Genomic DNA, 57671 nt, shown 5'->3' on the forward strand with positions numbered 1-57671 from the left:
GTTCCTTTGCGGTAGGTTCTGTTCCCGGTTCGCGTTCAATTGTTCCTGCCTGCGTAAGGGCAAATTCTTTTGTAAAATATGGGAACGCTTCGTGAAAAGTGATTATTTTTGTTCCGGCATATTTGTCCAGGGAAGCGTGCATTTTTTTTGAAAGATCTGTTATCTTCTGCACGTATTCCTGCGCGTTTTTAAGGTAAGAGTCTGCGTTTTTTTTGTCCAGTAAAGCAAGCTGCTGTGCAATTCTGCGTGTTTCGTATGCTGCACCGTCCGGAGAAACCCACACATGCGGATTGTCTTCTATTAATGTATAGCCTTCTGCAGCCTGAATGAGCTGTCCTTTTCTTGCTTCCATGGCTTTGTCAAGAAAGTCTTCCATTCCGGCTCCGTTGGCAACAAGAATATCACATTCTGCGATTGCTTTCATGTCTTTTGTCGTAAGCTGGTAATCGTGAAGGCAGCCTGTATTGGGCGGTGCAAGAAGTGAAACCTGTGTACCGGGAACACTGTCTGTTATGTTCAAAAGCATTATGTAAACCGGATAAAAAGTTGCGGTTATGCGTACATTTTCTGAGCCTTTAACTGACGGCGCGGGCAGTGCATTTTTTTTGCTGCATGAAAAAAACATAAGGCTAAAAACAGCCGCTATTATAGAAAAAATCTTTTTACACATGCTTCTAAATTACTTGAAAAACGCTAGTTTTTCAAGCAAGTTACCCTTACTTAAAAAACGCCGGTTCTTTTCGAAACAAAGATTCTGTTTCAACAGTTGGTTACAATTCGTGCTCACAAGCGTACCTGTTTGCAAAGTGGCTGGCCACCGTTGTTGAAATACCTTGACCGGCGATGTGTTTTGGGATAATAATATTTTCTGTTGCGGAATGCAGCAAATCTTTTGAAAACTTTTACGGGAGGTTTTTATGAAAAAAATTATGGCAGTGGTACTGGCTGCCGTTTTGGGAACAGCCGGAGCCTTCGCATTTGATCTTGGCGACATAAACGGAACCTGGCGTGATGCAAAATGGGATGCAGACTGGACATTCAGCGCAGACGGAAAAATTGTCCTTACAAAGGCATCTTCCGGCGAAAGCGTCTTTACATTTACAGATGCAAATGTTCAGAATTTCAAACTTAATGCCGGTGCTTCCGGTGTAAGTGTGTCTTTTGACTGCAGCGAAACAGAGCGCTCTTATAAGTTTACAAAACCTCTCACTCTCAATGCCGACCTTGACATGCACATTGACCCTGAATGGACTTCAGAAGACTACGATACTTCCATCAAGTTCCAGAAGAAATAATTCTGTTTAAGGCTTGATTATACAGGTCCCGGACGGCTTTTGCTTTCCGGGGCTTTTTTTTGTGCCCGTAAAATAAATGCCGGCCACGGAATAAAAGTGGAACTCCGTACAGAACACAACAAACACCGGGTCGTAATTGAATTTTTTACCCATAAATGGTATAATTTTACATCTCATTTTTGTCATAAAGATGATAGGCAGACTCAAATAATGCAGTTTTGGGCGAGCCGGTATTATCAAAATAGAGGAAAAATTATGCTTACATTAAAATTCGGTGGAACAAGCATGGGTTCCGCCCGCCGTATTCTTGACAGCGCGGATATTATGGCCGGACGTGCCGGACTTGACCGTATCAGTGTCGTTGTGAGCGCTGTAGCAGGTGTTTCAAATAAGCTTCAGGCTGGAATTGACGGGTGCATTTCAGGTGCAGTTGCCGCTCCTTATGTAAGCGAACTACGCTCAATACATTCAGATATCTGTGCAGAACTCAAATCTGCGCTTCCAAAGTTCAATGCAGAAGCCGTCATGGCAAAAATAAACGTATGCCTGGACGAACTCGAACGCCTTCTTTCGGGACTTGCCACTTTTGGTGAGTGTCCTACCAGTGTCCACTGCCGCATAATGGGAATGGGCGAACTTATGTGCGCTCCAATCGTTGAGTCTGTACTTCTTGCAAAGGACCAGAGCGTTCTTCTGCTTGACTCCCGCAAATTCATTTATACTACAGGCGACCAGAAAGAAGGAGACCCCGACTATGCAAGATGTTCAGAAGCCCTTGCAGGTTACAGGGACGGCTCTTCGGCTCTGGCACAGATTCTTTTGTTCCCAGGCTTTATATGCTCGTGGATAGGCGGAACAGGTGCTGCTCCCGTTATGGGACTTTTGGGACGCAATGGAAGTGACTTCAGTGCAGCCATAATCGGTGCAGGACTGGGTGCTTCACGCGTAGAATTCTGGACAGACGTAGACGGCATTTACACGGCCGACCCGCGCGTTGTAAAAGACGCAATCCTTGTAAAAGACATGAGTTATGAAGAAGCTATGGAACTTTCATTCTTCGGAAGCAAGGTTCTTCACCCCAAAACCCTTGCACCTCTTGCCGCAAAGGGAATAGAAGCATGGAGCCTTAACTCGCACAATCCGTCTGCACGCGGAACAAGAATAGGAAAAGGCCCCTTCGAAAGTGAAAAAGATGCAGGACCCGTACGCGGAATAAGCTGTCTTAAGGACTGCGCAATGATTTCTGTAAGCGGTTCCGGAATGAAAGGCCGAAAGGGAATGGCAGCACGCATATTCTCTGCCGTAAGCAATGCAGGAATTTCAATTCTTCTTATAACACAGTCATCTTCTGAATATACAATTTCATTCTGCGTAAGAAAGGCATATGCAAATTCTGTACAGGATCTTCTCAAGGCTGAATTCGCACTTGAAATTTCCACAAAGATAATCAACCCCATATACGTTCACGAAAACTGCGCCATTGTTTCAATTATAGGTGATGCAATGAAGCAGAAGAGGGGTGTTGCAGGAACATTCTTTGACGCACTTGCCAGCCGCGATGTAAATATTCTTGCCATTGCACAGGGGTCCAGCGAGCGCTCTATTTCTACAGTAATCAATTCTGACGACGGTGACACTGCAGTACGCGTAGCACACCAGTTTTTCTTCAATACGGTTCAGTCTATTCAGGTTTTTGCCTTTGGAGCCGGAACAATCGGCGGAACAATGCTTGACCAGATCCGCGAGCAGCAGAAGGCCCTTCTTGACCAGGGAATTGACATTCGCGTAATGGCCGTAGCAAACCTTGACGGAATGCTTTTTGATGCCGAAGGAATAGACCTCGAAAACTGGCGGGACAAGGTAAAGGCCTGCGGAAGGCGCACAAATCTTGACGAAATCCTTGACTTTGTAAAGGAAACAAAGCCACTCAACCCCATTTTTGTAGACTGCACGGCATCCTATGATCTTCCTGAGCGATACATAGATATTTTCAAAGCCGGAATGAGCATTGCCACACCGAACAAGCGTGCAAATTCCATGAGCATGGACTTTTACAGAAAACTGCGCGAAACTGCAAACAACATGCACGTACGTTTCCTTTACGAAACAAACGTTGGTGCGGGACTTCCTATAATTGATACCCTGCAGAATCTGTTTAAGTCGGGCGACAAACTTACTGGCTTTAACGGAATTATGTCTGGAAGCCTCAGTTATATTTTTGGCCAGCTTGATGACGGAGCAAAATTCAGCGAGGCAGTCCTTGAAGCAAAGGCAAAGCGCTACACTGAACCCGACCCGCGCGACGACCTTAAGGGAACAGACGTTGCAAGAAAGGCACTTATCATTGCACGTGAAGCCGGAATGAGTATTGAACTTGAAGACATAGAAATGATTTCAATATTCCCTGAAGGTTTCTCACTTGAAGGAACTACAGAAGAATTTCTTGCAAGACTTCCTGAACTTGACTCATATTTTGCAAAGAAAATGGAAGAACTCAAAAAGCATAACAAAGTACTGCGCATGGGTGCCAGCATAAAAGACGGAAAAGTAAGTGTAGGTATGCTTGAAGTAGGACCCGAAGATCCTCTCTACGCGGTAAAGGGCGGTGAAAATGCCTTTGTATTCCACACTGCACGCTATACACCCATTCCTCTTACTGTACGCGGTTACGGTGCCGGAGCCGGTGTTACTGCGGCGGGTGTTTTCGGAGACATTCTGCGAACAGTCAGCTGGAACGTGTCAAGTTTCTGATAAGACGAAGTAATTATGGTAATTGTACTTAAAAAAGATATTTCTGACGGACAGAAAAAAGACATACGCTCTTTTCTCAAAAAGCATGATTTCAAACTTAACGAAATTGTAGGTGAAGAAGATACTGTCATTGCTGCCGTAGGAAAAGTTGGGATTGATATAAGGGATGTAGAAATTCTTCCCGGGGTAAGCGGTGTTATTCCAATCAGCAAGCCGTACAAACTTGCAAGCCGTGAATTCAAGCGTGATGATACCATAATCGAAGTTCCCAACGGAAGAGGCCAGAAAATAAGAATCGGCGGTCACCATGTTGTTTCGATAGCAGGTCCGTGTGCCGTAGAAAGCCGTGAACAGATTATGGAAATTGCGGCCTCGGTTGCAGCCAGCGGTGCAGTTATGCTCAGAGGCGGTGCATATAAACCGCGTTCGTCTCCGTACAGTTTTCAGGGACTTGGTGAAGAAGGCCTTGTGTACCTTAAGGAAGCCGGCGAAAAATACGGACTCCCTGTAGTTACAGAAATTGTTTCCGAAACACTTATTCCCGTTATGCGCGATTATGTAGATGTATACCAGATTGGTGCGCGCAATATGCAGAATTTTGATCTTCTCAAAAAAGTGGGTGCGCTGGGAAAACCGGTAATTCTCAAGAGAAGCTATACTGCAACACTGGAAGAACTTCTTATGTCTGCAGAATATCTTCTTTCAAGCGGAACAGACAGCGTAATTCTCTGCGAACGCGGAATACGTACATTTGAGCATGCAACAAGAAATACTCTTGACCTGTCGGCTGTTCCCGTTCTGCGTTCACTGACGCATCTTCCCATTATTGTAGACCCCAGCCATGCAGTCGGTATAAGAGACAAAGTCGCCGCAATGGGACTGGCTTCTGTTGCAGCAGGCGCGGACGGCATAATAGTAGAAGTGCACAATCATCCCGAAAAGGCTCTGAGCGACGGTGCGCAGTCAATGCTTCCCGAACAGTTTGACAAGATGATGCACGATATAGAAGCACTTGCCCCCGTTATGGGAAAATCTGTTGCGCATATACGAGAAGCAAATTCTTCTGTCGTAAAGACTGCGCAGAATTCACTCAGTGGCAAAATTGTCTGTGCATACAGCGGTAAGCGCGGCGCCTATGCAGAACAGGCCATAACCCGTTATTTTGACGAGCAGGATGTTCTTTCAATGAGCGTGGACTCGTTTGACGAAATATTCCAGGCCGTAACTGACGGAAAAGCCGACTACGGAATGGTTCCCATAGAAAACAGTCTTGCAGGTTCCGTTTACCAGAATTATGACAACTTCTCACGGTTCGAAGATGTGAGCATTGCAGGTGCCGTAACTCTTAACATAAGGCATGCCCTTCTTGGAGTAAAGGGAGCATCTGTTTCTGACATAAAGAAAGTATTTTCCCATCCGCAGGGATTCGGCCAGTGCAAAAAATTTCTTGATGCCCACAAAGACTGGAGCCTTGTTGACGCGGTGTCTACTGCTTCTGCCGCACAAACTGTAAGCGAAAGCGGCCTTAAGGAAACTGCAGCCATTGCAAGTTCCGTTAACGCTTCAATTTACGGGCTTGAAGTACTTGCAGAAGACATAGAAAATGATCCGGGCAATTTTACAAGATTTGTTGTAATACAGGCAAACCATGTAGAAAAGGCTGCGGGCGCAAAAGAAAGCAATATTGCTCCAAACATGGCAAGCTTTATTGTCAAAACGCGCAACGAACCGGGTGCACTTTACAGCCTGCTTGGAGTCTTTAACGAAAGTTCGCTTAATCTTACAAGACTTGAGTCACGGCCAATCGCCGGACAGCCGTGGAGATACTGGTTCTATGTAGATGCAGAACTTTCCGGTATAAAGAAAGATGCAGCTGTTTATGTGGAAGAACTTATCAAAAAGCTCCGTTTACATGCAGAAGAGGTAAGGCTTCTTGGAATCTATGCCGAAGCAGGCCGAAGTTAATTTTATAAATACAGGTGAAAATTATGGAAAAAAAATATGTACTGTCTGTTCTTGTAGAAAACCATGCAGGTGTTTTGAGCCGTGTGTCAGGACTTTTCAGCCGCCGCGGATACAATATTGACTCGCTTACTGTATGTGAAACGTCAGATCCGAACAAGTCTCGCATGACAATTGTTGTAAGGGGTGACGAATACATTCTTGAGCAGATAGAAAAACAGCTTTCAAAACTGGTCGAAGTTATTTCTATTGAACACTGCCTTCCTTCAGAAACCTGCCAGCGCGAAATGGCACTTATAAAAGTTCTTGCAGGTGGAGCAAGCAGGGGCGTAATTATTGAAACATGCAATATTTTCAGGGCACACATTGTTGATGTTTCAGAAAACAGCCTTATAATTGAAGCGACAGGAAGTGAAGACAAAATAAGTTCTTTGATACGACTTCTTGAGCCTTACGGAATTCTTGAACTTCTTAAGTCTGGTCTTACTGCAATGGACCGCGGCGACAAGATAATGAAATAAGTTTTTTTATGAAAACGGGGCTGTCCAAAAGGGCAGCTTTTTTTTATCTGCGGAATTTATTCCACCTGTCATCGAAAACCGACCAGCAGTTGTTTTCAAAGGTAACGGCGGCTGTCCTTGCAGATTTTTCTTTGCGCGGGAACATGCATATTTGTTCCAGGTCGGAGATTAAAAAAGATTCCGGGGCGGTTTTTAAAGTGCAGATTTTTGCAAAGTCTATCCTGTAATTATGTATACTGTCTTTTTCACCGGCCTGTTCAATCTGTACGGGAAAGAAAAAGAAATTTCCGTCTGTTGCGGGAAAATTTATTGTCAGAGAAACAGGTGTCTTTACTTCTGCAAAAATCCACAGCGGTTTAAGCGGAATTATTACGGCATCGTTTTCTTTGAGAAGAATTTTTTTTATAAAAGCGGACTGAAACCTGCATAAGGCAAGGAGTGTATCCTTCTGCGGAATAATTGCGCGCATGTTTTGAGTATAGAGCAAACTGAAAAAAAAGTGTAGTATTGGTGTATGGAAAAAAAATCAGAAAAGACTGTACTTGCAGTTTGTGTTTTTATTCTGTCCGCGGCTGTTTGTGTTGCATATACTGTGCATAATTTTTCCAAATCAGTTGTCTATTCAGAACTGGGAATCAGCGGTGAAAACTTTATTGCCCTTAACCGCAATTCTGTTTTGTGCTCGTCTGAGTCTTTAGGAAAGAATTCTTTTGTTGCACTGGGCTTTACGCAGAATCAGATTGTGCACATCCAGAATATGATGCATGAAAGCGGTGCCGCAATAAGAATTACTGTAAAACCAAAAAAAGCCGTTTCTGATTTGAACAGTGATTTCGGGTACGGTTTTCTGACTGATGCAGATTTTACCGCAAGCAACCGTCTTAAACGCAAGGCCGCCCTGATTTCGCTTGTAAAAGGATCGTTCAAAACTTTTGCACAACAGCAACTTTCGCTTTCTGTCTGTCTGGACAAAAAATCAAAGATTCCTGCCGGAGTATTTTTTTATTCTTCTGTTCCGTACGAAGTTTTGTCCGTTAAGTTTACACAAAGTGTTGTAGGCTGGAGCCGCGAAGAAAATCTTCTGTTTGCTTTTTCTTCTGCCGGCGGAACTGTTGCAGATGATTTTTCTTCTGTAGATTTTACTGATGCCGCTTCTGTTTTTTCTGACAGTGATTATATTCTTCCTGCAATAAAACTTTCTCTTTCCAAAACAGATGACATCGGAACTTACCAAAAACAAACGTCTGTAAGATGTTCTTACGGGAATGAAAATCTTTTGATAAGACGCTCGCGCCGGCAGACTGCTGTTCTTTTGCAGACATCTGCATTCAGTGAACCGTTTGCAAAACTTTCACTTGGCGAAAACGCAGACATGGTGCGTTCTGTACTTCTTTACAGAAATGAAGTGTGCCCGCGTTCTGACGGATATGTTCTGGATCCGATTCCTACAGATCTTGGACTTATTGTAGAGTGGCCGCGCGAAAACTGGCGCACATCTTCGTATGAACTTTTTGAGTGGGAACAGTTCCCCGGAATTCTGTTTTTTGACTTTGCCGACTACAAAACGCAGAGCCGCTTCCTTACAAGACTTGCATATTTTGTAGAAAAGGCCGGCTATAAGGGAACACTTGTTGGTGACGACTTTGTAGAAAACCGCCACGGCTACAATGCGCATGACTACAAGAGCAGCGATCTGGCAGCATTTTTTTCAGAAGCGCGCAGAACAGATTTTACTCTGAACGAAAGCGAACTTCTGCTGAGGGATATTCTTCTGCACAACAAAATCATTGTAGAAGAAAAAGGAATGTACTCTGCGGGAAGCGGAGCCATCGTTTCTATTTCACGCGAGTCGCCGCTTTATTTAAGAAGAACTTTTGTTGCTCACGAGAGCTGGCACGGAATTTATTTTATTGACGAAAATTTCAGAAATGCAGTTTCTACCTGTTATTATATGTTTGATCCCAGGTCAATGGAATTTCTTCAGGTTTTCTGGGAAACACAGAACAGTCTTGGCTATGACAGAAGCGATGAATATCTTATGCAGAATGAATTTATGGCTTATATAATGCAGCAGGCTCCGTTTAACGTAAGGGCATATTTTCTTGGGCTTGCAAACCGTGGCTCTGTTAATGTAAACCAGCCCGAACTGGCAGCGTATGTGCGCGAAACCAATGCAGAACCTTTTGTTCAGGCTGCGGATTTTCTTAATTCCTACGCGTTTGACAACTGGGGTCTTGCCGCTGGAAGGGTGCACCTTATAAGCCGGCTGTAGAATATGTTCCGGGTCTGATATCCAGATTGAACTGCTTTTCTGCAGCAACAGTTGTCGGCGAGCCATGACCGGGCATTATTATCGTACCGTCGTTCTGGCTGAATATTTTTTCTTTTATTTTGCTGCAGAGAAGCCTTTTGGAATATTCGCTGCTGGTTTCGCCGATTATTCCAGAAGTAATGGTGTCGCCGGTAAAAAGAACATCGCCTATTTTGTAAACCATGCTGTCTGCCGAATGTCCCGGAACAGAAAAAAAGTCAATGTCCATTCCGGCAACTTTTATTTTACCGTCGCCTCTTATTACAAAAGATTTTGTTCCTTCAATTTCTGAATCTGCAGCGTAGACTGTAGGCGTGTAAATTTTATTCAGAACTCTCAGTCCCTGAACGTGATTGCTGTGATTGTGTGTAATCAGCACTCCGGTGAGCTTGTATTTTCCGCCTTCAATCTGATTTATAATTTCATTTGTTATTTTGCCCGGATCAATTATAAGTGCTTCCATCACCGCGGGATCATCGTTAATAACTACATAGCTGTTTGTAAATTCGTCTATGCAAAGATGAAAATAGATTTTCACAGATTGTCCCCCTGCTCATCTTCTTCTTCGAGTCTGGCGTTAAAGTCTCCCATAAGGCCGCCCTTGTTTCTGTCCACGAGTGCTTCCCTTGTATTTGACAGTTTGAATGAAACATTTTCTCTTGCCGACTCGTAGAAAGCTGTTTTTTTAAGATTGCAGTTTTTGAGCGAGGTGTTGATTAACAGTGCTTTTATAAAACGACTGTTGTAAAGGTCGCAGTCATCAAAACTGGACTGGTACGAAGTGATTCCATTAAAATTGTTGTGAATCAGATCGCTTCCGGTAAGAATCATGTGCACGAATTTTGAACCGCTGAATGACGAAAACTGAACATTGCTTTCTATATAATAGCAGTCGGTAAATGTAGAAAAATCAAACATACACATTCTGGCTCTGAATCCCTGTGCATGGATATTTGTAAAAGTGCAGTGCTGGAAGTTGCAGCCGTAAAATTTTTTTCCGTTCAGGTTAAGGTCTTCTACTACAAGACCGCACGCCGTCATTCCGACAATTTTGTCATGCGTATAAATGTATTCCTTGAGTGTGTTTATAGCCTGAATTTTGTCAGGGCAGTGGTCTATGCAGAATCCTTCCTGTCCGGTAAGTTTAACGTTGGAGTCTGAAACCGAAATTGCGCACTTGTCGCATCCCGGAAAGCGGCATTTGTTAAGGGTATACATACCAATACTTTACGCTATTGAAAACATTTAGTCAAATGGATAAAATAATTGCATGTGTTGGAAGTGTGGAACAAAATTAGCCCCTCATTCTCCTGTTTCCCGAAGCGAAGTTTGTCCTGTCTGCGGAAAAAGCGTCAGGTCGTGCAAAAACTGCAGGTTTTATTCAGAGTCAGCCCATTATGAATGTTCTGAAACTGTAGATGAATGTGTGACCGACAAGGAAGATGCAAATTTCTGCGGATATTTTGAATTGTCACAAAAAGAAAGTGCAGCTTCTTCTGACAAAGCTTCAGAAGCAAGAAAAAAATTTGATTCCCTTTTTTCAATTTGAATAATTTGTCTATGATAGATTTTGCTTTTCTTGACAGCGGAACCGGCGGGATTCCGTATATGCTTTCTCTTAAGAAAAAAAATCCTGATATGCGCTGCGTTTATCTTGGTGATACATTGCATTTTCCGTACGGTGAAAAGTCGCCTGCGCAAGTAACTGAATGTGCCGCTTCTGTAATAAAAAGAATTGTTGAAACTTGGAATCCGCGCGCGCTTGTTATTGCATGCAATACGATAAGTGTAACAGCCCTTGGTGAACTAAGAAAGCTTTTTCCAGAGTTGCCTGTTGTTGGTACTGTTCCTGCAATTAAACTTGCCGCTTCTGTTTCAAAAAAGCGCCGGATAGGCCTGCTTGCCACAAACGCTACTGTAAGGCATCCTTACTGCACAAAATTAATAGAAGAGTTTGCTTCTGACTGCAAAGTTTTCAGCCGCGGTGATCCTGATCTGATTGAATTTATTGAACACAGGCTTTTTACTTCTTCGGAGGAAGAAAGACGTGAAGCCATTTTGCCTGCGGTAAATTATTTTTTGTCATGTGACTGCGACTGCATTATTCTAGGCTGCACTCATTTTACACACATTGCAGAAGATGTACAAAAAGCTGCAGGTTCTTCTGTTGCTGTAGTAGACAGCCGCGACGGTGTTGCAAATCAGGCACTGCGCGTAATAAAAAAAAGGGCGGACTGCGTTTGTAAAGAAAATTGCGCAGTTCCACCCGATATGAGTTTTTTTGTAACTGAATGCAGAAGTCCCGAACTGGCCAAAGAATATGAATATCTTTGCAAAAACTTCAATATTCCGTGGGGCGGGGAATTCTGATTTGTCTGACTAAAGCCTTGAAGCTATTTCGTCAATGTATTCCCAGCTGTTGACGATTTTCTTTGCAGCAGGTGAAGCAAGTCTTGCAAGGTCTCCTGTCATGATTCCGTCTTCGATGGTTGCAAGTGTTGCCTTTTCGAGTTTTTCAGCAAACTGTGCAAGCTCTGGAGTTCCGTCGAGTTCTGCTCGTTTTGCGAGTGCTCCTGTCCAGGCAAATATTAAAGCCACGGGGTTTGTGCTTGTTTTTTCGCCCTTAAGGTAGCGGTAGTAATGTTTCTGAACGGTTCCGTGGCTGGCTTCGTATTCAAACTCGCCGTTGGGACTTACAAGAACAGATGTCATCATTGCAAGACTTCCGCATGCAGATGCAATCATGTCGCTCATAACGTCACCGTCGTAGTTTTTGCAGGCCCAGAGCATTCCGCCTTCGCACTTCATGATTCTTGCAACAGCGTCATCTATAAGTGTGTAGAAGTATTCGATTCCGGCTGCTTCGAATTTGTCTTTGAATTCTTCATCGTAAACTTTCTGGAAAATTTCCTTGAAGTCACCGTCGTAAATTTTGCTGATTGTATCTTTTGCACCGAACCAGACGTCGATTTTTTTGTCGAGTGCGTACATGAAGCAGCAGCGTGCAAAACTTTTTATTGACTCGTCGGTATTGTGGATTCCCTGAATGATTCCAGGTCCCTTCATTACTTTGATTGTTTTTCTGATTTCTTTTCCGTCTTCACCGGTAAATACAAGTTCTGCTGTTCCGGGTCCCGGTGTCTTTATTTCGCAGTTTTTGTAAACATCGCCGTAAGCGTGGCGTCCGAGGACAATCGGTTTTTTCCAACTTTCTACATTGCACTTGATGTTTTTTACAAAAATCGGTGCGCGGAATACAGTGCCGTCAAGTTCACCGCGAAGAATTCCGTTTGGACTTGGAGTAAGGTGGGTGAGATTGTATTCTTTTACACGTGCTGCGTTGCTGGTAATTGTTGCGCATTTTACTCCGACACCCAGTCTTTTTATTGCAGCTGCGGCTTCATAAGTAATTTTGTCATCTGTCTTGTCACGTTCTGTTATGGAAAGATCGTAGTATTCTGTCTTTAAATCTACGTAAGGAAGCAGAAGTTTGTCTTTGATTACCTTCCAGAGAACGCGTGTCATTTCGTCTCCGTCAAGTTCCGCTACCGCATTTTTCATTTGAATCTTGCTCATAATTTTTGGCTCCTGTATACGTGTTTTATTTGAAGAATGTTTTTTATCTGTAACTCAGACCTGGCAGGCGTTTCCGTTATAGTTCAGGTCGGTAAGAATTTCTGTGTGGTCAGGAAAAACCGCAACCGTATGCTCTTCATGGCAGCTCCATGATCTGTCTGCAGAAATTACAGTCCAGTCGCTTCCGTCTTCGAGGTCAACGTCGGCTGTTCCTTCGTTAATCATGGGCTCAATGGCAAGAACCATTCCGCTCTGGATGCGAGGGTTGGGGCCTCTGCTGGGACAGTTTGCAATTGACGGGTCTTCATGTACATCAAGCCCGACACCGTGTCCGCAGTATTCGTAAACGACACCGTAACCGTTCTGCTTGTATGCAATGTCATAAACTGCATTTGAAATATCGCTTATTCTGTTTCCTCTTACGCAGGCCTGGATTCCGGCTGCAAGACATTCCCTTGTAACACGTACAAGTTTCTGGTGTTCTTTTGCAACGTTTCCTACCATAACAGTGTGTGTGCTGTCGCTTATGTAACCGTTAAGATTTATTCCTATGTCTAGCGAAACAAGGTCGCCGTCTTCTACAAAAACTTTTTTTGATGGAACGCCGTGAATAACCTGTTCGTTAATGCTTATGCAGGCTGCTCCGGGAAAGCCTTCCGAGTGCCAGGCCGGTTTTCCGCCGTGCTTTCTGATGAAGTCGACGCACCAGTCGTCAATTTCTTTTGTGCTTACTCCGGGTTTTACACGGGGAATTATCTCGTTAAAGAGATCTGCCAGTTCATGGCAGCTTTTTCTGATTGCGGCGATTTGATCGTCATTCTTTAAGCGTATCATTGTTTTACCTCTGCAATTTTATGATGCAAGACGCATTGACTCTTCCCTGCAGACACGTGCCGTAGTGGAGTCTCCGATTCTTTCGTATGCATCAGCCATTTTCTGCAGGAAATACGCATCGTCTGTTTTTCCGAAATTCAGTTCCAGTGCGCGTTCCCAGGCATCTATGGCAAGTTCATCGTTTACGGCGTTTTCTATATTGTTTTTGAGAATATGCCGCGCCAGACTTTTTACTTCAGGAAAAAAAACCTTAAAGTAATTGAACGAATATTCCATCCGTATAATCTGATCCAGAAGAATTACGGCATCGTAGTATTCCTGTCTGAGCACAAGTTCTTCTGCAAGAATAAAACCGTAGTCCATAAAATCTTCTCTTGTAAACCAGCGCGACAGTCTGAACGCGGGGCGTGTCATGTTCATGCGCTTGAATTCTTTTACGGCGGCATCTTCGTTCATGTGTGTAAGATCAAAGAAAATAAGTTTTGCGCGGCTTTCGTCGTCTGTGCGTTCCAGAAGCCATTTTCTGTAGTCAAAGGATTCAACTACTGTTCCCGTTCTGTGTCCTCCCTGCCTGAAGCTGAACGACTCGTCAAAGAGCTGTCTTGCTTTGAGATCGGACAGTGTTTTGTAAGCAGAAACAAGTTCCTTGAACGCGTCAGCATCACTGTGCGTTATGTCGGGGTGAAGAAGTTTTGCCTTTGTTCTGTACGCACGCTTTATTTCGGCGGCGGTGGCGTTGTGTGAAACGCCCAGTATTTTGTAACAGTCGCGCATTTTATAAAAAAGATGCTTCCTTACATTCTGTCCAGGAACGGAACAAGTACGAGCGACATGGCATCTTTGAGTACCAGAAGCGTACATCGGCAAAGTTCAAGTCTTGCACGGGCAAGTGTTTTGTTCTGTTCGTCAAGAGAAAGAATAGGGCAGTCCCTGTAGAAGGCGCTGAAACTTTTGCACACGTCGTAAAGGTAAAGTGCAACCTGGCTTGGGTCAAGGTCATCTGCGGCTTTTGCAACTACAGACGGGAATTTGCCGAGTTCTTTTATAAGAGCCCATTCGCTTTCGTGTGTAAGCAGCGCCAGATCATTTTCATCAGAAGAAGGTTCAAGCCCTTTTTCAGAAGCCTTCCTTAAAATGGAAGAAATGCGTGCTCCCATATACTGAAGGTAAGGGCCTGTGTTTCCGTTGAAAGAAAGACTTTCTTCGGGATTGTAGAGCATATCCTTTACCGGTGTAATCTGCAGCAGATAGTAGTGAAGGGCTGCAAGTGCAACTTTTTCTGCAACATCGTCGGGGTTTCCTACAGCTTCGTCCCTTCCGCGTTCGTTAATTGCCTTGAGTGCCTGTGCATGAAGTGAATCTATGAGGTCATCTGCATCAACTACGGTTCCTTCACGGCTCTTCATTCTTCCGCTTGGGAGATTTACAAGACCGTAGCTTAAGTGGTAAAGTTTGTCTGCCCAGTCATAACCGAGTTTTTTAAGTATGTGGAACAGAATCTTGAAGTGGTAGCTCTGTTCGCTTGCAACAACATATACCATCTGGTTGAATGCCCAGTCATTGTGCCTGAAAATTGCAGTTCCGATATCCTGCGTGATATAAACAGAAGTTCCGTCTTTGCGCAAGAGAACTTTTGTGTGGTCTTCGCCGTCTTTTCCCTTTCCTACGACATCTGTTACGTCAATTCTTACTGAACCGTCCGGTGCCTTGAAGAAGATTCCCTTTTCGAGTCCCTTGAGAATTTCTTCCCTTCCTTTAAGGTATGTGTCGCTTTCAAAGTAAAGTTTTTCAAAACCAACGCCTGTTCTGTCATAGGTCTGCTTTATTCCGTCTATGGTCCAGCCGTTCATCATTTTCCAGAGCTTGTGCAGGTCATCGCCGTCGTTTCCTTTTTCCCATTCAACGAGCATTTCTTCTGCCTGTGTTACGGCTTCGGGGTGTTCTTTTGCATATTTGTCAAATTCAACATAGCACTGGCCTACAAAATGGTCGCCCTTGATTCCCAGTGACTGCGGGGTGTCGCCCTTTGCTTCGTGGAACAGCTTGTATGCGAGCATTGACTTGCAGATATGAACGCCACGGTTGTTGATGATGTTTACGCGGAATACTTCGGCCCCGGCTTTTTTGAGTATGCGGCTTACACTTTCACCGAGGGCATCGTTTCTCATGTGGCCAAGATGCAAAGGTTTATTTGTGTTGGGACTGGAATATTCTACCATAACACGGCGGCCTTCGAGGTACTTTTTGCCGTCTGTTCCGAAAGATCCGTATCCTTCGCCCTGTGCAGAAATCTGTTTGAGAATGTCTGCCGCTGCATTTGCCTTATTGAGCTTTACGTTTACATAGGGACCAACCGCGGCGAATTCACCGAGTGCTGCCGGGTTCTGGCCGCCGAGTTCCCTGTTTTCGCGTGCTGCGTCAATGATTATCTGTGCAGTTCCCTGAGCAATTGCCGGAGGTGCCATTCTGAAAGACTTTGCAAACATAAACATAGGTGCGCCAATGTCACCCATTTCGGGCTTGGGCGGGTTTTCTATTCTAAGGTCTGTTTCCTGAACGTCGGGAGCGTCAATGTTTCTGTCTGTTTTGAAAATGTTAAGTGCGGCAGTTACGATTGCCCTGCAGATTTCTTTCTGGTCAGCCATATTATTTCCTGAAAAAATGAATTTGGCGCATTCACTGTATTATGAAAAAGCGCAATAAGATTATATCAGATTGTGTTTTTCTGTTCAATTAAAGCGAGGTTTTTATATTCTGTATTATAAAAGCGGGGGTGTTCAGGAAGGTATTCAGGTCTTTCTGCTGCCTTTACTTATTGTCCCTGCATGTACTGTCAATAGCTTTTTAATTTTTCGCAAATTTTTAGTTAAATTATTAGTTTTTTTTTATTTTTTGAAAAATATATTCAATTTTCATAATTTTTTCAATAGATCTGGTAAAACATGTTGAAGATTCTAAGAGTTTTATACATGAGACTGGCTTTTTTCTAGTTCTTTAAAAACGGCTTTATAAGGCTTGAGATTTTTTTTAAGCCACATTTTGAGAAGAGTTTTTATTTAACGATACACTTCTTTTTAGGCAGTCTTTTTTCTCTGTATCTGTGATAAGACTACATCATCAATATCAATATAGACTTCACGGAATCTAGGTTTTGCATTTTTCAAAAACACTCGTTCTATCAGCAGTTTTGTTACTTCCGGCATTGGACCTGTAGTATCTGTTTCTATAAGCTGAGGAATATACCTTCTGTCATTATTTATTGATGTTACCCATAAACCTTCTTTTTCGTTGAGGTTTATGAGTATTTTCTGATTGACCAGTTCCGGCAAAAAGAACCTGTAACCTTTAAATGCAAACACTCCGCCTTTATCAACTTTTCCAGGAAAAGTAGCCTTTAAGATGCTGTTTACCTCCTTCAGATCTGCCTTTACAAAGCAGGTTTCTTTTGATTTCGGCTCGACCGGAAACCACCTTTTATAAATCTTAGGAAATTCATCTCTTAAAAACTCATTTGCCTGTTCAATAGTATTTATTCCTTTAAGAACAAACAAATTTGGAAGACGGTGCTGTATTGTGTTCCAAAATCGTTCAACTCTTCCTTTTGCCTGCGGGCTGTGAGCCGGAAACATATCTACACCCATGTTCTCCATCATTATGCCGAACTGAGTTAAATGCTTTTCGCCATCGTCCTTTTTCTTATTATTGACAAAAAAAACTCCTGCCTTGTCTGGATATAATGCAAGCGGAATGCCGTGGTCAGTTGCCATGTTCCTGAATGCTTCCGTATATCCCAGTGTACATTCATTTTTCGTCATGTATAAACCAGTCGGATAGCCTGTTGCATCATCGACAAATCCCTGAATGCAATTGTTATGTCCGTCTTTGAACCAGTCATAAGGAGTGCCGTCTGCCTGAACAAGTTCTCCCTCATGCTCTTTTCTATCTCTCATAAGATGGATTTCTTTTTTGTTCTTACAGTTATGCTTAATTGGACTTTTATATCCGCTTTTCTTCATCTTGGATTTTACCCAGGAAACTGATTTTTTAATTCCATATTCTTCCAAAAGTATTTCAGTAAAATACTGATAAGAAATATCTTCATAGGGATTTTTTCCTTTAATGCGAGTGTTATAAAATATGTCTAATATTATCTGTTCTAAAAGCTCGTTCGCCTCAGAGGTATGCTTTTTACCTGTATTACCGTGTATTAAAGACTCATCTCCCCTCTCTTTATAGCGGGCAATCATCTTCTGTACACATCTTATAGTGCGACCAAACTGGATTGCAGCTTCCCTGGTCGTCATTTTTTTATTAATGCAATTTCTTAGAATTTTCCGTTTTTCTTTTTGAGCATCGTTTAATTTCATCATAGTTCAGTTCTCCTTTGATGAGTTTTTCTTTAAATATACATAAAAATTATGAAGATATAAAGTTATAATTATTTCACCTAGGAAAGATTACGTTTTTACTGTCAGCGGCAATAAGTTTATCAAATTGAATTTCTGTAAAACTGAGCTTATTGCGGTCGGTAATTATGCAGAGAAAATTGCCCTTAAAAAGTTATCTGTATTTTTTAGTCACACCTATTTTTCAGACTGCTGAAGAACATCGAATGGAAATACTCTGTCAAAAATTGGAACTCCTCCGTACCGTCCGTCGAGGTAACGGGCTTCAATTTTTGCGTCAAAGCGTTCTTTGAATCTGTCAAAAGGAGAAACTATGCTTGCTCCATTTGTTTTTTTGTCGAACATGAAAATTTCATCCTGTCGTAGAATATCAAGATTCAAAAGGTGACTTTCGTGAGTTGAAATAAGCAGCTGAATGTTCTTGTTTTTTGCAATATCAAGGAAAACCTGTACGAATTTTACAGTAAGCTGAGGATGAAGACTTCTGTCTATTTCGTCAATAATAAAAACTGAATTCTCTCTTTGTGTGAGTAAAACAGATAATAAATTTAACAACCTTTGCGTTCCTTCGGATTCTTCACTTAAAGAAAATTCAACATTTTCATAGTTATTATGAATAAATGTTACTTCGGTGAATTTAGGTTCACGATTTTCAAATGTAACAAAAATGAGCCTTCCATTAATATTCATTTTGAAACCACAATTCTTACAACTATCGGGAGATCCATTACAGTCTGATTTACATGCTGTTTGCAGACGATTTTCTATGTGCTTTTTAAAATCAGAAGAAGTTTTTTCAAGTGCGGCTTCTTTTGTAATTTCATTTTTTCTGATTCCTGTAATATCAGTATTAAAATACTTAATAACCGAAAGAAGAGTTTTTAAATTAGAAACTGAAAAACAGTCATATCCTGTAATTGTTGTATTAGGATATGAAATATTTAATTCGAGAATCCAGTTGAATATTTTTTTAAGAATTTCGAGTTGAGGATTTTGCTTAAAAAGTTCTTCTTTATTGCTGATGATATATTCCAAAAATGACTTATTCTGAACTCTTAAAAAATCATCAACATATACTTTCATCCGTTCTTCATATTTTTCAGTGAGCATTGATTTATTAAAAGAAAGAGTTCCGGTTACCGTATTACGTGAAAATATATCTGTGTCATGAGTTTTACCAAGTTCAACAAGCCATTCTTCTGTAATCTGCTTTTTTGAAATAATTACTTCAAAGCCATAAGCATAAATTTTTTCATCAATACAAAGTTCAAATTCAAAATATGACGGCTGCTCTTTATTAAGAGGATTTAGTTTAAAATAAAGTTCGTCCTTTATGAACTCCGTTCCAAAAATGGTAACTCTCTGTGCAAAACTTATTGCCTTAATAAAGTTGGATTTGCCGGCTGCATTTGCTCCGAATATTGCACCGAATTTTAAAAGATTCATATCTTTTGTTTTAAAAAGACGTTCATTGTGTCTTGTGCCTGTATTTGCAATAAGTGAAAGTGTCTGGTTTTTATCAAAAGAGCGAAAATTACCAACTGTAAATCGGGTCAACATGGTATTGGCCTCCTGTTTGTTATAAATCTTTCAAATGTACTTAATTAGCGCCGAATTGCGCTAATTAAGCTTTGACCGAGTAATGTTATTTTTCTTTTGTATTCTAAGATTTGCTTTGATTTATCTTGGTATTTTTTATATCGAGTAACATCTTCTTTTTTAATTGCATTTTCAATATGCTCAATCGTGTAATTTTTGTAATCAATTTTATTTACACTCAAGCCTACAATATGCAGGTCATATATTTTGTTGATAAAATTAATTTCTGAAGGTTCTGCCATTTTACTCTCCAAACACAGTATCGTTACTGAATTTCTTTGTTGATAAAGTTTCTAATTAGCGTCTTCGGGCGCTAATTAAGGCCTCTGGATTTTTTCTTTTTTCTGTATCTGATGTATTCTCTGTCTTGAAACTTTGTATTTATCTGAAAGTTTTGACAGGGATAGATTTGTGTTTCTTAAATCTATAAGAAGCTGTTTATACATTTCTTCCGTAAGTACAGACATTTTGTTTATATAATGAGGAACGATACATACAAACCTGTTTTCCTTATAGACCTTTCGGATAAAGTTCTCTGAAAGCTTTAATTTTTGTGACATTACTTTTATGCTGCACGGTTCTTTTTTATATTCATTAATTATTTTATTTTTTCTGTGCAAGAATAATTTTTCCCTGAAATGAGGTTCCAGTTTGTTTTTCTTAACGAGAGCGTAAACACGTTCTTCAGAAAGATTCATTTTTTCAGCAACTTCATCTTTTGTATAATTTTCAGAACAGAGTTTAATCAGCAATGACAGGTTTCTTAAATCCCTCCTCTGTCTGAGCTGATTTTCCTTGATGAAATTATTCACAAGATTTACAGGAAGTTCCAGAAATTTAGAAATGTATGATGCTGTATAATTTTCCATAAATAAATTTGTAATGTTTTCTATGTCAAAATCAGTAAGTTCTTTCATTACAGCTTGCCTTCAAAAAATAAATCTTTGCTTTTTGGATAATCTAAGATAAAAAACTCATAAAGCTTTTCTCCGCTTATAAGCTTTATCTGAGGATTCTTTTTTAACAGTTCCTTAGTCTCTTCTCCGGTTTTACCTGTATGCACGAAATAGCCTGAAACCTTATAATACCTGCAGGTCTTAATGAATTCTTTCACATGAGCAATGTTTATATAGTCAGAATATCTTTTTGTCTGAATCAAATATTTCTTTCCGTTTTTTCTTACACGACCGTCAATTCCGCCATCATGTGTGTATTGTCTATTTCGTTTTATTCTGAATCCTTGTTTCTTAAAAGAAATTAAAACAAGCTCTTCAAAAACAAACGGGTCTACTTTCCGCAGATAACTGAACAGCCATCCTTTATTGTCATTTTTTATATTGTTAATATTTTTATAAACAATTTTCGCTTCCCTTATTTTTTTTATATGCCGGATCTTTATAAAGGTTGCTGCAGCATTTATTAAAAAACAAAGGATAATAAAAATAATCCAGAAGACTTTTGTTCCTGTAGTCATAATACTCCTCCAATTAGCGCCTTCGGGCGCTAATTTACATTTATTCCAGAACGTATAATTTTTGTTATGTTTTCTTGAAATGAAATGAATTTATTTTCAGAACAGTTTTGCAGCTCTGGAAACTTTCTAATCATTTCAGAAATAATCAAAGCAGTAAGATTTCCAGCATTATCTTTTTTCTCTGTATGACAAATTGGTCTGGTCTTTTCCAGATTATAAGAAGTCCAGTATTTTCTGGGTAATACTGAAACGTTTATTTCTTCCGTCACGTTTCCTCCTAATTAGCGCCTTCGGACGCTAATTACCTTTTGAATTTATTTACGAACACCTGTTCTATTTTCATTGTTTCTATATTGTATTTAAGCTTTGCCTGGTAAGTTTTTCCGGTTTTGCTCGTAAGACTTTTTGCTCCTGTAACTTTTCCTTCACACATAAGCTGTACATCTTTCTTTGAAATTAAAGTGCTGAATGAGTTTTTATAAATTATGAAACTGCACTTTGGTTCTTTAGTAAGTTTTTCACAGAAATATGATTTTTTGCCTTCAATTACTTTTGAACCACATAAAGGGCATTTTCCAATCCCTTCTTTTTCATAATTTTCAACTTCAGGATGAGTTTTTACACAGTCACAGATAAACTTTTCAATATATTCCTCGAATTCTTCTGGAGATGATTCAAGCTGTTTTTCCCACTGTGTTGTCTGAGAAATGCTTGCAATTTTTGCAGTCAGCGGATTTTTAAAAAGAAGTTTCAGGAGAAAAAAAGCCTTTTCTGTTGCATAATACTTTTTCTGATTTTTAACTACATAAGAATATTCTTCCAATTTTGAAAGTATATTTCCTCGTGTAGCAGGTGTTCCAAGCCCTACAAGTTTTTCATCTGTGTTTTCCATCGTAGGATTTTCCATAAATGCAAGTAATGAAGTTTCTGTAAACTCTTTTTTAGGAGTTGTCATTTTTTTTACAATTTCTGTATTTTTAAGATAACAGTGATTTTCATCAAAAAACTGTATTTTATCATCATCATCTTTATTAGTGCCTTCGCTCTCTAATTTGCTTTCTGCATTCTTCCATCCAGGTTCAACGATTGATTTAACAGTAGTCTTATAAGTGTATTCCCCATTTTTAATTAGCATAGTCTTTTCGTCAAAAATACACTTATCCATGCAGGACATGAAAAACCGTTGTATGACAAGACTATAAATATTTTTTTCTGCCTGTGTTGCATCCTCTGGAATAAAATCAAGCGGAATTAAAGCGTGATGTGAATCAAGTTTTTTTGAATTGAAAATATGCTTATTATCAACACTTATGAGTTCTACATTACAGTATTTTGAAATTTCATATTTACCTTTCAGAAGTTCATACTTTTCCTTAAATAACTCAACGTCATCATCACCTAATACAGAAGATGGTGTTCTAGGATAAGAAAGGCATTTGTGCTTTTCATAAAGAGACTGAGCAAGTTCAAGAGTTTTACTTGATGAATAATCGTACTGTTTTGCGGCCAGCTTTTGTAATTCAGTTAAACTTAATAACGTTGGCGGATTCAAACTTTTTCTTTTTACTTCAGTTTGAAAAGTAATTGTTTTATCTGTCTCGCTGTATGTATGAGCAGAGTTGATGTAATAGTTTAACTGTGGAAAGAAAAGTTTTTTATTTTCAGGATTTATCAGTAGTGCTTCAATTTTATTTCCCTGGCTGTCAGAGAGTTTTGCAACACACTGATAATAAGGCTCAGGCACAAAGTTTTTTACTTCATTGTTTCTCTGAGCAATGGCAGCAAGAATTGCTGTCTGAACTCTTCCTACAGGAAGTGTGATTTTATGCCCTGCGAGTAAAGTTTCATAAGGAGTAAGATTCATACCAACAAGCCAGTCTGCGTGCTGTCGTGCAAATCCTTTTTTAGCAAGTTCATTGTAATTGCTCCAGGGAGTTACAGTTTTCAACCCTTTATTTATTACTTCTGGAGTCAAGGCTTCTGATACCCAGAATCTGTAGCAATTAGAAATGTCCTTTAATCCTGCCTGCTGAAAAACAATTCTTGCAATTACTTCACCTTCTCGATCTGCATCGGTTGCGATGATGATTTTATCATTCTTATGCTTCTGTAAAAGTTTTGTAACTTTACTGATTTGTTTGATTGTATCTTCATTTTTTTTATAAAGATATTCTTCGGGTATTATTGGAAGTAATTCAAAAGCCCATGATTTATACTGCTCATCATATTCTTCAGGCTTTGCCAATTCATATAAATGACCAATACAGTTAGTAATCTCAATGTCATCTCCAGCATAATATCCTAGTGACTTATTATAGGGAATAGAAAGAGCTGCACCAAATGACTGTGCAACTGATGGTTTTTCTGTAAGAATAAGCAAGTGCTATCCTTTGTGTGGTAAGTGTAAAATAATCTATAAAGAGAAATTTGTCAAGAGGTCTTTATTTTAAATTGTTTTTTTTAATTAGCGTCTTCGGGCGCTAATTATTTTGACTGGCATCACATGAAAGCTATAGCCAGAGAATTTTATGACATTGCCTTTTTAATTTCTTCTGGCTGGCAGTTTGAAGAACCTTGGGATGAATTAAAAGAATATTCCAGTATGTTTATGACAGTGAGTTGTCTGATAAAATATCCGTCAGAAAAATTTACTTATTCAGATAAAGAAAGATGGCAACTGGCAGGTTTATACAAAAAAGAAATCGCTGTGCTGTTCTATCATCTGGCTGACCAGTTTAAAAAATGTTAGGGCCACTCCCGATCGGACTTCAGTATGATATTCGTGGATAAAATCTTCTTCTGCTGTTTTAAATTTTGTTAGCTTCTCTTTTCTTAATTAGCGCCTTCGGGCGCTAATTAGTTTTTAAAAAGTTAGTGTATCTTAAATATTCTATGGTGACATATGCTAAGCTACAAACTTGATTTCACTGTTTAGCATTTATAATTTTTTCTAATTAGCGGCTTTAAGAGCTAATTAGGTTTAGGTTAGTTACTCGTTTTAATTATCGCTCGCGATAATTGTTGAACGAACTATCTAATTAGCGCCTTCGGGCGCTAATTAAGAGTTATAATCAAAAGTTGTGGATTGCCTGAGAAGGCATAGAAAAAGAGGTCTGTCTAAGGTATAGTTTTCTTTGGAAAAAAAAATAAACACCGAAGGAGACCTCTTATGAAAAGAATACTGGAAATTGAAGAAAATTCCAATAGTCCAACGATTGATTTGCTTGAAAAAGCAATCCGCGCAAGAGCACGTGAAGTAATTGAAAGTCTTTACGAGGATGAAGTTCAGCGTTTTCTTAATAAAACTTCTTCTATCGTAGACAAAACCGGAAACAAACTTGTAGTAAGAAACGGCTTTCACAAAGAACGGACAATTCTTACTACAAACGGTTACGTTACAGTCAGGCTTCCCAGAGTTGATGACCGTGCACTTGAAGAAAAGGATCGCTTTGTAAGCAAAGTCCTTCCTCCGTTTGCAAGAAAAACTCCGACAGTAGAAGCAATACTTTCCGCTGCCTACCTTGCAGGAATTTCTTCAAACAAGTTTTCAGCCATGCTCCATGATGTTCTTGGTAAAGAAGCAAAGGGCCTGAGTCCGTCAGTCATAACAAAGCTTACTGTAAAATGGCAGGCTGAATATGACGAATGGCGCAAACGAGATCTTTCCGGAAAGGAATACGTTTATGTTTGGGCAGACGGAATTTACGTAAAGTCCCGGCTTGACGGTGAAAAGACCTGCCTTCTGGTAATAATTGGCGTAACTGTTGAAGGCAAAAAAGAACTTGTGGCTGTACAGGCCGGAATTCGCGAGTCAACGGAAAGTTGGCGTGGAGTTTTGCTTGATTTGAAATTCCGCGGACTGACAAAAGCACCAAAATTGGCAGTCTGCGACGGAGCGCTTGGGTTTCAAAATGCAGTTGATGAAATCTGGGGCCAGCTAAAAATTCAGAGATGCTGGTTCCACAAGTCCATGAACATTCTGGACAAATTGCCTGACTGTGTGCAGACTCAGGCCACAAAAATGATTCGGGATATGTGGCAGGCAGACAAACGTGCAAACGCCTTGAAAGCCTACGACTTATTTATAGAAACTTTCGGAAAAAAATATCCGAAGGCAACGGAATGTCTTGAAAAAGACAAGGAGGATTTGTTCCGCTTTTATGATTATCCGGCGGAACATTGGGCTCACATTAGAACGTCGAATCCGATTGAATCGACATTTGCAACAGTCAGGTTGCGCCACAAGTCAACAAAAGGAAACGGCTCTTCCGCTGCTTCTGTTGCAATGGCTTTCAAGCTTTGTCTTCAGGCAGAGAAAAACTGGCGACGGCTCAGGGGATTTAAACAACTTGAACTTGTCGCCAAAAATATAATTTTTGTGGACGGTGAACAAATGAAGGCTGCCTGATGAAAAGACACTTTTTTTCAATCCACAACAATTGACAATAACTCGCTAATTAAAGCATTTATTTATAAAAAACAGTATAAGAGTAAAAGTTATACTGTTTAACCGATAGGCAAGATAAAGAAAGGTTGGTACTTTTTTTTGTAAGTTGTTATATTATAACAACTTACGGGTTGGTATTGCTATTTTTACGTACCCACCTTTTACCAACCTGAGTCCAACCAGGTTGGTATAGTCCAATTAGCGCCTTCGGGCGCTAATTGGACATGGTTTTATTGACTAAACCATCTTGATTTTATTGTTTATACAGTGTAATATAATCTAAGAGTAGAAATTTTAATTAGCGTCTTTGGGCGCTAATTAAAAGGAGGCTGTTTATGTATGTCATTAAAGGCAAGGAAGAATTTTTAATGAATTACGGAATGAAGTCTTTTACAGAAAAACATAAAATAGCCGGAAAAAATAAAACTGTATAAATTAGACAGTTATTCCTGTTGCAGCTGGTCTGATTCTTTATCTGATGCTCTGTGATTCAAAACAAAGGAAGATGTGAAATCAATGATCAGACATATTCTTGAAACTAATCCAGATTATATTCTGGATGTTTGCAAGGTATAAGATTCTAATTAGCGCCTTCGGGCGCTAATTAGGAATAAGAGGTTTGTATGGCTGAGGTTAAAGAATTAAGAGAATATCAAAAAAATACTGTAGAAAAAGTAATAAGCAGTGATAAAGATTTAATTATCTGTTTACCTACGGGAGCTGGAAAAACTGTAATAGCATCTTCATTAATTGCTGAACTTAACAAGCTCGATAAAACTGTGATTTTTATAGTTCCTCGTCTTGAGTTAATAAAACAGGCTTCTAAAGAATTTGGAGATGTGGATGTTATATGGGCTGATAAAACATCTCTTACAGGAAAGAAAACAATCATTGCTTCTAAAGACAGCTTACGAACTCAGTGTAAAAAAGTTCCTGAAAATCTTGTTCTTATTTTTGATGAAGTTCATATCGGTCTTGAACAGACTTATAATCTCATTCATTTAATCAAACCTCAAAGAGTATTGGGATTGACAGCAACGCCTGAAAGAATGGACGGAAAAGCATTATTAAAGGGAACAGATAGTGTTCATAAGTTTGGATGTTTTGATGAGCTTTTACAGGAAGAAACTGTAAGCGGTTTAATTGAAAAAGGGTATTTGACTCCGCTTAAATATTATACAAAACCTATTGAAGGCATTACTGAAATTAAACCTAATGAAGCAAACGGACAGGAATTATCTGATGAACAGATGATTGAGATTTTTGACAGTAATCAGGTCTGGGGAGACCTTGTAAAATCTTATGAACAATACGGCATTCAAAACGGTGTAAAACGTTCGGCACTGGGATTTACAAATACTATTGCAATGGCTGAGCGTGTTGCAAATATTTTTAATGAAGCTGGTTATAACTTTAAAGTCATAAGCGGTGATATGAAGATTGATAAAAGAGAAACGCTTATAAAAGAATTAAAGACGGGTAAAATAGACGGTCTTATAAACGCAGCTCTTTTAACCTACGGATTTGATTGTCCGCCTGTAAGTTATGCTTTTAGCTGCAGACACATAAAATCCCGTCCGTTCTGGTTTCAAATGGTAGGCCGTATTTTAAGAACTTGTGAAGGAAAAACAGACGCTATTTTTATGGATCACGGTGACTCTGTATCTGAATTTGAAGAACCGACTTGTTCATTACCGATTCTTGACCCATTCATAAAATGGAGGGTAGACGGTGAGTACAAGGAAGAAAAAGCTGAAAGAAAAAAACAACAGAAAAAAGAACGGGAGTCTTTGAAATTACTGCAGGAGCTAGACCCATTGCCTTGTGCAATGGTTGAAATAAAAGTTGAAAATACATGGGAACGAATGATTAAGGTTCTTCAGAAATTGAAGAAAGAAAATGACGGACTTTTTAATCTGACACAGAGATTACAAAAGCAGTCTGAAATCCTTACACATGAAAAAGAAATGCTGCAGAAAGAATTAAAAAATACCAACAAAAGATATGTTGATAATGATAAGACCTTTGAATTCTGCAAATTCAATTACTGTAAAGTCAGAAATGATTTGCATGAAAAGTTCTGGAATTCTCCGATGTATGCCAAAATGGATTATCAGCAGAAAATGAATGCAGAACATAATGATACAATAAAAAAACTAAAGGAAATGGAAAAGAAAATGCCGTTTCTTTTTGATGAAAATGTGTTTAACAGGTCAATGTCTTATTGGGAAAGTCACTACAGATATTTACCAAAATTGTATAGATAAAATATGAAAGTCTAATAAGCGCCCGAAGGCGCTAATTAAAGAGGTGAATTATATATGCAAAGTAAATGGAGAAAGCAAATGACAGATCACGAAACTGGTTTCAGATTGAAAATTTAAATGAAATATCTTTTTACAGCAAAACTTGATTTGTGGGGGAATTAAAAATGAAGTTCGATGTGAATAAAGTATATACCGCGGTAAACGCAAGTGAGCTTAAAATTGGTGATAAAGTATATGTTGCTGATCGTTTAGCCGATTTAAAAAGGATAGTTGAAATGGATCAGGTTGAGTATGTGATAAAAATAGGGGCTATACAGAAAGAAAATGAAGTTAATAGATTTATTGTAAAGGATGATTATTCAGATGATATGATTGATTACGCTCTTGCATATCTTGTAGAAAGAGCATCTGAAAAGAGAAAAAAAACTGTCTACATAAGCGGACAGATTACAGGACTTGATGAGGGCGAGTACAAGGCTCTTTTCAACAAAGCGGAGGATGTTCTCCGACAGTTTGGATATGAGCCTGTAAATCCAGCGACACTTGATGAAACAGAAAACACAAAGAACTGGAGCTGGCACGACTACATGAAGCGCGATATAAAACTGATTTGCGACTGCGATTATATCTACCTTCTTCCGAACTGGAGAAATTCCAAGGGCGCAACGTTTGAGTATATGATAGCGGATGCTCTGAACATTCCGTGTCTTAATATACAGGATGTTCAAGAGGCTCTGGGATAAAAAAAGACTTTTTTATGGAGGAATAAAAAAATGAAATTTGACAAGAGTAAAGTGTTCACTGCGTTGAACGCAGATGAACTGAAGCCAGGTGATAAAGTTTACCTTGGTGATAGTATTGCTGAATTGAAGTATAAACTTGAAAACGAGGATTATAGTCCTTCAATACTTACTATTATCGATATTGATGACTGGAACTTTAGTTTTGTTACAAAGAAAGATGTGGGTAATTTAGCCTATCTTGTAGAACGTACAAAAAGAAAGGAGTTTAGACCTTATAAAGACTGTGATGAAATGCTTGCAGATTTTAAGAAACGGTTTAATGCTAATTGGGCTGATTATGAAATGCCCTTGATTTGGCTCAAGCAGAAGTCAAAAGATGTTTGTATTTTTATGCAGGAGTTTGCTTTTGGTAGTGAAAAGATGACTTATGATTTACCTTTTTTATTTACGCATTATACGTACCTTGACGGTACGCCATGCGGAATGGAGGCATAGAAAATGTTTATAGATTTTACAGCAACATTAGTCAAATGTGATTGTTGTGGGAAATATTATGATGCTGTTCTGGGTGTCGAACTCTGGTTCAGAAGTAAACAAGAGGCAACTGAAGCAGTGAAAGATGACGGCTGGGAAGAAATAGACGGAAAACTATATTGTGCTAGTTGCTATGAGTACAACGAAGACACAGATGAATATGAGGTGAAGAATGACAGAAACAGAGAAACAGTTATTAATTAACACACCTATTACAGAAAATTTGTTTGAAGAATGGAAAGAACCTTACGAAGATGTAAAAGTTGAACATTTTCCGCATCCGCAAAATAAAAATAAAACTTGTACAATGCACCTTTATCCAATGACAATTTTTCATTCCTTGATAGAAAATTGTGAGGCTTTGCGGCGGAAGTATTTGGAAACAAAAGATGAAAAATATTTTTATTATTTAATGCGCTTATTACCAAGAAATTTAAAGCAACTTGAAGAGGAAATTAAATGAATGTAGGTGAGTTTGCAACGCTTGTTGAGAATATGCGGTTAGCACAGAAAAAATATTCAAAAGATAATGATATTGATCTGGAACGATAACTAATGCACAAAGATTCAATAACCGGAACAGAAGTCATTGATTATGACTTTTTTGGAAAGAAAATATATCCTCCTCGAAAAATTAAGCAGACTGATGCTGGGAAAGAAATTGCTGCTCTTCTTCGTGAATTAGACTATATGTTTTATCCTGGAAGGAGAGAGAAAAAAGAATTTCATTCAAGAGTTGGTGGTGGTATTTCTCGAAAGCAGCCTTGCATGGTAAAGCTCTATTACACGGATAACAAGGTATCTCATAAAGAATTTTTAAGACGGTACATGACTCAGGAAAATAAAAAGAGTGTTACTGATAAACCTGAATTATTCAATTATGAATATGATGAAGTACCGGAATCTGTAATAGTTGATTATGAAGAAAACAAAATGGTTGATTTGGGGTTTAAATTCATAATAAGTCCTGAAAGTCAGAAAATACCCATGAAAGAGCTTGTAAGGCAATATGTACATAATCTTGAAAAAATAACAGGTCATAAATTCACATGGTTTGGAGCTGTTCACACTGATACTGGTCAGATTCATGCACATCTTTTGATTAATGGTGTTGATAAAGTAACTGTAGAAGAAATAAGATTTGGAAGGGAAATTGTAAAAGAAGTTGCAAGAAATATTGCCAGTAATATTAGTACGAATCTCGTTGGGCCGAGAAGTGCAGAAGCTATAGAAATTGCAAGAAAGAAACTTCCTTATGCAAAACGGTGGACTCTTATTGATGACCACATTACTAAATATGGTTATTACAGGGAATTTGAAAATACAAGAATGGTTTCTGGAAGTGAATTTGAAGCTGAAAAAACTACTACAGATGATATTGAGCTTATAAGGCTTAATACCCTTGTCGAAATGGGGCTTGCAATAGTTTACAGAAAAGAAAATCCGCCAAAATACTATCTTGAAAAAGGCTGGAAGGATAAGCTTAAAGCTGTCGGCCGTTACAACACTTATCTTGAAGTAAGAAACCGCCTTCGCTTTACCCCTTTTTACAACCTTGAACTTTATAACGGTAGTATGGGGCAGGTTGAGGGAGTAGTTTCTCAGGTCTATAACATGGATGATGAGAATATCTGGAATAATGCAATTGTAATTGAAAACAAAAAACTTAATAAAGCATGGTATGTGCCTACAAGGATAAAACTCAAAGATGAAGACCTCGGAAAGTTCATCACAGTAAAGGCAGAAAAGAACCAGAAAGGAGTTTTACGGCCTTTTATCACAATTCATTAAGGATTTTAATTAGCGTCTTCGGGCGCTAATTAAATTTTGTTTTTGCTATTAATTTATTCTTCTTGAATTTATTGTTTATTGGAGTATACTTAATTTATGGAAAAGAAAAAAAGCGGTAATATGGGAAGTGAAAACTGGGGCGGAAGAAGGGAAGGCTCCGGCCGCAAGAAAGGCGATAAGGTTTATAAAACAGTTTCTGTTGCAGGAACAGAAGAAGAACTTTTACAGCTTAAAAATATTGCAAAAGAAAACAATAAAACATTAAGCCGCTATGTAATTGATTCACTCGTTTATAAAAAATAAAATAAATTTAAGAAAAGGAAACATTTGAAAATAATAGAGTAATATAATCTATAAGTATTGACACATTATAAACTGTAGATTATATTACTCTATAGAAAATCCACACACTTTTCTAAAGACATAATCTTTCGCTAATTATATAAAGAAATGAAAGGAACAGACTTCTTTTCGTAAGGGAAGAAGTATGGAAAAAAATGAATTCTTACGGCAGGATCCGAAAAAATCTCACAGAAAGTTAATTTATGATTTAACTAATCTGATTATACCTGTGCTTATTCTGATTATCGGAATTTTTCTGTCTACCCAAAAGTTTGCAGAAATGATGGGCTATAATCCTTCGTACTGTGAGCAGCCTATTTATATTCTCAAACACAGTATAGGAAAATATCCGGCTGGTTATCCTATTTTTAATCCGATTGTAATTTTAATTACGATGTTTCGTAATCCTTTTGACCATCTTGTTCAGGATGCAATAGGACAGGCTTCAATTCCAGGAACAATATGTGCCGTAATTGCTGTATTCACATGGCTTACGATTTCTATAATCAGAAGCCGTGGTTTTAACAAAAATGACAATATCTATGGAACGGCTCGCTGGGGAACAAAAAAAGACTTAAAGAAATTCGGTCTTTGCGAGGAGCATGGAGTTGTCCTTGCCCAGCAATACGATGCAGAAACTGAAAGTATCATCAATAAAAAAGGTAACTTCGGATTAAGTCTTAAAAAATCCGCAAAACTTATCTGTCATGCAGGTACCTCTCATACACTTGTAATTGCTCCAACACGCTCTGGTAAAGGTGTAGGTACTGTTGTTCCAACCTGTGTTTCTTACCGTGAAAGCATGATTATTTTTGACCCTAAAGGTGAATTATATAACATGACTGCTGGCTACAGAAAAAAGTTCAGCCGTGTTATCAAGTTTTCTCCAGTTCAGATGGAGACCGCATGTTTTAATCCGCTGGAAGAAGTTGAGCTTGATGAAAATGCCTTCCGTGATATTGGTACAATCCTCACAAACATTTTCCAGAAAGGTGATAAAGGAGGTGATTCTAACTCAGATTTCTTTGACAATAACGCAAGAGACCTTTTGACTGGAGTTATTTTCCATGTTCTTTCTGCGGTAAATGAAGACGGAGAACACCTGTATAAAAGGGAAGAGCGATGTATCGCTGGTGTTCTTCGTATTTTCGCCCGTGCAGCCTCTGGTACCGATGAGGAAGGTAATCCACTCCCGGCAGGGGAGGCTTTACTTGATGAAATGATTAACTCTAAGCATCTTGATAAAAACGGTGAAGTTTCAGATTACATTCACGGAATCATTCTTGATGTTGCAATGTCTGCAAAACAGCAGCATGAAAAAGTACGCTCGGACATCATGCAGACAGTTCAATCAAAACTAAACCTCTTCCGTGATCCGTTTATCCGCCATGTTACAAGTAAATCTGATTTCAAACTTTCAGACTTTTATGAAAGTAAAGAACCGATTTCACTTTACCTTACCTTGCCGTTTGGTGATGTAGACCGTATCATGCCAGTTTTCCAGCTCATCATTGACTTTATTGTAAGACGCTTTTCTTCTGGAGAATTGAGGGCTGGTGAGAAAGAAAAGGTTTTAAAGCATCCTATTCTTTTTATGATAGACGAGTTCCCTGTTTTGGGAAACATGAAATTCCTTGCTACTTCTCTTGGTATCTTAGCTGGTTACGGTCTTCGCTTCTACCTTGTAGTTCAGGCATATCAGCAGCTTGTAAAGATTTATGGTCAGGAAAACACATTTATTGATAACTGCCGTTATATTTTGATTTATGCACCAAATAATCCGCAGGACGCAGACAAATTTTCAAAAATGATTGGTAAAAAATCAGTTTCTAAGGAAAACCTTTCTGTAAGTGGCTCCCGTTTTTCTGTAGCCCTCAATAACCTTAATACTTCTTCTCAGGAAATGGCTGTAGACCTTATAAACCCAGATGAGCTTATGAAGGTTCCTTATACGGACTGTATTATCCTTGGCCACAATATGCCGCCATATATGGGAAAGAAAAATGTCTTTTATGCTGATGAGCGTTTCAAGTGGAAAGTATTTAATGAAAACGTTGATACTGGAAAAGTTGAAACAGGTTTTCCGGCTCCCTATGCTCAGGAAGATATAGACAGAGAAACCGCTGGACTTCCTTCTCAAATTAAAAAAAGAGAAGAAGATGCAAAAGAAAAGAAGTTTGAAGAAGAAATAAATGAGAAGAAAGAGCTTAAAAAGGAAAAAGAAGCATTTGACCCTATAGCGTTTCTTGAAACTTATCAGGCAGACGATAAAGGCGAAAACGTTGAATGGGATGCTCCTTTTGACATTGAAACAGATGATGATGAACCGCCTCCAAAAAAGTCGGAGTATACGCTTGAAGATTTTGATTCAGAAGGCGATGTCGTCTATGAAAATACAGAAAATTAATTATTTAGAGGAGAATATATTATGAAAGAAATTAAATTAGAAATGAATGTTGAAATTGAAAACAAAAACTTTACACCAAGGACACGTCAAGAAATTGCTGATTTTTTTGGATTAGTATTAATTGAAAAAAAAGTCTGGTGTATAAGAAATCCAAAACCTATAGTTTGTCTTTCTATGGTTTCAAGACATGAGGAAATAACAAAAATCGGTGAAGGTGCTATTCTTGAAATTCCTTATCAATTAGTAAAAGAAATTACTTCTTTAAAAAATATTTCAGAATACAGAGATACATTACCCAACACAAACGAAAGATTTATCCAGCATACTCCACAAGAAATTGCTGATTTCTTTAATGTGTTTATCGTAAAAGATTGTCTTGATGATTTTTTCATTTGTAAAGATTTACCTAACATTAACCTAGTAATGAGTAATGACTTTATTTACATGATTGATAAATTAAACTGCAATTTTAGTGAAAACGAATCAGAAGAGTTTGAAATTACAGGTTTGTTAAAGGATTATGATGTTGATTCAATAATAGCTCCAGGCTCTTTTAATAAGAATTTTAATAAAGATTTTCGTGATGTTTGTTTAAAACAAATTAATGAAGGTTTTAAATCATTTTCTATAAATAACATAAAAAGAGGGATAAAACAGTAGTGCTACAAGCATAAAACTAATTGTTTAAGGAGAATAAGAATATGCCAAAGAAAAATGGAGTATGGGAAAAGATTTGTTTTGATGAATTAAAAGATAAACATCTGAGAGAACTGGCAGAAGAAAAAGGGATTTCAAAAACACAAGTGCTTGAAAATGCCCTTGACCTTTATTATTCACAAGACGTAATGCCAGAACATATTGTTTTAGGCCGCATGACACAGGTTCAGCAGAAGCTTGAGCTTATGGACCGTAAGCTTGAGACTCTTGCCGGAATCTTTTATTCAATCATGCCGTATATTATCGGAGTCCTTCCTCCGCTTCCAAAAAATGAAGTCAATGCCAAAGGTGAAAAATATAATCCTGCCCTTGATAAGGGAAATGACGTGTTCAACAAGCTCGTCATCAATTACAGAAAGCAGATGCAGGCTCACAAAATTTCATTCATGCAGAATGTATGGGCAGACATGCAGGAAGAAATATTTTTTACACATTACGGAACGGAAGGAAAGGATAAAATCAAGGTTGATATAGGTGAACGAACAGCAGGCAATTAATGCTAGGGAAGAGAAGGCAAAACGTGTCTTTGACAATTTCCTTCAGGATTTGGGAATCGTTAAAAAATATTTTGAAGACCCTTCCATAACAGATATAAAAATTATTGGAACCGGAGAAATCATCATTGAAAAGTTTGTAGTTGGCAAAGTTTTTACAGGTGAGTTTTTGGAACCAGCTCAGGTAAAGGGAATTATTCTAAGTGCAGCACACCTTTTGAATGTAGACATTGATTATTCAACAGGGCTTCCAAAACTGGAATGTGTGCTTCCAAAGCCTTATAACCTTCGCTTTACTGGAATGCTTCCTCCGGCTGTCGCAAACGCAGAAATTGCAATGAGACGACCAGCAAGTAAGATTTATACGCTTGAAGAATACGTTAAGAATGAACAGCTTCAAAAAGATGAATATGAGCTTATCTGCAGGTACATACAGGAACGCAAGAACATTCTTGTAGGAGGAAGTACAGGAAGCGGAAAGACAACTTTTACAAATGCAATTTTGAGAAAAATGGTTGAGTATACGCCAAATGATTCGTTTTATATCGTTGAGGACGTACCTGAATTACAGTGTCCGGCTCACGATAAGACTTTTTTGAGCGTAAACAGAAAATGTGCAGCTGAAGCCGTGCGAACGGCTCTTAGATGGACTCCAAACAGAATTATATTCGGAGAAGTTCGTTATGGGGAGGTAGCCGATGAATTGATTAAATCGTGGAACACGGGTCACACGGGTAATGTGACAACAATCCATGCCGATACGGCAGGAAGCATGTTATTGAGGTTGGAAGATATTTTGGCAGAAGTTATAAACGGAAAGCTTCCCGACTTGACTCAGGTAATACATTTATGTGTTCACCTGAAAAAAAGACCTGGAAAAGCTCCTATAGTAGATGAGGTTATGCCTGTGAAAGAGGGTACAAAATCATTTATAAATATGCTTCGGGAAAATAATCTTGCATAGGTTTTTAAATTATAAGTGTAATTTAATCTATAAGTAGCCTTATAAAAGACAGGATAAATATTAAGGAGTGCCAAAATGGTATTTAGTTTTATGAGAAATCATAAAAAAACATTTTTGATGTTTTTTATGATTTGCGTGGTTTGTTCATTCACTTTTGCTGATGCAGCAAGTGAGATGAGCAATTCTGTAAACAGAATCGTAGACTTTTTCTCTTCAGGCTGGGTAAAGGGTATTGCATGTATCATGCTTATCGGTGAATGTCTTGGTCTTTTGTTTGCCGGAGGTCAGAATCCGCAGATTTTTAAGAAGTTCCTTCCGTTTATTATCGGAACGGTGCTTTTTATGTGTGCCGGAAAAATCATTACCCTGGTATTCGGAGATTTCGGAAACTCTCAGTTCTCTGAAGACCTGTCTAAAAATTAAAAGGAGAATTTTTTCTTTTCTTTCTGCAGCAAAAAACTCTAAGCAGTTTTACGCTGCAGATTGATTTGAAAACAAGGAGCGTGAAAAATGAAAAGTTTAAGTGATTTTGCAATGCCAGTTCATAAAAGCTTTCATCAGCCAGACTTACTTTTAGGAGTTCAGAAAAATATTTTTCTGATTATTTTTCTTATTTTTGCAATTGTAGCGTATCTGTTCGGTATCATTGCGTCTGCAATCCTTACGGCATTGATTTACATTCCTTGCCTGATTCTGACAAAACATGACCCGCACATGATTTCAATTGCGCTCAATTCTTTGATTGAACCTGACAGACTGGAGGGCTAAATGCTTGGTGTTGATTTTTTAGGAGCTAAATTCAAACTGTCTCAGAAACACAAGATGGATAAACTCTGTTATTATCTTCCTTACAATTTTTTAATCGGAAAATATGAAGAAGGTCTTGTATACCTAAAGCCAGGAGCTTTAATGAGGACTTATTCTTTTAAGTGTCCTGATCTTGGCAGTGCAAGTGCAGAAGCAATAAATGCCGTTTCTATGTATTTCAATGACTCTATAAAAAGACTCGGTGACGGCTGGGCAGCACATTTTGAAGCAAGAAGGCAGGTAACAAGAGATTATCCTGGTTGTAACTGGAACAATAAACTCGGCTATCTTATTGATTCAAGAAGAAAAGAAATCTTTCAGAACGAAAGCACACACTATAAAAACTATTATTTTTTGACTTTGACATATCAGGTAAAAAGTGACCTTACTTCCAAAGGGTCAAGCCTTTTATATAAATCAGACAATTCCGCAGGTCAGGATTATTTTAACCACCGGAATGTTCAGAAAGAAATTCAGCTGTTCAGAGATTTGTCTGAAGAATGTATTTCTTACGTAAAATCTCGCCTTGAAATTAGTCCGTTGAATAATGATGAAGTAGTCAGTTACATAGCATCCTCTATGTCTACGACATGGAAAAAAAGGATTGCTCCTACTTCTCCTGTTTTCTTTGATTCGTTCATTACTGAAGAAGACATTGAAACCGGAACTTGTATGAAGGTTGGAAAGATGTACTGTCCTATAGTTGCCATAAGGGATTTTCCGACAGAAACATATCCGGCTGTTTTTGACCTTTTGAACAAAGCTGATGTCGATTACAAGTGGACTACCAGATGGATTGGGATGAACAAGGTTGCTTCTGCAAAACTGATTGAAAAATATCAGAAGCGATTCAACAACTCACGAAAAAGCTGGGGCCAGGCTTTTGTAGAAGCTGCCGGAAATGTTTCTACCGACCGTGTAGACCCAGCTGCAATTGCCTTTGAGGAAGACACAAACACTGCCAAAGTTTCTCTTTCTAAGGATATGGTTTCTTTCGGCTACTATACTTCATGTATAGAAGTATGGGATGAAAACTATGATGTCGCTATGGAAAAAGCAACATACATAGCAGGTCTTATAAACTCGGCTGGATTCGGAGCCAAAATTGAGATTTCAAACTCGTTCCAGGCATGGCTTGGTATGCTTCCTGGAAACAATTATGCTGATGTTCACAAAACTCTTTTATCAAGCATAAACTGTGCGAACATTATTCCTCTGTCTTCGCTTTGGAGTGGAGACTTTAAGAACAGGTGGACTAGCGAGCATATTGGCTGCGGAGCGCCTCTTTTGACCGCTACAAGCCACCGCTCTCCGTTCTTCTTAAACCTTAATGTAGGCGATCTATTTCATTCATTTATTTTCGGCCCTTCTGGAGCTGGTAAATCTACGTTCCTCTGTCTTCTGGAAAGCCAGTGGCTTAAATACAAGGATGCACAGGTAATTGTTCTTGATAAGGATAAGACTGCCCGTGGAGTCTGTATTGCGAGTGGTGGAAGTTATGTTGAGCCAGGTGCAGATGATTTTGCGTTTCAGCCTTTAAAAGACCTTGAATCTGAGCTTGATATTACCTGGGCAAGTGAGTTTATTGAGCTTTTACTGAACGAACAGAATGTGATTGTAGACGCTCGAAAAAAAGATGCGATTCGTGATGCCCTTATGCAGCTTCGTGACACGAAAGCTCCAGAAAGGCGGGATATTACATCTTTCCAGCAGTATGTTCAGGATGATGATATAAAGGTCGGAATAGAGCCTTATACGCTTGACGGTCAGTATGGTTCAATTTTTGATGCACACGACACAAAGCTTGACCTTGCAAGATTCATCATGATAGAGATGGGAACTCTTATGAAGCTCGGTGAAGCGTGTGTTACTCCGGCACTTGCCTTTATCTTTAAGTTCATTGAAAAACGTTTTGCAAAAGAAAATGACGATAAAGGGCATCCAACACTTCTTGTAATGGATGAAGCCTGGGTATTCTTGAACAATGAATATTTTTCAACGAAGATTGATGAATGGCTTAGAACCTTGCGTAAGAAACATGTTGCCGTAGTTTTTGCGACACAGGATGTTCCTTCTGTTGCAAAGTCATCTATATCTTCAACAATTCTTTCTCAATGTCAGACAAAGTTTTATCTTGCAGACCCTAATGCTGCAAGTGATATGATTTCTTCTTACTACGCTTCTTTCGGTCTTGAAGAAGATGAAATTGCAGCTCTTTCAAGGGCAAGAATGAAGCAGGATTATTTTTACAAGTCTCCTAACGGCTCAAGAATGTTTCAGCTTGAGCTTGATAAATTCCAGCTTGCCTTGTTGTGTCCGCCAAAAAGCATTATGGACGAGCTTGAAAGAAGATACGGCCGCAACAGCGGAAAAGAGCTTGCAGAAGAAATTCTTGAAGCCCAGGGATTCAGAACTGATTTTTATATGAAGAACTATAAGTAGGGGAAGGGAAATGGATTTAAAAGAATACAAAAAACCTTCTCATGTTTATGCAAAATCATTTGAACTGAATGGTAAAAATAAAGCGGTTCAATCCATTGTTGTTGCTATTGAAGATGAAAACGTTTCTATTTCAACTCATCAAAGAGATATAAATAATGTTGTCAATAAAATGAAAAATGCCCGTCAACTGATTTATATATCAGATGAAATCGGGCAAGTGATTGAGCGCATAACGGTCAATCCGACCAGAGTGAACATAGTTCCTCCAACTCTTAATATATCACAATCACAAGAAAAATCAATAGAACTATTAAAAAAGGAAAATGAAAGATTGCGCCAAGAAAATTTATGTCTCGGAAAACAACTTCAGAAAATTACATTTCAACAGTTTCAAGAAAAGTCAAGTAATGAAAAAGGTAAGAGCCAGTCTAATAATAAAGATATTGATTTTCACCGTGGTAAATAAAAAAAACACCTGGCGGAGGAGGAGCCAGGCGAATTAATAGAGGTGTATCTCTAAAAAAATAAAAGTAAGTGTAATTATAACTACAAGTTGAAAATATTGCAAGAGTAATGTAATATACTTGTATAAAAGATTGTAATAATTAAATCATAATTTATTGGAGGAGCTATTATGAAAAAAATAAGAGCTTTGATTCTTGCACTTATTATAGGTGCCGGAGGTTCATCGCTTTTTGCACAGGGCTATCCTGTTTTGGATGTTGCAAATCTTATGCAATCTATAGAGTCTGTTTATCAGTATTACCAGCAGATTCAGAACACTATTGAGCAGGTCCAGAATACTTACAAGCAGATTGAACAGGCGGCTCAGCAGATGGCCTCAATGAACTGGGATGACCTTAAAGACTTGGGAAAAAACTTTAACGGTATGTCGGAAAATCCTTTTGAGGTAATAACCGGAGTGCGAAACTCGGCCCAGGATATTACAAAGGCCGTAAACAAAAACATGAACAAAGTTAATGCCTTGCAGGATTCTTTGACTAAAGAGTCCATTCAATTTGGTGACATGAAGTTTTCAGTTGCTGACCTTTGCGGAGCCGGAGACCCAGGGAAAAACCTTGCAGGATTTGCCCAGAACGCCTGGGATGTTACCGTGAGTGCAGGAGAAGATGCTGTATCAGGTTATGTAGGAAAACTTTCCTATAAGCAGAAAAGGGCAATAGCAAGAAAATACGGAATGTCTCCTAACAATTATGCAACGCTTGAGCTTGCAAATTATCAGCTTTCGGAAGCGGTAAAAGACCAGAACCTTTGGGCTACTATGGAAGGACAGAAACAGCTTTTGGAAGAATGTGAAAATGATGCAAATGCCATTGCAACTTTAGCTAAAGAACTGCCGGACGGCTCTGTATTTGCCGCAACCCAGCTGGTTTCTTCAAGCCTTGCTCAGACAGGAAGAATGATGGGAAAAATGCAGAATACTATCGTAAAGGGCTTTGGTGCTTTTACTCAGTGGATTTCCAGCAAGAAAGCAGAAGAGGCTATTAAGCAGCAAGCAGAGTATGAGAAAAAAATTAATACATCTGAAGCAGTTGTGTCTCCAGGTTTTGCTGATGAAGAATAAGGGGTTTGTTAAATGCTTACATCTATATTAATTAGTGTTGGTATATCTCTAGTTATATCACTAATTGGTGCTGCGGCTAAAACAGCTGCCGTTGGATCTGCAGCAGGTATTATTAATAATCTTTTTTCCATAGCAAACTTGAATTCTTGGGGAGGTTTTGACGCTCCTTCTAATGCTATGCTTCTACAGGCAATTGCTATGCTTGTAAACTTTATGTTTTATGCACAAAAACTTGTAATGGCAGGTGCTTTTTTTATGATTATATTCAACGCCTTTAAATTATGGGGCGGAACTATGGAATTAAAAAAAGCCTTTGTAGATATGGTTTATAAAACAATGGTTGTACTTGTTATAATGGCAATTTATCCGACAGTAACTCTTAAAATACTAAATTTGTCTACACAACTGGGAGTAGAAGCTTCCGGTGGATATGAAGCTGTTATGACATCTTTTAGCAAGATGGCCGAAAATACAAAAGAAATTTGGGAATCTGGTTCCAAAGAATTTGTTGAAATATTAAAAACTGGTGCAAAAGATGAAAATGGGAAAACAATAATTTCTGAAGATTTATTAAAAACTTTTGAAGATATTGGAATGACTACAGATGAAGCAAAACAATGGGCTACAAAACACAATCTTGAATTTGGAGATTCTGGAGCAAGTGGCATTTGGTTTTGGAAAAATGACCAGGCAAAAAGAGAAAGTAATGCAAAAAAAGCTCTGAATGATAAACAGAAAAAGAAAAAGATGAAACAGAGTCTTGCAATAATTAGGGCGATGTCTCAATTATTGACTGGTACGCCTGATACCTACCTTGTAGATGAAGGAGGAGAAGAGTATATTTCAGCTATTGACTTAATGAACATGGGAAATGAACAGCTGAATAAGATTTTCTATAATCCTTTCATTGAAGGAACAAAAAGACTTTCGACAAGCGCAATGATAAAAACTGCAATTGTAATTGCAACAATAGCTTCTGAAGGTTCACTTGCATCAATCAATGATAATTTTGATGAGGAAAATAATCCATCAATGAAAGATGTTTCTGAAAGTGATACAACAACATTTATTGGCTGGCTAGCAGGTTTATTCAAATCTTTCGTTTACAAGATGTCGATGGTTCTTGCAATGATTTTCATAATGCTAGAATATGTAATTTGTGTTATTGAATACTTAATTGTAGCTGCGGTTTCCTGTATTTTAATTCCTTTGTTCTTTATTGATGCAACAAAACAGTTTGCAACAAATATATTAAAAATGTTTTTGGCATATTTTACAAAAATACTTGTGACTACAATGATGTGCTTCTTCACGGTTTCTATGTATATTGAACTAGGTGCAGAATTCTGTAAAAAAACTGACTTATCATCAATTTCTACAGTAATTGTTTATGTTTTTACAATCGCATTGGGTATATTTTTATGTAAAAATTCTGGACGAATTGCAAGTGCTGTAATTTCAGGAAACCCTTCTCTTGGAATGGGCGACCTTGCACGAGAAATAAGAGGAGGACTACACTCTATGCACCATGCAGGACAAATGTTAGATAGAGGTTTTGACAAAGCAGCAAAAACAGCTCAAACTATTGGAAAAAGAGGTGCAGAAATTAATGCAAACCGTGAGGCAGCTGATTTCAGTGCAGGTAAAGCTGCAAGAGCTGCCCGTAATGATATTATACAGAAGGGTAAGAGTGGTGAGTTTGCCTCTGTAAATCCGACTGACCTTAACAGTAACGATCTTGCTGTAAGACAGGCAGCAAGAGACGGTCTTGCAAAACAGGCTAATGAAGCTGGAAAAAGAGCTTATGGTAGTGCTATGAAGGCAAGCATGGGTGAATTTGCCAAGGACAAGATGTTCGGAGCTTTGACTGGCGGTATGGTTCGTAATGGCGGACAAGGTAATTCTTCTTTCGGAAGACTTATTATCGGTCAGGAATTTCAAGATAAAGATGGTAAATGGAAAAAAGCTTCTTTTCAGGATGTTCAGGAAAGAAATGAAGAGCTTAGAAAACTTGCAGGTAACAAAACTGTAAGCCAATATCTAAAAGAAAAGGAAGAAGAAGGTAAACGTAATATTCGTGAAAAAGACAAAGACTGGCCAGAAGTAGGTTTGTAAATAATAAAGGGCTGCATTTGAAGTGCAGCCCTTTTTAGTTATCTTGAATAACCGTAGTCTGGTTCCTTTGATTTTGGTCGTTTCATTAAGATTTTACCATCACCATTTTCGTTTGATAAAGTACCTGTAACTTCCCAACCTTCTTTACCGAGATTATTTAATTGATTGTCAAAAGACCAATCTCCATTTTTTCCAAGCTCTTGAATGTGACGGGATGAAACAGTTTTATATTCCCACTGAGTCAATTCTTCGCTCATCTTTTTTCCTCCGGTTTTTAGTTTTTGCTCCAGTTCTGCGTTTTTGGCTCGTTCGGCATTAAGGGCTTGTTGAAGCTCGCTGTTTTTCCTGATAATTTCAGATTGCCCAAGTTCCTGAAGGGATTTTTGCTTTAGCTCTTCAAGTTCTTTTTTCAAGGCCTTGTTCTCGTTATCAAGCAGCTTGATTTCTGCAGAATGATTGTTCAAATCCAATGTTTTTTGCATCTGTATCTTTTCCCAGATATTGTGCATTACGCCAAAAAAATCATAGCCTGCTTTTTCGGCAAGCTTTTCAATCTTTTTGTCATATAAAAACATCATGGCAAAGTCTGCATCTGAGTCAGTGTTAAGCTCATAATCTGTCCGACACTTTTCAAGCCAGCGTTTTAACACTGAAATAAAAGCATCGTCATCTCTTGAAGCCTTGCTCTGAATCAGACTGAACAATTCTTGGTCTGCATAGCCTTTAAGCCTTTTTGCCATAGTATTTTAGTTTATCCTTCTTAATATAAATTTATAGCAGCAAATTCCTGTTGTCAAGTGCTTGACGGGGTATTATAGTAAATAAAATATATTTTTTTTGTTTATTATATTTGACATTTTAAGCATTTTTGTTTTATTATATAGACATTATGAGTAAGAGAGTAACGGTTATTATGCCACAGGTACAAAAAATTCTTTCTCAAATGGGCGATCAGATAAAACTTGCAAGGCTCAGACGAAAACTGTCTGCAGAAGTTGTATCAGAAAGAGCCGGAATAAGCCGTGCAACTTTATGGCAGATAGAAAACGGTTCTTCATCTGTTTCCATCGGAAGTTACGCATCTGTATTGACAGCCCTGGCCCTGCAGAATGACCTGCTACTCATTGCAAAAGATGATGTTCTTGGAAGAACATATCAGGATTTAAATCTGAAAGTAAGAAAAAGAACTTCAAAAACTTTTGTAAAAAAAACTTCTGAAGAAAACAAGTCCTTTAATATTATGGAGTATCTTCAGGAATATAAAAATGATGAAGAGTAAGAATGTTTGAAACCGAAAGAAAGATAATCGTGGAAGCTGCATGGATAAAAGATTCTCCTGTAATCGGAACTCTGTTCTGCAATATTGCAAGGGGGAATCAGATTTATTCCTTTGAATTTTCAGAACAGTGGCTTGAAAAATATTCTGAAATTGTTCTTGACCCTGATTTATTGCCTTACAGAGGAAGGCAATATTTGTCAAACTCCAAACCTATATTCGGTATTTTTGCAGACTGTTCTCCTGACCGCTGGGGAAGAAAACTCATGCAGAGAAGGGAAGCAATCTATGCAAGAGAGCAAAACAGAAGCATAAAGACTTTATATGAAATAGACTTTCTACTTGGCGTTCATGATGAGTCAAGAAATGGGGCAATAAGATTTAAGGATGACATTACAAAAAAATATTATTCTGATGAATCTTATCTTTCAACACCACCTTTTACTTCCCTTAGAGAACTACAGCAGCTTTCCCTTGATTTTGAAAATAACAAAGACCCTTATTCAAGAAAATGGATAGAACAGCTTGTATCTCCAGGCTCTTCGCTTGGAGGGGCAAGACCAAAAGCTACAGTAAAAGATACTGATGGTTCTTTATGGCTTGCAAAATTCAGTGCAAAAAATGATGAAATTCATGAATGTGCATGGGAAAAAGTTATTAATGACTTAGCGGTTTTAAGTGGCCTGAATGTTACTGAAACTAAGTTTATGAAATTTGACGATAAGAAAGGATGTTTTCTTTCAAGACGTTTTGACAGGGAAAAAGAAAAACGTATTCATTATTCTTCCGCAATGACACAACTTGGAAAAGTTGATGGCGAAACTGCAAGTTATCTTGATATTGCTCAGTTCATAAAGCAGAACAGTATGTTCCCTGATCGAGATTTAAAAGAATTATGGTCCAGGATAGCATTTAACATTGCTGTTTCCAATACAGATGACCATTTAAGAAATCACGGATTTTTATTGAAAAATAACAGGTGGGAACTGTCTCCGGTTTTTGATATTACACCGAACCAATATAGAAATGAAATGTCTCTCAATATTACAGAAGATGATAATTCAAAATCATTGGATTTGTTAATGAAAACAGCAAAATACTATAATTTAAGTCTTGAAGAATCGAAAAAAATTGCAATAAATATTTTTAAGACAGTTCAGAATAACTGGACTTCATTAGCCAGAAAATATGAAATCCCTGCGAGTGAAATAGAACTTATGAATGTCTGCTTTAACGACAGAAAAATCATTCCTCAAAAAACAAAAACTGCTGAAATTAAGGGAAAAAACATTTTTCCTTCGTTAGAACAGAAACATCCTGGTAGAGCTGATTAAAATTTTTAATCAGAAATAGAAACTCCTGTTTTTGTCCTATTCTTTTTATAAGTTAGATTTACATCACCCATAACTTTTTGAACCATTTCAATTTCATCTTTTGGTTTTAAGATTTTTAAATAATTGTCTAAAACTCTCTTATGCCTATTATCTTTTGAAGTCATTTGTGTAAGTGCATAAGATATTTTATCCAGTTCTTTTTCATGTTCTTCATCAGATGAAATCAGTCTTAAAAACTCTTTTACTATTTCATTCTTTCTGTATACAATGTTTCTTGACTGCTCAATTCTTGAGGAAAGGGTAGAAGCAAGTATTCTTCTTCTCTCGTCAGAAATCTTTTTATTTTCTGAAAGAAGTTTAGTGAAATATTCAGGAATATCATTAAGAGAATCAAAGTCAAGATTCTGTAATGCTATGATTGTTGAAAAGCGTTCCAGCTGTTTATATTGTCTTGTAAAAAATGGCTTTGCTTCTATATTTTTAGAATCCGTGAACTGCGGATATTTTAATTCTTCTGTTGAAACTTTATTGAACATAGAAGTTCCCGTGTCAAATATCGGGGAAAGCCCCAGCCATTCAAGAGTATTTGAATTGCGAAGAAAGCAGAAGTTACTGTAGTGCCTGTCTGTGTTTGCCATGATAAAATCAAGAAGAATCATTTTAGCGATGTCATTCTTTAATTTTTCTTCACTGCCTATTTTTAATGTCCTGCAGCAGCTTAATAAATGCTCAAAATCTGTCTGTTTTTTTTCCTGTTTTTGTGTATTGATGACATTCCATGCGCTTACAAGCTCAGTATTCTCATCAGTCAGATTACCGCATGAGCAGAAATAATCATTTCCGATTTTCACGATGTCGTAATCAATGTGAGGTATTTTTAATTTCCGGCATATTTCTGAAGCAAGGACTTCATTGAACGGTTCCTGTTCATAAGGGCCGCTGCCTCCTTTTATCAAAAGTCTTTTACCGTTTTCAATAATCCATTTTTTTAATAGCCAGCCGTCAGATGTGTTGTCAGGTGAGATAAAATTGATTTTCACATTCTTATTTTTACCGAAAAAAAGATTTCCAACATCTGGAGAAAAATCATTTGTATAAAAATTTACGTCTTTCCATTTCAAATGGCTGTTTTCAGGCTTTATCCAATACTGGTCTGAGAGGCTTAATCCCATAGATTTAATTATGAGTGAATTTAATGAAAGCCCTGCTATCTCAGAAAGAAACTTATCAAGGTTTTGCCTGGAAGAGGGTATGCAGCGGCCTTTCCACCATTCCCTGAATGCCGAAACTTTATTAACAGTTTTCTGTGATTTAAGAAATAATGGAACATGCTCATCATTATAAATTTCATTTATTGCATAAACTTCATCATTCAGAATTTCAAGATTGAGGACATTTATATCTTTGTGACAGAGAATGTAATTCATTTAATTCACTCCTATTTTATGAGTCAAAATGTAGTCATCAAGATATGAAACTGGATCAAACATATTTTTGCTTATTGAGTCAATTTCATTAGAAACAGATGTTTCCGAAAACAAAGGCAAAGACATTTTAAAAGGCAAGCCCTGTTCAATAACAACACGATTAAGAAAAAGCCTGACTGCTGAAGATAAATCCAGCCCCAGGTTGTTGAGAATTTCAGTTGCCTCTGTCTTCAATTTTTCGTCAATTCTAACCTGTACCTGATTTTTACTCATAACTCATCCTTGTAACTCGTTTGAATTACATTATAAATTTGAAATGCCATAAAATCAAGGTTAGTAAAGCTAAAATTTAAATTCTCTTGTTTATAATTTTTCTTGACAATATAAATAGATTATATTACACTTAAACCGACACGAAACCCCTCCTCGTGTATTTTTTTAGATTTTACTCATTGATATGAGTCTTATTATTTTTCTTGACCACACACCTTGAAAAATAAAAAAAAAGATTCAACGGACTTACTGTGTCCTGGTATTGGGTATTTGGAGAAATACATGGGATTACTTACTTTTTTTTCTGATGGAGATGCCTCACCAACTCCGTTCAATCAATTTAATAAGAAAAAGAAACAAGCCAAAAAAGTAAACGATGACGGAAGCTACAATATTGATATGGTAGCTGCTGCTGATACGATACAAGGGCTTTCTCAGAAGAATGCCCGAATGTGGCAGATTATAGCTTTGGTTTCTTTATCTTCTTTTATCATCTCTTTGTTCATCTGCTTTTATGCCGTCCGGCTTCCGAAAACTATCCCTGTTATCGTTACCGTTGATACAGACGGAAACGCAACTTATGTCGGAAAAGTAGACAAGTCTTCCTGGGGAAAGACAAGCATTCCTGAAATCCACAAAACATCACAGATTAAAAAACTTGTATCAAATATGTTTACCTGGGTAATCGACTACAATGCACAAAACCAGTATTTGCAGGAAGCTCAGAATATCTGCCAGGGCGCTGCCTTAAATCAGCTTGATACATTTATCCGTGCAAACAATCCTTTTGACTGGCTTGGTGTTAAGACTCAGACAGTAAGCTGTGAAGAGCCACTTAAACAGACAAACACTACTTATGTAATTTACTTTAACGTAAACACATACCAGAACGGTCATCTTACTCAGACAAGAAGGTTCTCGCTTCTTGCTACTATCGGATATTTTGAAGTTACAGAAAAAACTAAGGATTTGAATCCTTTGGGAGTATACATCACTTCTTTTGACCTTAAAGAAGTAATAAAAAATTAAAAAGAGGAGTATAAACGATGAAAAAAATAATTGTCGGAATTTTATTCATATCAGTTCTTTTTACAGCCTGTCAAAGTGTTGATTTTGAAAAAACAATGAGTACTGATATTGGAAAAGAAGGTTCAGAATTCAAAAATCGTGAAGCTGAAGAAAAAAACAATTATGACAAGGTTCAGGAATATCTTATCCAGGAAAGATTGAAGGAAATTGATATTCCAAAAACTGTTGTATATATTGAAAAACCTGTTTACTATCCGGCTACTGTTGCGTCAGACAGACCGACAAAAACTGGAAAAGAGGCCGCAAAAGAAAGCACAGCTCAATCCATTCAAGTGCCTAGTCAGTGGACTGGCGGTACTATGTATTATGACTTTGACAGTGATTTTACTTATGAAATTTACTGCCAGCCATACCGTGTCACAGACCTTCTGCTAGAGCCAGGTGAACAGGTTATTGAAATGCCGTTTTTGTCTGAGGAAAAAGTATGGGAAATCGGAGCAGGTGTGAGCCGTCAGAACGGTGTTGATACCCAGCACTTTTTCTTAAAGCCAGCTTATTCAGGTCTTACAACTTCTTTCATCATCATTACAGATAAAAGAGTCTATCACATGCTTTTGAAATCTTATAAAGACGTTTATATGACTCAGGTAAAATGGAAATATCCAAACACTATGCCATTTACAATCAAGACAGACGCTATGGAAAAAGTAAACAAAATGTCTAAGGAAACTACTGCCGTAGATCCGGCTTTCCTTTCTTTTGATTACAAGATGAGCTACTCTGTTTTCAAGAAACCTTACTGGCTTCCAACCCGTGTTTATGATGACGGAAAGCACACTTACATTGTAATGAATGAAACTGTCCTTCACATGACATCCCCTGTCGTATTCAACAACAAGAATGAGAGAATCAACTATTCAGTAAACAAAAACCTTATCGTCTTGAATGAGCTTATTGAAAAAGTAACATTAAGGGTAGGTAAGGAAAAAGTTACCATTAAAAAGAAAAATTACAAGGAACCTAAGCCTATAAAAGTTGAAGAAGTAGAAGATAAAATTAAGCTTGATGAAGACCCGGTTCTTCCTCCGGCAAATCCTAAAAAAGGATTCAGCTCAAGTTTGAACTCAAAGGTCTCAAAAGAAACAACGCTTCACTCATCTGACATCATTGTAGAATACAAAGAAAACAAAGATTCAGAATCTAAAGAAAATAGTGCAGGAGGAGAATAATGGGATTTTTTGACCGACACTACGAAAGCTATGACGAATGGTGCGAAACTCCGAGAGGAAAAGCTTTTAATGAAAAAATGAGACTTGCAGCTGAAGAAAATGCAAGGAAAAAAGAGGAATGGGAGCGTAACACTCTGCCAGAAAAAAAAGAGCAGGTAAAACTTTTTAAGATTATCATCGTGCCTCTTTTTCTAAGCTTTGCAGTCTCAGACTGGTGGGGCATGAAGCACTTTAAGTTTCCTTATGTTTTTGGTATTCAGCTTTTGATTGCCTTAATTGGCTTTATTTTGTTCAAGAAAAATCCCTTTAAAGTAAAATATCCGAACTGCTTTTTCATGGCTCCTGTGGCTCTTTTTATGTCTTTCATGTTTTCTTTCTATCTTTGTATTTCTGAATTCGGCTTAAAACAGGCGGTCTTGATTAAGCCGCCTGTGGAAGTTATAGAAACATCTGGAGATGCTTCTGAAAAATTTTCGGAAACTCCAGACCTTGCTTACTTGGAGAGCAGTGAAATAGACATTTCTGAACTCGATTTTTATAGCCGTGAATATTCACAATGGCTTATAGAAAATAACCACGAAACATCTGAAGAACTTGTTTCAGATTACAAAAAATTAAAGGATGAAAATGGACGATAAATTTAATAACGATGAAGATTTTCCTTCTGAATTTGAGCCTGAAAAAGATTCTTCTGCTTCTGAATACAATCCGTACAGCGGATTTTTAGACGATGATTCTGCAGGTTCTCAAGCTGAAGTAGAAGAAGAAACTTCAGAAAACACTGAAATTAAAAAAAAAGAAGTTCCCCATGAAGAAAAAGTAACTACTGAAGAAGACATTGAGCTTCCAGACTTTATGAATGAAGCTGCAAATGCAAATGAGACTCATAAAGAAGAAAAATACGCTGGGGAAAAGTTTTCTTCTGAAGAACAGAAAGACGACTTTGACCCGAAAGATTTCTCTGAAAACAAGGAAGAGGAATCTGCTTCTGAAAATAAAGAAAATTCTTCTGAAACTGCTTCCAGTGCATCGACTTCAAAAGAAGAAAATACTGAAATTGAAACTGGCGGAAAAACTGAAGACAAGGCAAAAGACTTAAAATTTGAGTCAAAGATTTCTGCAGGTGAAGCAGACCATGCTCCAAAGTCTAAACCTAAAGTTCTCAACAAAAAGTTTTTACTTTCTTCTATAATTATAACTCTGGGTCTCACTCTTGTTGTTACTTTTCTGATGCCTTCTAAAAAAAAGAATTCTAAGAAAAACGAGAAGCCTGTTGCTGAGCGTCATACTTCTACAGATTACGCATCTTTAGCATCAAGACCTCCTGAAGAGTCCCAGGAACATTATCAGGATGTAAGTGCTGCTCCAGAAGCTAAAAATAAAAAGAACGATGAAATCCCTCCTTTAATTCCTCCAAAAGATGAAAAGCTTCCTTACAATGCTAATACTGTGAATTACAATACGGGAAAAGGAGGTGGCGCTGGAGGTTCTACACTTGAAATTCCTGACACAAGAAATGACAGCCTTCAGGGAAAAAGTATTTCTGGAATTAAAGGTCTTACTTCAACCCAGCAAAGTTATTCAACAGATTACCAGCAGACAATCGCAAAAAATACTACTTCTTCTGGAAACTCTGGTGGCTACAGCCTTCCTTCAAAAGAAGAGTATATGAACAACGTTCTCGGAGCTTACAGCCAGGCATACGGAAACGCAACAAGTCAGAACAATGCCTACAGAGTTCAGAACGACCAGGACGGAAAGAACAGCTTCTTCAATAACGGACGGCAGGGAAGCAATGTAGGACAGGGTGAATGGCTCAACCTCAATACACTTTGGCAGGGAACAATCTTTGAAGCAGTTCTCACTTCAGAGCTTAACACGGATTTGCCTGGCGAAATTACGGCCCGTATTGCAAAGAACATTTATTCATCCCAGGACGGACGCTATCTTCTTATTCCTCAGAACTCTGTGGTTTACGGAACCTATAATTCAAGCATCTCTTATTCACAGAACCGTGTGCAGGTTGCCTGGCATACTCTGATCCGTCCAGACGGTTATCAGATTCAGCTTGGAAATATGAATGCAACAGATGCAAAAGGCGCTTCAGGTCTTAAAGGCTGGGTAAACGACCATCCGTTTGCTTATCTTAAAGCTATCGGTTTAATGAGCGTTTTCTCTATCGTAAATACAGAGTTTTCTAAGCAGCTGAATGGAACGCAAAATGAGTATGTACAGAACCTTCTTGCAAACTCTCAGAACGTAACTATGGAACTTGGCGACAAGCTGATTGACCGTGCTATGAATGTGCAGCCGACAATCAAGATTAAGTCTGGAACGAAAATCAACATAGTTGTAAACCAGAACTTAAACCTTCCGCCATGTGAAGATATTCCGGTAACTCAAGCATACCATAAACAAAGATAATGCAGGACTGGAATTATAACAAAGAATGGAAGCTTGATGATTGTACTCAGGCTTTTATAAATGCAAGACGTAATAACAGGAGGAAAAAGTTTATGAAGTTTTGTGAAAAATTAAAGAAAAGTTTTAAGAAAGAAAGTTATACAGATGAATCTGTATATAAGTTCAATTTAAGCATTCTTATAGCAAGCGTAGTGTTGTGCTGCTTTGGATGCGTTCTCTTTTTTTTACATTGATAGTGTAAAAAAAAACTATAAGTAGGCAGGTAGTAATATGAAAAATTATTTCAAATGTTTTTTTGCAGGTTTTACTGCATTAATTATTCTCACTTCTTGTTCGTTTTTTTCAGAGAGTATTGAACCAACTTCTGAAAATTATGATTCCAAAATTTCAGCCGTTAGGTTCAGCTCTACGGTTCTTAGCGTGACTGTAAAGGAAAGCGAGTATTTAAAGGTAAATCTTACTCCTTCAGCTGACCAGGGAAAATGTAATGTCCGCTGGGAATTTGACAGTGAATATATTAGTGCCAAAACAGATAATTTTGGCGCAATTATAACTGGGAAAAAATCCGGTACGACTTACATAAAAGCATCCTGTAACGGAATCGTTGCTACCTGTCTTATTTCTGTAATTTCAAACGGTTCAGAAGATACAGATAACCCTTACATTTATTCAAACTATTCTGTAGTACAGCTTCAGCCAGGCAATACTACAACCGTAATCACTTCTTTATATGGCGGAAGCATTTCTGATATGGAAGATTTTACATGGGAAATAAAAGACCCTTCTATTGCTTCCATTGCTTCTTCAAGAAACAACTGTGTTATTACTGCCATAAAGCCTGGCTCAACTCAGCTTGTCTGTCATCACCCGAACGCTGAGTATGATTACACTTTTGTAATTTATGTCTATACAGATAAACTTACAGAAACTTATATCACAACCGACTATAACGTTTTGACTGTAAATAAAAACGACACTACATCAAAAATGCTTACTGTAGACCTTGTAAATCCAATTAACGCTGCCTACAAAAACGGATTTACATGGAATTATGCCGATGAGCAGTCTAAAAGCATTATTTCAATGAGTGCCAACTTAAACAATGCAGAAATTGTTCCGATTAAAAACGGAATTGCAAATATTGTCGTAAGCCATGAAAATTCACAGTATGACCTTAATATAATTGTCCGTGTTTCAACTATTGTAAAAAACACTTATATTGAAGTCTCTTCTTCTACTGTAGTAGTGCAGGGAAGCGATGCTCCTTATTCTGTTTTTGCAAGCATTGCAAATTATGACGGTTATGCAGACCCGGAAGGTTTTGTCTGGGAAGTTCCTGAAAGCGCTCTTTCTCTTGCAGAATGTTCACACACAGGTAATACACTTCAAATCAAAGGAAAGAAAAACGGAATATTCAAGGTAAAGGTAAGCCATGAGCTTTCAGAATACTCAAGAAATATCCTTGTAATTTTACAGAACCAGATAGGCTCTGCAATTGATTCTTCAATGTACATTACTACCGACCAGAACTTTATTCAGACTCAGGTAGGCAGAAGTCCTACTACAGTAAATGTTCGTCTTATTGGCGGAATTGATGGTGAAGATAATATTGGAGATGATACTACAAACTTCAGCTGGTATATCAAAGGCGGAAGAAACAACGGTATCGTAGAAGTTCAGCAGGTTACAGGCATCGTAAAAGACGTAAAAGACTTGAACTCAAGAAGTGCCGTAACAAGCGGAGAGTCATGTCTGGCCCAGCTTGTAATAAATCCGCTTTCAAAAGGCGAGCTTACAATCGTAGTAACTCATCCTAGATGTCTTTATGACACTGAAATCCAGGTAAAGGTTTATTCTGAATCGGCTTTGGTAAATCCTAAAACCATTACTACAGATGAAAGCTTGATCCGCCTTTTAAATGGCGCGTCAAAAGAAGTTACTGCAACTTTGAGAAACCAGGCAGAAGGTGAGGAAAACAACATTGAATGGTCTACTGCAGATTCTTCAAAAGTTTTTGTGACTCCTTCTAAAGGTCAGACGACACAAATAAAAGCCTGTGGTACAGGTTCAAGTCAGACTTATGTAACGGCCCATCTTGACGGTGCTGTTTCTGATAAAAAGATTTTGGTTCTTGCGGCTGATACTGAAAAAGAACTTGCCGACATGAAAGGTATTTTTGCTGATTCTACTTATTTAAGAATCGCTGCAGGAGAAACAAAAACAATTTCGGTAGAACAGTTCGGGCTTTCTTCTTCAGACCGTGTTTCCTGGAGCGTAGATAAATCTTCTTTGTGTACCGTAAACGGTGATTCTTCTTCTCCTTATTGTACCTCTGCAACAGTGCAGGGATTAGCTGAAGGAAAAGCTTTCATTACAGCCTCTGTTGGAGGTTCTGCTCCTGTTGCTTTTGAAGTTACAGTTTTGAAAGCTGGTGAAAGTTCAGATATATTTGATGAAAACGCTGGCTACCTTACTACAAACCAGAACGCTGTAGTTCTTGAAAATGAAGGAGACTCTCAGGAGCTTTCTGTTTCAGGCGTAAACATTTCTGCAAAAGACATGCTTTTGTATACAAACTGGACTATGACAGATTTAAATGCCGTGGCCGAAGAAAGCGTGTTCGACCTTTACGGAAGCCCTGGAAGCAATGTAAGGCTTACTGCAAACAAGCCTGGAAAATCAACTATCAAAGTTTCAAACAAGTTCTCAGCAAACTCAATTAACATCAACGCAAAATGTGGTGAGCTTTATGAATGGAATGATGACTATATTGTATACATCACGACAGAAAGTGATGTAATAAATATCTTAAACGGTGAGTCTAAAACCATTGGATGCAGCCTTGTTAATACTACTTCAAAAGGTCAGTTTTATTGGAGTGTCAGTGAAGGGCAGGAAAATATTGAAATTCAAGGATTGACTTCTGGTACCTGTAACATCAAGGCTTTGAATCCTGGCCAGTCTATTATTACAGTTTCAAACTCTTTAGCTGGTGAAATCACAAAAGAAATCCTTGTAAATGTTGCAAACTCGGAAGAAGAGCTTAAAGGTTTTAAGTATCTTACTACAACTCAGAATGTCGTTACTGTAGGCGAGCAGTCTAATGTAACCGTTACGGTAGAAATTAAGAATGCTGATTCTAATATCCTTACAGGCTATTCATGGCGAAGTACAAATGAAAGCGTTGCTTCTGTCGTAGGCTCTGGTAACATTGCCGTAGTTTACGGAAAGGCAATCGGAACGGCTAAAATCATTGTTGAAAACTATGAGAACTGTTCTTATCCGCTTGAAATCATAGTAAACACTGTAGACCCGATTGCAGCATCACAAGACCCATATATTACATGCAATAACATCGTAACTTGTACTGTAGGCGGAGATGCCGCAACAATTGCCGCAGAGCTTGTAGGAGGAAGTTCTTCTGATACGACAGGCTTTACGTGGTCTATCGTTGATACATCAATTGCAACTCTTTATGCAAGTAACGATTCGGCTCAAATTAAGGCCGTTAAGGAAGGCGTTACTCAAGTTATTCTCTCCCACCCAAAAGCCTCTGTTTCTCGCTCAATTCTCGTAATATGTGAGCCAAAGATTACTACAAACTGCTACATTTCAGTTACGGAAAGCATTATAAAAATGAGTCCATCTGGAGACCCGAAAACAATCACCGCAACTCTCGTAAACGGTGATGCCGATGATGTTTATGACTTTAAATGGTGGGCTGATTCTTATGACAAAATAAACATGAATTACACTTCAAACCAGTGTATCATTGAGCCAATAAGTTCTGGAACAGTAACCGTTCATCTTTCTCACCCAAAAGCCGCAAACCAGAAAGATATTGTTCTATACATAAGTAACTACACTGATTTTGCCTTTGCACAGTCTCACATCGAGCTTACGACAGGCTCAGACTTCTTTATAAACATGGAGGTTCCGGCAACAGGTGTAGACTGTGACGTAAGTTACAGAAGCTCAAACGGCTCTCTTTGTACGGCATGGGGAAATAATTCAGTTTGTACTCTTCACCCTGGAAGCGTGGGAGAAGGTCTTACTTCTGAATCTTGTGTTATTTATGCAACCCTTCAGACAAAAGGAGGCGTAAAACAGGCTGAAGCTCAGCTTTTGGTTAGCGTTACTAAAAAGGATGAGACAAGACCTTATATCGGACTTTCTCCAGATTCAACTTCTACAATCATTACCCTTAATAAAGATGAGGTCAGAAACCTTTCTGCAGTTGTATACGGAAACACATCTGACACAAACTCTGCAGGACTTAGATGGACTATAAATAACGGCAATGGAAACTTTATTGAGTTTACTGGAAAAACTGTTGAGAATGACTCAACAACTTCCATCGGAAGAGACGTTCAGATCCGTGCTTTAAATTCTGGAAAAACAACAATTACAATTACTCATGCAGATGAAAACGGACTTCCGATAAATCCGATGACCGTTTATGTAATTGTTACAGGTGTCTCAGAGCCTTCGGTTACATTGAACTTCTCAAAGCTTCCGGTTTATATCGGGGAAGATACTCAGATAATTCAGGCTACCGTGTTGAATGATACTGGTGAAGAGCTTGAATGGAAGGTTGTAAATAACTCAGACCCTGAAACCGAGCAAGATTACTTTACATTTACAAGTAAAGGTAATAAGGCGACTATTTTTGCCAAAAAGCCAGGCAATGCTACTGTTTACTGTACTATCCCTTCAAATAAATCTACTGCAAAATGTGAGGTAGAAATAAGGGAAGCAGAAAAACTTAATTTCTTTGTTTATGATGATGAATCTAATTATGAATATAAAGACGGAAAGCTTATAGACCATCGTGAAAAATATTACCTTACGACATTCCAGTTATATCCGGGAGAAACAAAGCCTGTTCACTGGGAAACAGTTCCTGCAAGCGACAAGGTAACACAGTGGTACAAAGGTGATAGCTCTTTCTTTGACATGAACCAGACAGGTGCAGGTTATTTTACAGAGTGGACCAATCCTCAGACTAACGAAACTTACCGTTATCCTGAAGGGGTGGGAACCATTGCAATAACTGGAAAACCAACTGAAGGAACAGCAGTTTTAACAGCAACTTCAGCTTCAAGACAGTCTGATTCAATATCAGTTACAAACTCTTACAACTATCTCTTTACTCTTGATAAATCCATGATTTCTACGACACCAAAACAGGTGCATGATAATGAAGAGCTTCTCTATGTTAATTATGAACTTCGTCCGGCATGTTCTAAAATCATCGTAACAAATTACGATGCAAAAAAATCATGGGGAAAGAATCTTTCAATGAAAGAGGGAACTTATTCTTCTTACAACGCAGAAGAAGGTCAATGGGTAATTGATACTCACACAATTACTACAGAAACCAATTCAACTGGTATTGTAAGGGGAACTTTGAAATTTATTGCAAACGGAGAGGTAAACTGCCGTATCGGACTTAAAGCCGTAAATGAAAACCTGATTTCTACAGGAGTTACTTCCGTTACAAGTCAGGAGTTTGGAACTCAGTCGCTTGCAATAAAATCTTATTATCCAAAACATACCTTTACGGTAAGCATTAAAAAACAGGTTCCGTTCATAAACCATACAAGATACCCTGATACCGAAAAGTATGCAAAGTATTCAAGGTATGACGCTTCAACTAATACGATTTTCCTCGGTGACGGTGAGTATATTTCTGGTGATGTCTCGCTAAATACTTCATCTGAACCTTATTCAGAAGTAGATATTGTAAGTGTAAATTTTGAACAAGTAACAAGTTCTCAGATTGAAGACGGGCTTTCATTTAAGCAATACCAGAGGGTTGCAGGCTCTTCCCCAGGAACGTCCGTAAATACACATCCGTTCCAGCTTCATCATAATCATGAATACTCAATTTACTCTTATTTACCAGCAGGAAGCTCTACATGGGAACATATAACTAATGGAATGGCAAATATGTACAACCTGAAAATTGAAGGCGACAAGTACATCGAAGTTCGTAATGAAACCATCAAGGAAACAACTTATGTGGGAAAACTTGTAGTCACTTATGTTGATTATGCAGGGCAATCAAACAAGGCAACCTTCAATATTCCAGTTTACGTTCAGGTTCGTAACTGCCCTTGTGCAGATGACGGAAGTTACTACAAGGCATACAAACAATAATTGATTTTAAGGAGAAAACAAAATGAAAAGATTTTTTAACGGCATTTTTCTTCTGCTTCTTCTTTCTCTCACAGGCTGCAGCTTTATTGCGTCCTTCACGGAAGAGCCGGAAGAAAACATAACACTCTCTTTT

General features: G+C 38.2%; 52 protein-coding genes (2 of these 52 cut by a window edge). 34 read left to right on the forward strand and 18 right to left on the reverse strand.

Annotation, left to right across the window (positions count from 1 at the left end; all coding sequences use genetic code 11):
• Positions 1-670 carry the 5' portion of a metal ABC transporter substrate-binding protein gene (locus IWA51_RS03300; RefSeq protein WP_198443187.1) on the reverse strand. Its footprint begins 236 nt before the window's first position, so the window shows 670 of its 906 coding nt (coding positions 1-670); the start codon lies at positions 668-670; its stop codon lies off the left edge, out of view.
• 247 nt (positions 671-917) lie between these two features.
• Between IWA51_RS03300 and IWA51_RS03305 the strand changes: the two genes are divergently transcribed.
• The 4 genes from IWA51_RS03305 to ilvN all read left to right on the forward strand — a co-directional run bounded on the left by IWA51_RS03305 (position 918) and on the right by ilvN (position 6529).
• Positions 918-1295, forward strand: a complete 378-nt coding sequence (locus tag IWA51_RS03305; protein WP_198443189.1) for a hypothetical protein — start codon at positions 918-920, stop codon at positions 1293-1295.
• A 255-nt stretch (positions 1296-1550) separates the two neighbouring features.
• Positions 1551-4046 carry a bifunctional aspartate kinase/homoserine dehydrogenase I gene (gene thrA, locus IWA51_RS03310; protein WP_198443191.1) on the forward strand — a complete coding sequence of 832 codons (2496 nt, stop codon included), beginning with the start codon at positions 1551-1553 and terminating at the stop codon, positions 4044-4046.
• Positions 4047-4061: 15 nt separating this feature from the next.
• A complete protein-coding gene (aroF, locus tag IWA51_RS03315; RefSeq protein ID WP_198443193.1) occupies positions 4062-6011 on the forward strand; it encodes a 3-deoxy-7-phosphoheptulonate synthase in 1950 nt (649 codons plus the stop codon).
• Between the two features lie 23 nt (positions 6012-6034).
• Positions 6035-6529, forward strand: a complete 495-nt coding sequence (gene ilvN / locus IWA51_RS03320; RefSeq protein ID WP_177528484.1) for an acetolactate synthase small subunit — start codon at positions 6035-6037, stop codon at positions 6527-6529.
• A 43-nt stretch (positions 6530-6572) separates the two neighbouring features.
• Here the strand turns inward: ilvN and IWA51_RS03325 are convergent, their stop codons facing one another.
• Positions 6573-6998, reverse strand: coding sequence for a hypothetical protein (locus tag IWA51_RS03325; protein WP_198443195.1), 426 nt, complete (start codon positions 6996-6998; stop codon positions 6573-6575).
• A 45-nt stretch (positions 6999-7043) separates the two neighbouring features.
• Here IWA51_RS03325 and IWA51_RS03330 point away from each other — a divergent pair, with 45 nt between their 5' ends.
• Positions 7044-8801, forward strand: a complete 1758-nt coding sequence (locus tag IWA51_RS03330; RefSeq protein WP_198443197.1) for a hypothetical protein — start codon at positions 7044-7046, stop codon at positions 8799-8801.
• Here IWA51_RS03330 and IWA51_RS03335 read toward each other — a convergent pair.
• Positions 8785-9378 (reverse strand): MBL fold metallo-hydrolase, encoded by a 594-nt coding sequence (locus IWA51_RS03335; protein ID WP_177528481.1) that lies wholly within the window; start codon positions 9376-9378, stop codon positions 8785-8787. The genes IWA51_RS03330 and IWA51_RS03335 overlap by 17 nt on opposite strands.
• Positions 9375-10058: a pentapeptide repeat-containing protein gene (locus tag IWA51_RS03340; protein WP_177528480.1), complete on the reverse strand. Its 684-nt coding sequence runs from the start codon at positions 10056-10058 to the stop codon at positions 9375-9377. The genes IWA51_RS03335 and IWA51_RS03340 overlap by 4 nt, the downstream gene beginning before the upstream one ends.
• Before the next feature lie 52 nt (positions 10059-10110).
• On the opposite strand from IWA51_RS03340, the gene IWA51_RS03345 reads away from it, so the two are divergent.
• Complete coding sequence (locus IWA51_RS03345; protein WP_177528479.1) at positions 10111-10389, forward strand: hypothetical protein; 279 nt, start codon at positions 10111-10113, stop codon at positions 10387-10389.
• Positions 10390-10400: 11 nt separating this feature from the next.
• Positions 10401-11210: a glutamate racemase gene (murI, locus tag IWA51_RS03350; protein ID WP_177528478.1), complete on the forward strand. Its 810-nt coding sequence runs from the start codon at positions 10401-10403 to the stop codon at positions 11208-11210.
• 9 nt (positions 11211-11219) lie between these two features.
• On the opposite strand, the gene IWA51_RS03355 is transcribed toward murI, so the two are convergent.
• From IWA51_RS03355 to IWA51_RS03405, 11 genes are all read right to left on the reverse strand, one after another.
• The gene (locus tag IWA51_RS03355; RefSeq protein WP_177528477.1) at positions 11220-12416 is read right to left on the reverse strand and encodes an NADP-dependent isocitrate dehydrogenase; all 1197 of its coding nucleotides are present in this window, start codon (positions 12414-12416) and stop codon (positions 11220-11222) included.
• A 54-nt stretch (positions 12417-12470) separates the two neighbouring features.
• Positions 12471-13250 (reverse strand): type I methionyl aminopeptidase, encoded by a 780-nt coding sequence (map, locus tag IWA51_RS03360; RefSeq protein WP_177528476.1) that lies wholly within the window; start codon positions 13248-13250, stop codon positions 12471-12473.
• Between the two features lie 18 nt (positions 13251-13268).
• Positions 13269-14024 carry a J domain-containing protein gene (locus IWA51_RS03365; protein WP_198443199.1) on the reverse strand — a complete coding sequence of 252 codons (756 nt, stop codon included), beginning with the start codon at positions 14022-14024 and terminating at the stop codon, positions 13269-13271.
• Between the two features lie 20 nt (positions 14025-14044).
• On the reverse strand, positions 14045-15895 hold the full coding sequence (argS, locus tag IWA51_RS03370; protein ID WP_177528474.1) for an arginine--tRNA ligase: 1851 nt from the start codon (positions 15893-15895) through the stop codon (positions 14045-14047).
• A 429-nt stretch (positions 15896-16324) separates the two neighbouring features.
• Positions 16325-17620 carry an ISNCY family transposase gene (locus tag IWA51_RS03375; protein ID WP_198443200.1) on the reverse strand — a complete coding sequence of 432 codons (1296 nt, stop codon included), beginning with the start codon at positions 17618-17620 and terminating at the stop codon, positions 16325-16327.
• A gap of 213 nt (positions 17621-17833) precedes the next feature.
• Positions 17834-19216: an AAA family ATPase gene (locus IWA51_RS03380; protein ID WP_198443202.1), complete on the reverse strand. Its 1383-nt coding sequence runs from the start codon at positions 19214-19216 to the stop codon at positions 17834-17836.
• 44 nt (positions 19217-19260) lie between these two features.
• Positions 19261-19497 carry a hypothetical protein gene (locus IWA51_RS03385; protein ID WP_198443204.1) on the reverse strand — a complete coding sequence of 79 codons (237 nt, stop codon included), beginning with the start codon at positions 19495-19497 and terminating at the stop codon, positions 19261-19263.
• A 75-nt stretch (positions 19498-19572) separates the two neighbouring features.
• The gene (locus tag IWA51_RS03390; RefSeq protein ID WP_198443206.1) at positions 19573-20172 is read right to left on the reverse strand and encodes a hypothetical protein; all 600 of its coding nucleotides are present in this window, start codon (positions 20170-20172) and stop codon (positions 19573-19575) included.
• Positions 20172-20729 carry a restriction endonuclease gene (locus IWA51_RS03395; RefSeq protein WP_198443207.1) on the reverse strand — a complete coding sequence of 186 codons (558 nt, stop codon included), beginning with the start codon at positions 20727-20729 and terminating at the stop codon, positions 20172-20174. Before IWA51_RS03395 ends, IWA51_RS03390 begins: the two co-directional genes overlap by 1 nt.
• A gap of 29 nt (positions 20730-20758) precedes the next feature.
• A complete protein-coding gene (locus tag IWA51_RS03400; protein WP_198443209.1) occupies positions 20759-20998 on the reverse strand; it encodes a hypothetical protein in 240 nt (79 codons plus the stop codon).
• 32 nt (positions 20999-21030) lie between these two features.
• Positions 21031-23109, reverse strand: coding sequence for a DNA topoisomerase (locus tag IWA51_RS03405; protein ID WP_198443210.1), 2079 nt, complete (start codon positions 23107-23109; stop codon positions 21031-21033).
• Between the two features lie 123 nt (positions 23110-23232).
• Here IWA51_RS03405 and IWA51_RS03410 point away from each other — a divergent pair, with 123 nt between their 5' ends.
• The 19 genes from IWA51_RS03410 to IWA51_RS03500 all read left to right on the forward strand — a co-directional run bounded on the left by IWA51_RS03410 (position 23233) and on the right by IWA51_RS03500 (position 42384).
• A complete protein-coding gene (locus IWA51_RS03410; protein ID WP_198443212.1) occupies positions 23233-23478 on the forward strand; it encodes a hypothetical protein in 246 nt (81 codons plus the stop codon).
• Between the two features lie 420 nt (positions 23479-23898).
• The gene (locus IWA51_RS03415; RefSeq protein ID WP_198441892.1) at positions 23899-25137 is read left to right on the forward strand and encodes an IS256 family transposase; all 1239 of its coding nucleotides are present in this window, start codon (positions 23899-23901) and stop codon (positions 25135-25137) included.
• 662 nt (positions 25138-25799) lie between these two features.
• The gene (locus IWA51_RS03420; RefSeq protein ID WP_198443213.1) at positions 25800-27443 is read left to right on the forward strand and encodes a DEAD/DEAH box helicase; all 1644 of its coding nucleotides are present in this window, start codon (positions 25800-25802) and stop codon (positions 27441-27443) included.
• A gap of 164 nt (positions 27444-27607) precedes the next feature.
• Complete coding sequence (locus tag IWA51_RS03425) at positions 27608-28186, forward strand: DUF4406 domain-containing protein (RefSeq protein WP_198443214.1); 579 nt, start codon at positions 27608-27610, stop codon at positions 28184-28186.
• A 30-nt stretch (positions 28187-28216) separates the two neighbouring features.
• The gene (locus IWA51_RS03430; RefSeq protein WP_198443215.1) at positions 28217-28681 is read left to right on the forward strand and encodes a hypothetical protein; all 465 of its coding nucleotides are present in this window, start codon (positions 28217-28219) and stop codon (positions 28679-28681) included.
• 3 nt (positions 28682-28684) lie between these two features.
• A complete protein-coding gene (locus IWA51_RS03435) occupies positions 28685-28924 on the forward strand; it encodes a hypothetical protein (RefSeq protein WP_198443216.1) in 240 nt (79 codons plus the stop codon).
• On the forward strand, positions 28893-29183 hold the full coding sequence (locus IWA51_RS03440; protein ID WP_198443217.1) for a hypothetical protein: 291 nt from the start codon (positions 28893-28895) through the stop codon (positions 29181-29183). Before IWA51_RS03435 ends, IWA51_RS03440 begins: the two co-directional genes overlap by 32 nt.
• A 92-nt stretch (positions 29184-29275) precedes the next feature.
• Positions 29276-30511, forward strand: coding sequence for a relaxase/mobilization nuclease domain-containing protein (locus tag IWA51_RS03445; protein ID WP_198443218.1), 1236 nt, complete (start codon positions 29276-29278; stop codon positions 30509-30511).
• A 96-nt stretch (positions 30512-30607) separates the two neighbouring features.
• Positions 30608-30814 carry a hypothetical protein gene (locus IWA51_RS03450; protein ID WP_198443220.1) on the forward strand — a complete coding sequence of 69 codons (207 nt, stop codon included), beginning with the start codon at positions 30608-30610 and terminating at the stop codon, positions 30812-30814.
• A 184-nt stretch (positions 30815-30998) separates the two neighbouring features.
• On the forward strand, positions 30999-33260 hold the full coding sequence (locus IWA51_RS03455) for a type IV secretory system conjugative DNA transfer family protein (protein ID WP_198443221.1): 2262 nt from the start codon (positions 30999-31001) through the stop codon (positions 33258-33260).
• 21 nt (positions 33261-33281) lie between these two features.
• Complete coding sequence (locus IWA51_RS03460) at positions 33282-33920, forward strand: hypothetical protein (protein WP_198443222.1); 639 nt, start codon at positions 33282-33284, stop codon at positions 33918-33920.
• Positions 33921-33961: 41 nt separating this feature from the next.
• A complete protein-coding gene (locus IWA51_RS03465; RefSeq protein WP_198443223.1) occupies positions 33962-34474 on the forward strand; it encodes a hypothetical protein in 513 nt (170 codons plus the stop codon).
• Positions 34452-35435 (forward strand): ATPase, T2SS/T4P/T4SS family, encoded by a 984-nt coding sequence (locus IWA51_RS03470; protein ID WP_198443224.1) that lies wholly within the window; start codon positions 34452-34454, stop codon positions 35433-35435. The genes IWA51_RS03465 and IWA51_RS03470 overlap by 23 nt, the downstream gene beginning before the upstream one ends.
• Before the next feature lie 75 nt (positions 35436-35510).
• Complete coding sequence (locus IWA51_RS03475) at positions 35511-35858, forward strand: TrbC/VirB2 family protein (RefSeq protein WP_198443225.1); 348 nt, start codon at positions 35511-35513, stop codon at positions 35856-35858.
• 87 nt (positions 35859-35945) lie between these two features.
• Positions 35946-36203 carry a VirB3 family type IV secretion system protein gene (locus IWA51_RS03480; protein ID WP_198443227.1) on the forward strand — a complete coding sequence of 86 codons (258 nt, stop codon included), beginning with the start codon at positions 35946-35948 and terminating at the stop codon, positions 36201-36203.
• Positions 36204-38684 carry a TraG/VirB4 family ATPase gene (locus tag IWA51_RS03485; RefSeq protein ID WP_198443228.1) on the forward strand — a complete coding sequence of 827 codons (2481 nt, stop codon included), beginning with the start codon at positions 36204-36206 and terminating at the stop codon, positions 38682-38684. It abuts the gene before it with no gap.
• Positions 38685-38694: 10 nt separating this feature from the next.
• Entirely contained in the window at positions 38695-39150 is a 456-nt protein-coding gene (locus IWA51_RS03490) for a hypothetical protein (protein WP_198443229.1), read from the forward strand.
• A 168-nt stretch (positions 39151-39318) separates the two neighbouring features.
• Entirely contained in the window at positions 39319-40269 is a 951-nt protein-coding gene (locus IWA51_RS03495; RefSeq protein ID WP_198443230.1) for a TrbJ/VirB5 family protein, read from the forward strand.
• Positions 40270-40281: 12 nt separating this feature from the next.
• Positions 40282-42384 (forward strand): TrbL/VirB6 family protein, encoded by a 2103-nt coding sequence (locus IWA51_RS03500; protein ID WP_198443231.1) that lies wholly within the window; start codon positions 40282-40284, stop codon positions 42382-42384.
• Positions 42385-42422: 38 nt separating this feature from the next.
• On the opposite strand, the gene IWA51_RS03505 is transcribed toward IWA51_RS03500, so the two are convergent.
• A complete protein-coding gene (locus IWA51_RS03505; protein WP_198443232.1) occupies positions 42423-43124 on the reverse strand; it encodes a hypothetical protein in 702 nt (233 codons plus the stop codon).
• 149 nt (positions 43125-43273) lie between these two features.
• On the opposite strand from IWA51_RS03505, the gene IWA51_RS03510 reads away from it, so the two are divergent.
• Both IWA51_RS03510 and IWA51_RS03515 read left to right on the forward strand, forming a co-directional pair.
• A complete protein-coding gene (locus tag IWA51_RS03510) occupies positions 43274-43663 on the forward strand; it encodes a helix-turn-helix domain-containing protein (RefSeq protein ID WP_198443233.1) in 390 nt (129 codons plus the stop codon).
• Positions 43664-43665: 2 nt separating this feature from the next.
• Positions 43666-44994, forward strand: coding sequence for a type II toxin-antitoxin system HipA family toxin (locus tag IWA51_RS03515; protein ID WP_198443234.1), 1329 nt, complete (start codon positions 43666-43668; stop codon positions 44992-44994).
• A 5-nt stretch (positions 44995-44999) separates the two neighbouring features.
• Here IWA51_RS03515 and IWA51_RS03520 read toward each other — a convergent pair whose 3' ends face one another.
• Both IWA51_RS03520 and IWA51_RS03525 read right to left on the reverse strand, forming a co-directional pair.
• Positions 45000-46421 (reverse strand): HipA domain-containing protein, encoded by a 1422-nt coding sequence (locus tag IWA51_RS03520; protein ID WP_198443236.1) that lies wholly within the window; start codon positions 46419-46421, stop codon positions 45000-45002.
• Positions 46422-46694 carry a type II toxin-antitoxin system RelB/DinJ family antitoxin gene (locus IWA51_RS03525; RefSeq protein ID WP_198443238.1) on the reverse strand — a complete coding sequence of 91 codons (273 nt, stop codon included), beginning with the start codon at positions 46692-46694 and terminating at the stop codon, positions 46422-46424.
• Between the two features lie 282 nt (positions 46695-46976).
• On the opposite strand from IWA51_RS03525, the gene IWA51_RS03530 reads away from it, so the two are divergent.
• The 6 genes from IWA51_RS03530 to IWA51_RS03555 all read left to right on the forward strand — a co-directional run.
• Complete coding sequence (locus IWA51_RS03530) at positions 46977-47723, forward strand: VirB8/TrbF family protein (protein WP_198443239.1); 747 nt, start codon at positions 46977-46979, stop codon at positions 47721-47723.
• 17 nt (positions 47724-47740) lie between these two features.
• Positions 47741-48952: a TrbG/VirB9 family P-type conjugative transfer protein gene (locus IWA51_RS03535; RefSeq protein WP_198443240.1), complete on the forward strand. Its 1212-nt coding sequence runs from the start codon at positions 47741-47743 to the stop codon at positions 48950-48952.
• The gene (locus tag IWA51_RS03540; RefSeq protein WP_198443241.1) at positions 48952-49590 is read left to right on the forward strand and encodes a hypothetical protein; all 639 of its coding nucleotides are present in this window, start codon (positions 48952-48954) and stop codon (positions 49588-49590) included. The genes IWA51_RS03535 and IWA51_RS03540 overlap by 1 nt, the downstream gene beginning before the upstream one ends.
• Complete coding sequence (locus IWA51_RS03545) at positions 49580-51376, forward strand: TraB/TrbI/VirB10 family type IV secretion system protein (protein WP_198443242.1); 1797 nt, start codon at positions 49580-49582, stop codon at positions 51374-51376. The genes IWA51_RS03540 and IWA51_RS03545 overlap by 11 nt, the downstream gene beginning before the upstream one ends.
• A gap of 270 nt (positions 51377-51646) precedes the next feature.
• A complete protein-coding gene (locus tag IWA51_RS03550; protein WP_198443243.1) occupies positions 51647-57538 on the forward strand; it encodes a hypothetical protein in 5892 nt (1963 codons plus the stop codon).
• A 22-nt stretch (positions 57539-57560) separates the two neighbouring features.
• Positions 57561-57671, forward strand: the start of a protein-coding gene (locus tag IWA51_RS03555) for a hypothetical protein (protein WP_198443244.1). The gene runs 5727 nt beyond the window's last position; 111 of the gene's 5838 nt are visible here — the first part of the coding sequence; it begins with the start codon at positions 57561-57563; its stop codon lies beyond the right edge, outside the window.

This window comes from Treponema peruense (genome assembly GCF_016117655.1).
Taxonomy (GTDB): Bacteria; Spirochaetota; Spirochaetia; order Treponematales; family Treponemataceae; genus Treponema_D; species Treponema_D peruense.

Bases quoted from the DNA above. Each gene is read 5' to 3' on its own strand.
- IWA51_RS03515 (WP_198443234.1), top strand. From the start codon at position 43,666: ATGTTTGAAACCGAAAGAAAGATAATCGTGGAAGCTGCATGGATAAAA.
- IWA51_RS03510 (WP_198443233.1), top strand. From the start codon at position 43,274: ATGAGTAAGAGAGTAACGGTTATTATGCCACAGGTACAAAAAATTCTT.
- IWA51_RS03305 (WP_198443189.1), top strand. From the start codon at position 918: ATGAAAAAAATTATGGCAGTGGTACTGGCTGCCGTTTTGGGAACAGCC.
- IWA51_RS03395 (WP_198443207.1), bottom strand. From the start codon at position 20,729: ATGACTACAGGAACAAAAGTCTTCTGGATTATTTTTATTATCCTTTGT.
- IWA51_RS03550 (WP_198443243.1), top strand. From the start codon at position 51,647: ATGAAAAATTATTTCAAATGTTTTTTTGCAGGTTTTACTGCATTAATT.
- IWA51_RS03475 (WP_198443225.1), top strand. From the start codon at position 35,511: ATGGTATTTAGTTTTATGAGAAATCATAAAAAAACATTTTTGATGTTT.
- IWA51_RS03425 (WP_198443214.1), top strand. From the start codon at position 27,608: ATGAAGTTCGATGTGAATAAAGTATATACCGCGGTAAACGCAAGTGAG.
- IWA51_RS03435 (WP_198443216.1), top strand. From the start codon at position 28,685: ATGTTTATAGATTTTACAGCAACATTAGTCAAATGTGATTGTTGTGGG.
- IWA51_RS03330 (WP_198443197.1), top strand. From the start codon at position 7,044: ATGGAAAAAAAATCAGAAAAGACTGTACTTGCAGTTTGTGTTTTTATT.
- aroF (WP_198443193.1), top strand. From the start codon at position 4,062: ATGGTAATTGTACTTAAAAAAGATATTTCTGACGGACAGAAAAAAGAC.
- IWA51_RS03340 (WP_177528480.1), bottom strand. From the start codon at position 10,058: ATGTATACCCTTAACAAATGCCGCTTTCCGGGATGCGACAAGTGCGCA.
- IWA51_RS03325 (WP_198443195.1), bottom strand. From the start codon at position 6,998: ATGCGCGCAATTATTCCGCAGAAGGATACACTCCTTGCCTTATGCAGG.
- IWA51_RS03430 (WP_198443215.1), top strand. From the start codon at position 28,217: ATGAAATTTGACAAGAGTAAAGTGTTCACTGCGTTGAACGCAGATGAA.
- argS (WP_177528474.1), bottom strand. From the start codon at position 15,895: ATGGCTGACCAGAAAGAAATCTGCAGGGCAATCGTAACTGCCGCACTT.
- IWA51_RS03455 (WP_198443221.1), top strand. From the start codon at position 30,999: ATGGAAAAAAATGAATTCTTACGGCAGGATCCGAAAAAATCTCACAGA.
- IWA51_RS03545 (WP_198443242.1), top strand. From the start codon at position 49,580: ATGGACGATAAATTTAATAACGATGAAGATTTTCCTTCTGAATTTGAG.
- IWA51_RS03390 (WP_198443206.1), bottom strand. From the start codon at position 20,172: ATGAAAGAACTTACTGATTTTGACATAGAAAACATTACAAATTTATTT.
- IWA51_RS03485 (WP_198443228.1), top strand. From the start codon at position 36,204: ATGCTTGGTGTTGATTTTTTAGGAGCTAAATTCAAACTGTCTCAGAAA.
- IWA51_RS03490 (WP_198443229.1), top strand. From the start codon at position 38,695: ATGGATTTAAAAGAATACAAAAAACCTTCTCATGTTTATGCAAAATCA.
- IWA51_RS03460 (WP_198443222.1), top strand. From the start codon at position 33,282: ATGAAAGAAATTAAATTAGAAATGAATGTTGAAATTGAAAACAAAAAC.
- murI (WP_177528478.1), top strand. From the start codon at position 10,401: ATGATAGATTTTGCTTTTCTTGACAGCGGAACCGGCGGGATTCCGTAT.
- IWA51_RS03495 (WP_198443230.1), top strand. From the start codon at position 39,319: ATGAAAAAAATAAGAGCTTTGATTCTTGCACTTATTATAGGTGCCGGA.
- ilvN (WP_177528484.1), top strand. From the start codon at position 6,035: ATGGAAAAAAAATATGTACTGTCTGTTCTTGTAGAAAACCATGCAGGT.
- thrA (WP_198443191.1), top strand. From the start codon at position 1,551: ATGCTTACATTAAAATTCGGTGGAACAAGCATGGGTTCCGCCCGCCGT.
- IWA51_RS03505 (WP_198443232.1), bottom strand. From the start codon at position 43,124: ATGGCAAAAAGGCTTAAAGGCTATGCAGACCAAGAATTGTTCAGTCTG.
- IWA51_RS03540 (WP_198443241.1), top strand. From the start codon at position 48,952: ATGGGATTTTTTGACCGACACTACGAAAGCTATGACGAATGGTGCGAA.
- IWA51_RS03520 (WP_198443236.1), bottom strand. From the start codon at position 46,421: ATGAATTACATTCTCTGTCACAAAGATATAAATGTCCTCAATCTTGAA.
- IWA51_RS03450 (WP_198443220.1), top strand. From the start codon at position 30,608: ATGGAAAAGAAAAAAAGCGGTAATATGGGAAGTGAAAACTGGGGCGGA.
- IWA51_RS03380 (WP_198443202.1), bottom strand. From the start codon at position 19,216: ATGTTGACCCGATTTACAGTTGGTAATTTTCGCTCTTTTGATAAAAAC.
- IWA51_RS03445 (WP_198443218.1), top strand. From the start codon at position 29,276: ATGCACAAAGATTCAATAACCGGAACAGAAGTCATTGATTATGACTTT.
- IWA51_RS03465 (WP_198443223.1), top strand. From the start codon at position 33,962: ATGCCAAAGAAAAATGGAGTATGGGAAAAGATTTGTTTTGATGAATTA.
- IWA51_RS03480 (WP_198443227.1), top strand. From the start codon at position 35,946: ATGAAAAGTTTAAGTGATTTTGCAATGCCAGTTCATAAAAGCTTTCAT.
- IWA51_RS03500 (WP_198443231.1), top strand. From the start codon at position 40,282: ATGCTTACATCTATATTAATTAGTGTTGGTATATCTCTAGTTATATCA.
- map (WP_177528476.1), bottom strand. From the start codon at position 13,250: ATGATACGCTTAAAGAATGACGATCAAATCGCCGCAATCAGAAAAAGC.
- IWA51_RS03410 (WP_198443212.1), top strand. From the start codon at position 23,233: ATGAAAGCTATAGCCAGAGAATTTTATGACATTGCCTTTTTAATTTCT.
- IWA51_RS03355 (WP_177528477.1), bottom strand. From the start codon at position 12,416: ATGAGCAAGATTCAAATGAAAAATGCGGTAGCGGAACTTGACGGAGAC.
- IWA51_RS03345 (WP_177528479.1), top strand. From the start codon at position 10,111: ATGTGTTGGAAGTGTGGAACAAAATTAGCCCCTCATTCTCCTGTTTCC.
- IWA51_RS03535 (WP_198443240.1), top strand. From the start codon at position 47,741: ATGAAAAAAATAATTGTCGGAATTTTATTCATATCAGTTCTTTTTACA.
- IWA51_RS03440 (WP_198443217.1), top strand. From the start codon at position 28,893: ATGACAGAAACAGAGAAACAGTTATTAATTAACACACCTATTACAGAA.
- IWA51_RS03530 (WP_198443239.1), top strand. From the start codon at position 46,977: ATGGGATTACTTACTTTTTTTTCTGATGGAGATGCCTCACCAACTCCG.
- IWA51_RS03525 (WP_198443238.1), bottom strand. From the start codon at position 46,694: ATGAGTAAAAATCAGGTACAGGTTAGAATTGACGAAAAATTGAAGACA.
- IWA51_RS03420 (WP_198443213.1), top strand. From the start codon at position 25,800: ATGGCTGAGGTTAAAGAATTAAGAGAATATCAAAAAAATACTGTAGAA.
- IWA51_RS03385 (WP_198443204.1), bottom strand. From the start codon at position 19,497: ATGGCAGAACCTTCAGAAATTAATTTTATCAACAAAATATATGACCTG.
- IWA51_RS03375 (WP_198443200.1), bottom strand. From the start codon at position 17,620: ATGATGAAATTAAACGATGCTCAAAAAGAAAAACGGAAAATTCTAAGA.
- IWA51_RS03415 (WP_198441892.1), top strand. From the start codon at position 23,899: ATGAAAAGAATACTGGAAATTGAAGAAAATTCCAATAGTCCAACGATT.
- IWA51_RS03365 (WP_198443199.1), bottom strand. From the start codon at position 14,024: ATGCGCGACTGTTACAAAATACTGGGCGTTTCACACAACGCCACCGCC.